Raw genomic sequence first — 57,671 nt, forward strand, 5'->3', positions numbered from 1 at the left:
CAGCGCCTATGAGGAGCGTCTCGACAAGGGCATGACGACTTTTCGCTTCATGCAGATCAGGGCGATCCGCCTTTATCCTCTCTACATCGCCGCGCTTTGCATCGGTGCGCTCGCTTTCGTCCTGAGCAGCAGGATGACGGACACGTTCAATTCCAATGCCTTCCTCATAACCATCCTGGCGGGACTGTTCTTCATTCCCCTGCCGTTCCGCATTACCGAAGCGGACCCGCAGATGTTTCCGTTCAACTTTCCGTCCTGGACACTGCTCTTCGAGCTCTTTGCCAATGTGTGTCATGCGATGGTGCTCAAATCCATGCGGATCAGGCATCTGTTGGTGGTGATCGGCGTTTCTTTTCTGCTGCTGGTCGCGGCGGCCCTGTATTTCGGCTCGCTCGACCTTGGCTACAAGCGGACGACCTTCGTAACGGGGTTCCCGCGGGTGCTGTTTTCCTACACCGTCGGTATCGTGATCTACAGGACCGGTCTGTGGCGGCGCATGCCGCTCAACCTGCCCGTGATCCTGGCGCCCTTGCTGCTGGTGCTCGTTCTCGCCATCCCCGCCGATGGGGCGGCGAGGATGGCGGTGGATCTCATCTGCGTGCTGGTCGTCTTCCCGTGCCTGGTCGTCTTCAGCACCAATCTGACGGGCGGGAATAACTGGAATGCGGCTCTGCTGCGCTTCGGATCGGCATCCTACGCGATCTATGTGCTGCACCTTCCGCTCTTCAAGCTCTACTCGGCCTTTCCATCCCTGGCCGGAGCGGAGACGATCCGGGCGATGGTTCCCTATATCGGCCTGGCCTTCCTGGCGGCTCTCATCGCGATCGCGATTGCGCTGGACGTTTATTTCGACGCCCCCGTTCGAAAAGCCTTGTCGCGCCTGTTGAGGCGCAAGCCGTTCTCGCCGGCACCGGTCTCACCTTAAGCAAAATGCTTTCAGGTAGGAGCGGTCTCCAGTTTAACGCCTTGGAATCAAAAGAATTTTGCGGTTCTTGGCGATTCAATCTGAAGGTAAGGCACCCTAGCCTCGAAGGCACGGGCCTTCTTGTCGCCCGGACCTAGAGCAAAGCGCGTCCACACGAGACCGCGCATTGCTCTAACTCCTTGTTTTGACGCGTCTTTGCGATTCTTGCAGTTTCAGTCAAATCGCAAAACGCTATGGAAAAACTGATGCGAACACTACGAAATCCCGCGAAGCAGCAACCGTCCTCACCGGTGACGGCAGACCGTTCGCTTTTCTACAGGTTCTTTTCGGCGCTGCTTTTCCTCACACTCTACATGATCGTGGTGAAGATCAACTACGAAGCGGGCGCGCCCAATGACGACGCGCTCTTCGATGCCAAGCGGCTGCTGGTCAGCGATCAGGGCGACAATATCACGCAGATCATCCATCTCACGATCTTCGTCAGCGTGTTTTTAGGGGTCCTGCTCTCGGATTGGCGGGCCATGTTCCTGTCGATCTCCATTCCCTACCTGCTGGCCTGCGCCTGGTGCATTCTCAGCTTCCTATGGGCGATCGACCCCGGCGCCTCGGTGAGGCGCTCGATCTTCACCTGCATCCTGTTGTTCTCGACAGCCAATATCGTGCGGTTGATCGGCACCAGGCGAACCATCGAGGTCCTCTACGTCTTTCTCGGGCTGGCGATGGTCGTCTCGCTGATCGCGGTCTGCCTCAGCTTCATTCCGCTGTTTTCCTTCGCGGTGCATCCGGGCAACGAGGCTGATCCCTCCGTCGTCGGCGCCTGGCGCGGCGTGTTCTGGCACAAGAACACGGCCGGGCCGATCGCCACCGTCGCCCTGATGGTCTTCATGCATGTGGGCCTGGACAAGGGCAGGCGGCTCGATTGGTTCCTCTTCTTCTGCTCGGCCATCTTCCTGATCGGGACCAAGTCGAAATCGGCGATCGCCCTGGCGGTGTTGGTGCTGCTCATCGGCTATGGCTATCGCAGCCTCGCTTCGAAGAGCGGGGGCGGCAAGGCCTTCGGCTGGCTTACCCTCTATGTCCTGGCCAATCTCGTCATCCTGGCTCTCTGCGAACACGACACCATCCATGCCTTCCTGACCGATCCGGCCAACGTCTCCGGCCGGGTAGCGATCTGGCTGTCGATGTGGACCTATATCAAATCGCATCTCTGGCTGGGGTCCGGCTTCGGCTCCTTCTACGGTATCGGCTACAACTCGCCGATCTTCACGGTGGCGACCGAGAAATTCGTGCTCGGGGTCATCCAGTCGCACAATGGCTATATCGAGGTGCTGGCCTCGACCGGCCTGATCGGTTTCGCCCTTGCCATTTTCGCACTGGTGATCTGGCCGGCCTGCCGCTTCTTCATGGTCCGCCCACGCGATGCCAGGCTCTATGCCCTCTGCTTCAGCATCTGGTTTTACGGGCTGCTCGCCAACTTCACCGAGTCGCAGTTCTTCTCGCTCGACAAACAGATCTGGCTGCTCGTCGTCATCGCGATCAGCATGGTCCACAACAAGGCGACCATGCGCGCCGAGCCCGGCGCTGCGCCCATCCCCGCACCGCCGCCAGCTGAATTGACCCTCGTACCAGCCCTCGCGCCCCCCAGCCGAGGCCGGTTCCCGCGGCGAACCCGGCAACTCGCCGGCCTGCGGGGCTCGATCCCAAGCCAGGGACCGCTCTCATAGGCGCGAGCGAAGCGGTACGAGACGCAAAGGAACACTACGCATGAATTTTCCCGGCAAGACGATTTCCCCGTCCGTCGTCGCGTCGCCGGCCAGGGATCGCGTCGCGCAGCTCGATGGCCTGCGCGGGCTGCTGGCCCTGCAGGTCGTCTATCTCCACTTCGCCATGGGGATCGATACCGTCCGGGCTTTCTCGGAGCAGCACGTCCCCATCGCGCTCAACAGCTGGCTCGCCGTCGATATCTTCTTCGCCATGAGCGGCTATGTGATGTGCTACGTCTATGCCGGCCAGTTCCGGAACGGTGTCGGCTGGCGCGACTACCGGCACTTCATCCTCGCCCGCTTCGCCAGGATCTATCCCGTCAATCTCCTGTCGCTGCTGCTGCTCCTGGTCCTGCTGCTGCCGGCGATCTGGCATACCGACCGCTTTCTGAGCTATGACGGACGCTATTCCTGGCAGGCCGCGATCGCTTCGTTCTTCCTGCTGCAGGGGCCGGCCATCGATCATCGCACCTGGAATTTCCCGTCCTGGTCGGTCAGCGTCGAATGGGTGCTTTATTTCCTCTTTCCCTTCTGCCTGCCGCTCTTCCGGCGCCAATATCTCGCTCTCGCGGCGCTGCCGGTCTTGGGGCTGCTGGCCTTTCTTCTCTATTCGACAGTGGGGCCCGTCACCAACGGACCGCTGTCTCTCGTTCACGGTCTCCTGCTCTTTCTGTCCGGTATCGCGGTCTACGAGCTCTCGAAGCTTGAATGGTTCTCCTCGGCCATCCTGCTGGTGGCGACGCTGGCAGGCATGATCGTCCTCGCCATCCATCCCACGCTGGAGATGGCGGCGGTGTTTCTCGTGCCGCTGCTGGTGCTGACGATCATCCAGAACCGCTATGCGCGGGCCGTTCTCTCGACCGCCATCTTCCGCTGGCTCGGCTCGCTGTCCTACAGCCTCTATATGCTGCACGCGCTGGTCGCGATCGTGCTGCTCAGCCGCGTCCAGGCCGTCTTCGTGCACCTGCTCGGGGAGGGCGTGCCGGCCGGCTTTGCCACCATGGCCGTCAGCGTCGCCCTGTCTTTGCTCCTGGCCGCCGTCTCGCTCCGCTTCGTGGAGAAGCCGCTGCGCAGCTGGATCCGCACTGTCTCCGATCGGGCGCCGCGGCGGCCATTGGCAGAGCAGGCGCTCCAGGGCCAATCGCGTCTTCCCTGATTTCGCCCTCTCTTCACCTCGACCCGCGCCGACAATCGCGGAAAGGAATAGACTCTTGAGCGCATCTGTCTCACGACGCGAATTCATGGCCGGTACCCTCGCGGCGGCGGCCCTGGCGACCTTCGAGCCGGCTCGTGCCGACGAGCCCTCGCTGCGCCAGCTCGCGGCCCAGAAGGGCCTTCTCTATGGTTGCGCCGCCTCCAGCAATTTCCTGGCGGCGGATGCGCCCTTTGCGGCGCTGGTGGCCGAGCAGGCCGGGATCCTGGTGCCCGAGCGCGAGCTCAAGCAATATGTCGTGCAGAAGAAGGAGGGCGCCTGGGACTTCAGTGGCGCGGAGGCGCTGGCAGCCTTCGCGGCGAAGAACGGCCAGAAGTTCCGCGGCCATACGCTGGTCTGGGCCAGCGCTCTGCCGCCCTGGCTCGAGCAGAAACTGGGCAACAATCCGAGCGAAAACCTGCTCACCGACATGATCGCGCGCGAGTGCGGCCGGTTCCGTGGGCGAGTGCATTCCTGGGATGTCGTCAACGAGGCAGTCGTACCCGGCTTCCTCCATCCCGATGGGCTGCAGACCAGTTCGCCCTGGTATCAAGCCTTTGGCGAAGGCTATATCGCCACAGCCTTTCACGCCGCCCGCGAGGCCGATCCGCACGCACTCCTGTTCTACAACGACTATTCGGTCGAGATGCGCGAATCCTGGCAGGGCGGGCGGCGCACGGCCATCCTCAATTTGCTCGAAAAGCTCAAGAAGCAGGGCGTTCCGATCGATGGCTTCGGCGTTCAGGGCCATCTCAAGCCCTTCCTGGAGCATTTCGACGAGGAAATCTTCGCGGCCTTCCTGCGCGACATCGCGGGGCTCGGCCTCAAGATCATGATCACCGAGCTTGATGCCACCGATCACCCCGGGCCGGCCGATCCGGCTCAGCGCGATGCCGCCATCGCCAGCCTGACGCGGCGCTTCCTCGATGTGTCGCTCGACAACCCCGCCACCATCGGCGTGCTGACCTGGGGGCTCTCCGATCGCTATTCCTGGCTGTCGATGGATCCCAGCCGCAAATGGCCTGATGGACAATTGTCGCGCGGCCTGCCCTATGACGGCGACCTCAAGCCCAAACCGATGCGCGAAGCGATCGCCGCGGCCTTCAAGGCCCGCAAGGCAGTGGGCCAGTGAGCCCACGCCGCGATCCCCTGGATTGCACCCAACCCCGTGACCATGCCCGACACGGCAAAGGCTGATGAAATGACTTCGATGAGCCCAAACCCGATACCGACCTTCTCGGTAGTGATCCCAGCCTATAATCGCGCCCACATCATCGGCCCGGCGCTGCGGTCGGTGCTGTCGCAGACCTTTGCGGACTTCGAGGTCATCGTCGTCGACGACGGCTCGAAGGACGATCTCGAAAGCGTCGTATCGGCCTTCGCCGACGATCGCATCCGCTATGTCCGGCAGGAAAACGGTGGAGGCGGCAGCGCGCGCAACTGCGGCATCGACGAGGCACGCGGGGACTACATCGCCTTCCTGGATTCGGACGACGTGTTCCTGCCCGACCATCTGGCGGCCATGCACCGCCTCCTCGCCGGCCGCGTCAATGTCGTCGCCTATGCGCAGGTGATCGTCGACCGTCAGAATGGCAAGACCTTCCTGAAGCCGCCGCGGGCCATCGGCGAGAACGAGGACATGGCGGAATATCTGTGCTGCTCGCGCGGCTTCCTGCAGACCAGCACGCTGGTGGTTCCCGCCGAGATCGCCAAGCGCGTGCGCTACCGTGACCGCATGCCCTTCGGCCAGGATACCGACTTCGCCATCCGCCTCGCACGCGATGGCTGCCGCTTTGTGATGGCCGCGCAGCCCGGTGCGATCTGGAACGATGCCTTCGATCCGCGCCGCGTCTCGGCCGCCCGCAAGGGTGCACAATTGCTGCCCTGGATCGAGGAAATGAAGCCGATCATCTCGATCAAGGCCTATCACGGCTATCGGGGCTGGCACATCGCAAAGGGGGTGGCCAAGACCAGCAAGATCAGGGCGCTGAAGCTCTATCTCACCGCACTTACGCATTTTTGTTACACGCCGCCGCTTGCCGGCGTCGTTTTCGTCCAGATTTTCGTGCCGGACGGCCTCTATCGGCGGTTCTCCGATGTCGTCGTCCAACTCATAGGTAGCCGCAAGAAGCAGCAAGCTTGATCCGGAGGGGGACACAGGTTTGAACGCTCATATAATGAGACTAAATCGTTGGGCTGGGGACACGAGCTGTCGTCCCCAGCCGTATCCTCCCAAGCCTTGCTTGGGAGCGGACTGGCGATCGGAGCGCCAGAGGGCGAGGCGAAGGGAATCCAGGAGTCGGTTCGTAAGCCCTTCAGTTTTGAGGTTGGCGCTCGTGAACGCGGCGCCTGCCCTCACGCGGCATTTGCATCTCGCCGGATCGGGCGGTGCCCCATGAGGCCGTTCTTTTCGGTTGTCATACCGGTCTACAACCGGGCCCGCGTCATTCGTGACGCAGTGGATTCGGTGCTGAAGCAATCCTTTCAGGATTTCGAGATCATCGTGGTCGACGATGGCTCCACCGATAATTCCTGCGCCCGCATCGCAACCGTGGCGGATTCCCGGATGCGCCTGGTGGTGCAGAAGAACGCTGGAGCGAGTGCAGCCCGCAATCGCGGTATCGATCTGGCGCGTGGCCATTTCGTCGCCTTCCTCGATTCGGACGATACCTTCCTGCCGCACCATCTCGAGGCGATGGCCGAACTCGTGCGGGGAACGCAGGGCCTGATCGCCTATGCGCCCGTCAGGGCTTATCGCGGGCCGCAAGGCTACCTGATCAAGCCGCACCGGGCCATCCGCGAGGGCGAGACCATGGCGAGCTATTTGATGTGCGAACGCGGTTTCGTGCAGACGAGCGGCCTGGTGGTGCCGACGGAGGCTGCCCGAAAGGTGCGCTATCGCGAGGACGTGCGCTATGGCGACGACACCGACTTCGCCATCCGGCTCGAACTCGCCGGCTATAGTTTCGAGATGGCGGATCGGCCGGGGGTCGTCTGGTATGACGGCCCCGATCCCGGCAGGCTGTCGAACACCAGGATGGAGGGCGGTGACCTGAAATGGCTGTACGACCTCAGGCCGTTGATCTCGCGCCAGGCCTATCTCGGCTATCGCGGCTGGCACGTCGCCAAGAGCCTGTTCAAGGCACGGCCCTTCACCGCCCTCGGCCTCTATCTCGCCGCGGTCACCAGCGGCGCCTACGGACCACGCCTCGCCATGGTGGTGCTGGCGCAGATCGTCGTGCCCGGCCGGATCTACCGGGACGGGGCCGATGTGGTGGTCGCCATCCGAAGCTGGCGGCGCTCGACCGTCGGAACGGAGAAATCGGCATGACCGACATCAGCAGGCGCACCCTTCTTGCCGCCGGCCTCGGCCTGACATCCGCCAACTGGCTGGGGCCGGCTGTTGCTGCAACCGGCTCCCTCGCCAGCGATGCCGCGGCCAAGGGGTTCCTCTATGGCTGCGCCGTCGGCAGCGACCGCATCGCCGCCGATCCCTCCTTCGCCAGCCTCGTCGCGGCCGAGGCCGGCATCATCGTGCCGGAATGGGAGCTGAAGCGCGAATTCGTCCAGCGGGTCGAGGGGCAGTTCGATTTCGGCGGAGGCGATGCCCTCTATGCCTTCGCGATGAAGCACGGCCTGAAGATGAGGGGGCATACGCTCGTCTGGTATTACGGCACGCCACCCTGGCTCGAGGCGAGGCTGCAGGAGACGCGTTCGGAGAGCCTGCTCACGCAGATGATCACCCGCTCCTGCCAGCATTTTCGCGGGCGGCTGCATTCCTGGGACGTTCTCAACGAGGTGGTCGAACCACCGGAAGGCCATCCGGATGGGCTGCGCGTCAAGTCGCCCTGGTACCAGGCCTTCGGCGAGGACTATATGGCGATCTCCCTCCATGCCGCGCGGGAGGCCGATCCGAACGCCTTGTTGTTCTACGGCGATTACGATGTGGAGATGGACGCCTCCTGGCAGGAGCAGCGGCGGACCGCGGTTCTCAAGGTCATCGAGCGCCTGAAGAAGCAGAACGCCCCCATCGATGCCTTCGGTGTGCAGGGCCATCTCAAGCCCTACAAGGCCCGCTTCAACGAAGACATCTATGCCCGTTTCCTGCGCGATGTCGCCGACTTCGGCCTGAAGATCATGGTCACGGAATTCGATGTCGCCGACCGGGGCGGCCCCGCCGATATCGCCGAGCGCGATGCCGATGTGGCCGCCATCACCCGCAGCTTCATGGATGTCTCCCTCGCGAGCCCCGCCATGCTGGGCGTGCTGACCTGGGGCCTGTCGGACCGCTATTCCTGGCTCTCCAACTACCCCGACTACAAATGGCCTGATGGCCAGCTCTCGCGCGGCCTGCCCTTCGACGGCGACCTGAAGCCCAAGCCCATGCGGCAGGCCATGGCCCAGGCTTTCGCGGCCAAGGGGTGAAGGGAGTGGCGGTCTCCGACCGCCATCTTGAACCGTTACGTGCGTCGGATAGGGCGATGGCGGTCGGAGACCGCCACTCCAATCCCGCTTATCACCGCCCCAGGAGGCCGAGCATTTAGAATGACGGATCTGGCAGAACATCGCGGCTACCTTCCCGCCGGTGCAACCGGCACCAAGGCCGTAGCGCCGGCTGCCACCGCGGCGGGACACCGTCTCGACATCGACGGCATGCGCGCCTTGGCGATCGTGCCGGTGCTGTTCTTCCATCTCGGCAGCGAGGTGCTGAAGGGCGGCTATATCGGCGTCGACGTGTTCTTCGTCATCTCCGGATTTCTGATCACCGGCATCCTGCAATCCGAGATTGAGGCCGGAACCTTCTCCCTGCTGAACTTCTACGACCGACGCATCCGGCGCATCTTTCCCGCACTGCTCGCCGTGCTCCTGGCCTCTAGCATCCTGGCGGTGGCGCTGCTTCTGCCGCCCGACATCCTCGACTTCTCAAGGAGCGGGCTGGCGGCGGCGCTGTTCTCGTCGAATTTCTACTTCATGTCCGCCACGGACTATTTCAACGTCGCGGCTGACAGCAATCCGCTGCTCCACACCTGGTCGCTCGCCGTGGAGGAGCAATATTACATTGTCTTCCCGCTGCTGCTCTGGGTGCTCGGTGGAGCCGGCCGGCGCTGGACAATGCCTGTTGTCGCCCTTCTGGCGCTTGGCTCCTTCGTCCTCTCGGTGATCTTCGTGCGCTCCCACCAGGTCGCGGCCTTCTACATGGCGCCGACCCGGGCCTGGGAGCTTCTCGTCGGGGCCCTTCTCGCGCTCGGCGCCGTGCCGAAGATCGAATGGGCCTGGCTGCGCGAAGCGCTGGCGGCCCTCGGCCTCGCCCTGATCGTCGCAGGCTGCCTGCTCTTCTACAAGAACATGCCGTTCCCCGGCGAACGCGCGCTCGTGCCTTGCATCGGCGCCGCGCTGCTGATCCACGCCGGAACCTCGGGACCGACGCTGGTCGGGCGCCTCCTGTCGCTGCGCCCGCTCGTCTTCATTGGGCTGATCTCCTATTCGCTCTATCTCTGGCACTGGCCCATCATCATCTTCTTCCGCATCTGGTCGGCACGGCCGGTCGGGCTGGGCGAAGGAGCGTTGCTTCTGGTGCTCAGCTTTGCGGCGGCTGCTCTGTCCTGGCGCTATATCGAGCAGCCCTTCCAGCGCAGGGCAGTGGCGGCATCGCCCGTCGTGCTGCGCTTCTCGGCGGTGGGCGGCGTTGCCGGTCTGGTTGCCGTCTGGCTGGGGCTCCTCGCATCCGGCGGGCTTGCGGGCGCCTTTCCGGCCGGTGTCGTCAAGCTCGCGAGCTACGTTCACTACGAGGATGAGGCCGTCTATCGCCGCGGCACCTGCTTCCTCGATTCACATGCCAACGCGCTCGCCGATTTCGATGCCGGCACCTGCCTTGCCCGCCAACCCGGCAAGCCCGCCATGCTGCTGATCGGCGACAGCCATGCCGCGCATCTGTGGCGCGGGCTGGCCGACGAACTGCCTGGGACCTCCATCCTCCAGATGACGGCCTCGGGCTGCAAGCCGGTGCTGGGCGGGCGGGGCCATCCGACATGCCTGGCGTTGATGCAGCGCGGGCTCGAGGAGGAGGCGGCGAAAGGCGGGCTCGACGCGGTCGTCCTCTCCGCCCGTTGGGAGGCCGAGGATGTCCCGCTACTGGTCGCGACGGTCGATCGCCTCGCGACCCGCGTCCCGCGCATCTATGTCTCCGGCCCGATCGTGGAATATCGCGATGCCCTGCCACGCGTACTCGCCCACGCCGCTCTCGCCAACACGCCCGGTTTGCTGGTGAGCCAGCGCAGCGACGAACCCCGCGCGGTGGATGCGATGGTGAAAGCGGCTCTCGCGGGGCATCGCAATGTGGTCTATCTCTCGCCTTACCAGACCCTGTGCCCGCAGCTTTCGCAGGCCTGCCGCACTGCGGTCGGCGATGAAGTTCCCGTGCAATGGGACTATGGCCATCTCACCGCCGAGGGAGCCGATTTCCTGGTGAAGAGCTGGCGGGACGAAGGGCTCCTAACGGCAAGGTAAAGAAAAAGGGCGGGACAGCCGAAACCGTCCCGCCCTCGAATGTCCGATCCCGACCTCACGCCGCCGATTGGCGCTGCGGCTTCTCGGAGTGGATTTCTTCGTCGGGCCGCCCAACGCAGGAATAGGCGAAGCCGTGGCGGGCGACTTCCTCGCGGCGGTAGATGTTCCTGAGGTCCACCAGCACCGGTGCCGCCATGATGCCGCGCAGGCGCTCGAAGTCGAGGGCCCGGAACATGTTCCACTCGGTGACGATGACGAGAGCCTCGGCCGCCTCGGCGCACTCATAGGGGCTCTGGGTGAAGGCGACATCGTCGAGAACCGAGGCGGCGTGCTTCATGCCTTCGGGATCGTAGATCCTCACGCGGGCGCCATTGTCCTGGAGCGCCTGGACGATGGAAAGGGCAGGGGCCTCGCGGATGTCGTCGGTGTTCGGCTTGAAGGCGATGCCGAGCACCGCGATGGTCTTGCCGCGGATATCGCCGCCGCAGGCCGCGACGACCTTGCGGGCCATCGCGCGCTTACGCTGGTCGTTGATCGCCACGGTGGTCTCGATCAGGCGGACCGGGGTGCCGGCATCCTGGGCCGTCTTGGCGAGGGCCAGCGTATCCTTCGGGAAGCAGGAGCCGCCATAGCCCGGGCCGGCATTGAGGAATTTCGGTCCGATGCGCTTGTCAAAGCCGATGCCGCGGGCGACGTCCTGGACATTGGCGCCGACCTGCTCGCAGAGATCGGCGATCTCGTTGATGAAGGCGACCTTCATGGCGAGGAAGCCGTTGGCGGCATATTTGATCAGCTCCGAAGCCCGGCGCGAGGTGAAGACGAGCGGCGCCTGGTTGAGGCTGAGAGGACGATAGACCTGAGACATCACCTCGCGGGCCCGTTCGTCCTCCGTGCCGATGACGATGCGGTCCGGGCGGCGGAAGTCATCGATGGCGGCGCCTTCGCGCAGGAATTCGGGGTTGGAGACCACGGCAAAGTCGGCCTCCGGATTGGTCTCGCGGATGATCCTCTCGACCTCATCGCCAGTCCCGACCGGAACGGTGGACTTGGTGACGACAACCGTGAAGCCCTCGATGGCCCCCGCGATCTCGCGGGAGGCGGCGTAGACGTAAGAGAGGTCCGCATGACCATCGCCGCGGCGCGAGGGCGTGCCGACCGCGACGAACACCACTTCGGATCTGGCGACGGCGGTCGCGATATCCGAAGAGAAGGTCAGCCGACCCGAGGCGACATTCTCCTCGACCAGCGTGTCGAGGCCGGGTTCATAGATCGGGATCTCGCCGGCCCGCAGCCGGGCGATCTTCAACTCGTCCTTGTCGACACAGACGACGTCATGCCCGAAATCCGCGAACGACGCGCCGGAAACGAGACCGACATAACCAGACCCAACCATGCAAATCCGCATTGCTTACTCCTGTGCCTAAAGATCGACCTTCGAGAGGGCCTTTGCACCGATGCTGCCAGGCATAGAAACAGCCACAGCGCTTGCAGCCAAGCTGCCCTTCAGTGCAGGACAGTAAGCCGACTGCGTCCCAAGGTCTACAAAGATTTTGCAATGCAACATAAAAATATCAAATTTAAATTTTCACAAAATTTGAATTGACGCGTACATATAAGTCGTAATTACTTAAGTAATTAGTAAAGTAAATGAGATATTTTTAATTTAAGGCGGAGCTATGTCTTGAATTATTGATAAGATTGTATTTTATTTTCTTCGTTTAGTTTTCATTTTATCTTGCAATGCAGCATTTTGTCTGAGATGATTGTGTCGTTGCGCAAGGGATTGTGACCGAGCGCTGGGGGGGACCGTCGGGGGGCTCGAAGGCCACCTGGAATGCCACATACCAGCCAAGGGAACATTGCCGCTCGTGAGGATATCACCCGCACCTTTCGCCGCCCTGAAACCCCTTCGACGGCGGCTCGCCTGCGGCAAGGCAGGCCAGTTGGTCCTCGCCCTCGTGATCTCGGCTTCCGTCCTGACGTCGGCGCGTCCGGCCTGGGCTATCTGCGAGCCGCAAGAGGGCCAGCGCCTCACGCTCGATGCGGCCCATCGCTTCATGCAGAATCCGACGTTCCTGCTTCGCCAGCAGATGAGCAGCTACAGCCTGAGCGTCTTCATCATGCAGTACGCGGCCACGCACTCGCGCGATCTCGATGTGCTCAAGCTGATCCTGCCGCGGGCTGACAAGAAACAGCAAGCGGCCATCGGGCTCGGGCTCGCGCGGGCGGTGACGGTCTGCCGCACCGCGGATGGTTCGATTGCCGAGCGGGTTGACAAATGGGCCTCGAGGCTCCCCATGCATGATCTCCTGGATGCCTACCGGCAGACACTGATGCTGGACGATCCCCCCGATGCCACCGGGCCGACCGATCTCGCCTCGCCCGCTGTCGAGAACCGCGTCGGCGACGGCCTGACCCTGTTCCATCCGCCCAGCGCCGATGGGGTGGGAAGCTTCGACATTCCCGATCCCACGCGATTGCCGGGCGACGACTGACCAGCCCGGCGGCCGCAATGGCCCAAATTTGCAGACAGAACACCTCTTTCAAAGAGCAACCGGAAAAGAAAGCAACATGCTCACGCGAAATGGTTCCCTTCCGCTCCCGGCGGAAAACGCTTTCGGCATGGACGAGCCTGCGTCGATCGGCTTCGGCAATCTCGTGAACGCCCTTCGCCGGCGCTGGTTCTTCATCATGTCCTGCGCTGTGGTAGGCGTGGCTCTCGCCGCTGTCTATGTCGCGCTGGCGACGCCGATGTTCACGGCGACATCGAGTATCCTGCTCGACACCCGCATGAACCAGTTCCTGCAGAAGCAGGACATCATGTCCGACGTCGCCGTCGATAGCTCCTTCGTCGACAGCCAGGCCGAAGTGCTCACCTCCGACAGCATCGCTCTCACGGTGGTGCAGAAACTCGGCCTGGCGCATGACCAGGAATTCGTCGGCCCGCCCAAGGGCGCGGTTGGCGTGCTGATGTGGAAGGCCAGCAAGGCAATCGCCGGCCTGAAGAGTGCTCTCGGCCTCAGCTCCGATGACAGTGCCGCCAGCGCCGACGATACGCCCGAGCGTATTGCCGTCGAGACCTTCGCCAAGCGCCTGACCATCAAGCGCGTGGGCATGACCTATGTCATCGACATAGCCTTCGCCTCGGAGGATCCCGACAAGTCGGCGCGGATCGCTAACGCCGTCGCCGATGCTTATATTGCGCAGGGCCTCGATTCCAAGGTCGACTCGACCCGGCGCGCCGCTACCTGGCTGCAGGATCGCCTCAAGGAACTGAAGACGCAGGCCGCCCAAGCGGATGCTGCCGTCCAGCAGTTCAAGAGCACCAGCAACATCGTCGACACCGGCCGCGGGCTGATGAGCCAGCAGCAGCTCGCCGACCTCAACAGCCAGCTCGTGGTCGCCAAGACAGCCACCGCCGAAGCCAAGGCGCGGCTCGACCGCATCCAGCATGTCGAGGGCAATTCGCTGCTCGACGGCACGGTCACGGATGCCTTGAACAACAGCGTCATCACCCGGCTCCGGGCTCAGTATCTGGACCTGTCGGCACAGGAGGCCAGCCTCTCCCAGCGCCTCGGGCCGAATCACCAGGCTGCCGTGAAGCTCCGGGACCAGATGGGCGAACTGCGCAATTCCATCGCCAATGAGGTGCAGCGCATCGCGGCCGCCTATGCCAGCGACTATGCCATCGCCGTCGCGCGCGAGAAGTCGCTCAACGACAGCATGGCGGGCCTGGTCGATGAGAACGACACCAGCAATATCGCCCAGGTGAAGCTGCGCGATCTCGAGAGCTCGGCCGACACCTATCGCACGCTCTATGACAGCTACCTGCAGAAGTTCCAGGAATCGATCCAGCAGCAGAGCGCCCCGGTGACGGACACCCGCATCATCACCCTGGCGACGCCGCCTCTGTTCAAGAGTTCGCCGAAGACGCTGCTGTTCATTGCCGCCGGCCTGATGCTCGGCCTGTTCGCCGGTGCGGGCACCACCTTGGCCCGTGAATTGACGGCCGATGTCTTCCGCAGCTCCGACGAAGTGGAACGCGGCACGGGCTTCGAGTGCCTGGGCACGGCGCCTGCCGTGAAGATCACCCGCAAGAGCCGCCTTCGCCGGCTGCGTGACGGGCAGCGCTGGGGCGATCGTCGATCGCTCGCCGCCGCCACCGTGTGCGAGAATGTGCTGGATGAGCCCTTCTCGCGCTTCAGCGAGGCGCTGCGCAACGTCAAGGTGTCGATCGACGGCATCCGTCTCACCCGCGATGTCCGGGTCATCGGCATCGTCTCGGCCATACCGGGCGAGGGCAAGACCACCATCGCTGGCAATCTTGCCAGCCTGGTGGCGAGCACGGGGCACCGCACGCTTCTGATCGACGCCGACCTTCACCGCAAGGCCGCGACCTCGGCGTTCGCCCGGGACGCCGGCCACGGCCTTCTGGAGGCTCTGGCGGACCCGCTCCGGCTTGCGGATCTCGTGCAGACACGCAGCAATTCGGGCCTCGACGTGCTGCCCTGCGTGACCGAGAAACGGCCTGTCAACGCCGCCGAGATCCTCGGCTCGGCCCAGATGAACCGCCTCCTGACCGAGGCACGCAACGTGTATGACTATGTCTTCGTCGACTTTGCGGCTCTCATGCCTGTCGTCGACGCCAAGGCTGCAGCCCATCTCGTCGATGGCTTCGTCTATGTCGCCGAATGGGGCAGCAGCAGCCGCAAGCTCGTTCTGGAGGCGCTCTCCAGCTCCGACGTGATCCGCGAGCGGCTGATCGGCATCCTGTTGAACCGTGCCGAGCCATCGGCCCTGCGACAGAGTGAGGCTTATCGCGGCAAGGCATTTCAGGCTTATTATGCAAGCTAGAAAGTAAGCGCAGGCGGCCCCGCATCGAAAGACGGGGCCGCCTTCGGCTAAAACGACCCCGCTGAAGCATTCTTGAGAAGAGGGGAAGGACTTTTCGAGCGGGAACACGTAGCAAGAGCGGGAGTTGAAGCAGATGCGATTCGATGACATTTGCAATCTGCACAGAGCAGCCTGCAATGTTCGATTTGGTACAGAATCGAACACTCATTTGGTAAGATCATAGGGCGAGAACAATGCAGGCGGCGGCGGGCCGTCGGCATGATGGGTTGAAGAGGCGAGGGTGGCGCGTGAATGTCCTGGTAACCGGAGGCGCCGGTTATATCGGCAGCCTGACATGTGTGTCGTTGATCGAGAGTGGCTATACGCCGGTCATTCTCGACAATCTGTCGAACAGCAAACTTGCGGCGGTTGAAGCCATTGGCAGCCTCACCGGCAAGACGCCGGAATGCCATGTTGGCGACATCGGCGATATCGCGTTGATGGTCGAACTGCTGCGCAGCCGCAAGATCGAGTCGGTGATCCATTTCGCCGGCAAGAAGGCGGTGTCCGAGTCGGTCTCCAAGCCCTTGGATTATTACCGCAACAATGTCACGGGAACGCTGAACCTGCTGGCCGCCATGCAGGAAGCCGGGGTGCGCGACTTCATCTTCAGTTCCTCGGCCACGGTCTATGGCGAGCCCAAGCAGATGCCGGTGACGGAGAACAGCCCGCGTTCGGCGGTCAGCCCCTATGGCCGCACCAAGCTGATGATCGAGCACATCCTGGAAGATCTGGCGCGAGCCGAGCCCGACTGGTCGCTGACGATCCTGCGCTATTTCAATCCGGTCGGTGCCCATCCGAGCGGCAGGATCGGTGAGGATTCGCAGGGCGTGCCCAACAATCTCATGCCCTATCTGGCGCAGGTCGCAGTGGGGCGCCGCGACTACCTGCCGATTTTCGGCGGCGACTATCCCACGCCCGACGGCACGGCCGTGCGCGACTATGTCCACGTCCTCGATGTGGCGGAAGGCCATGTGGCGGCGCTGCGCACCCATAAGGGGCAGGTCGGCGTGCATACCTACAATCTCGGCACCGGCCAGGGCCGCAGCGTGCTGGAGCTCTTCACCGCCTTCAGCCACGCCTGCGGCCGGAACCTGCCGTCCCGACTGGTCGAACGGCGGCCCGGTGATATCGCCGCCATCTGGGCCGAGATCAGCAAGGCCGAACGCCAGCTCAACTGGCGGGCTCGCCGCTCCCTCGACGAGATGTGCCAGGACACCTGGCGCTGGCAATCGGCCAATCCGGACGGCTATCGCGCATAGAGAGCGTTTGAGCGCGGTCGTTTTCGGGGGCGGGTCTTCAGACCCGGCTTTTGGCGACGCCGGTTCCGGAACGAGCCGGGGCTGAAGACCCGCTCCCCGATGTCCCGCTTCCATCACAAGACAGCAGGTTCACAGCACGGGTCCGATCGAAAGATCGGGCCCGTTCCCTTTTTTTGGCGTCCGCTCGATGGGTGTCGGCCCTCGGCGCCTTGGGCGGGGCGACTTCGCCCTTGACGTTCATCATGCAAGTTGCTGCCGCGGCGATAGGGACAGGACCCCATGAGTGGTACACTATTGCCGTGTGTGCTTCGCCACGCAAGCTCATGGAGACACTCATGAAAATGTCGGCTTCGATCGCGGTGGCCTGCTGCGTCCTGGTCGCCTGGGGAGGTGGGGCAGCTCACGCGGCGCCGGCGAAGATGGCAGTGTCCTTCACCTGGTGCGGCACCGCCACGCCGGCCACGAAGGTCACCGGCATCCCGGCCGGCACGGCGATCCTGCGTTTCCGGCTTCGGGACCACCAGGCGCCGAGCTATCCGCATGGCGGGGGCGACTATCCGGTTGCTGGCCGCAGTGTTTCCATTCCCTGCGGCGGCCTCAAGGCCAGCAATTTCGACGGGCCGCATCCACCCCCGCCGCAGATCCACGATTATGAGTGGACTGTCTCGGCGTTGAACGCAAAGGGCATGCCGATCGCCACGGCGTCGGCGGTCAGGAAGTTTCCGCAATAGGCGAGGGCCTGTCGACAAGGGCGCTTCCTCCATTATGGTGCGCAGCACAGGTGCCGAGGAGCCGAACGGGATGCCGAAGACTTCAGGATGGACGGGGCTGGCCTTCTCTCTCTTTCTGCCTCTGGCGGTGTCTTTACGTCCTGCCATAGGTGCGGAGCTGCCGCCGGCAACGCTTGGCAACCTTGCCATCACCGCGCTGCCAGCCGCGGATCTGGCGTCGCGCGGCATCGAGCCGCTCGCCCTGGGCGATCTGGAGGCGCCGACCGGGCATATCGTCGTTGCCGATCCCCTGGTGCAGCCCGACCGGCAGGCTCTGGCGCGCGCCGTGCCGCCGGGCCGCTATCCGGTAATGCTCTACAAAGCACAGGGCCGCATCGCCATGGCCTTGCTGCGGCTGGCACCCGGCACCGTCACCCATTGGGAGATCGCGGTGCTGCCGGGCCAGGATCCCGCGACATTGAAGCCGGACGAGATCTTCGGCTATCCCGTCGATACCGGGCTCGGCTGCTTCATGGATGTGGAGGCCGCCAAGGCGATGGCCACGCGCGAGGCCCTGCAGAAGGCCAGGCAGCAGAACTCGTCCCGGCCTTACGACAATTACTACGACGACGTCCTGGCCAATGAGCTCAGCGGCGACAACGAGAACCATGTCATGCATCGCCCGCTCGCGCCCGACCCGGCAAACGTCGCCGTGTTCCAGAGCGGCTGGGGCGATGGTTTCTACGCCTCCTATTGGGGGCTCGACGACAGCGGCAAGGCTTTGGCCCTGGTCACCGATTTCGAGGTGATCGAGAATGGCGACGGCCGCAGCGACTATGGCAGATACAAGATTGCCGCGCTCGGTGCGCTCACGCCCCAGCAGCAGGACGACAGCCGCGCCGCCTATAAGGCGATGCAGGAGGACGACCTCAAGACCCTGCAAGCTTTGCTCGCCAGCGGCCGGGTGACACCCGAAACCTGGGTGATGGATGCGGGCTCAAGCTTCAGCTTCGAGACGATCCGGCTCGACAAGCCGGCCGCACTCGAATTGCTGGTTCGCTACGGCGCCGTGATGGCCATGCCGAAAGGCCTGCTCGACGGCACCTATGCCGATTGGGCGCGCTCCTTCGCCAAGCATAAGGACAACCCCAAGGTGAAGCCGCGCTCGCCCGAACTGATGGAAGTGATCCGGCGCTGGGAAGCCGGCGAGATCGCGCTGGCCGACGATGCCCCCGTCCGGACGGCTAAGTGAGTTTTTCTCACAAGAGGGGTTACCCTGGCAGGCGCAGGACAGGGATCGCGAACAAGATCCCGGTTGCAATCGCCGGCGTTCTCGGGCAACCAGCCTGTCGCTGGAAGGGGCCGGATCCGTTGTACGAGAGGGCAGTCATGCCTGCCGACAAGAACAAGCCGCCCGAGTCGAACGATCGCGCCACCGTCGCCGCCCTGATCTTCGTGGTCCTGCTCGTTGGCGCCTGCATCTGGGTGTTCACCGAGCTCAAGGAGAAGAATGACGAGCTCACCTGCGTAGCGTCGGGACGCACCAACTGTGCTCCGATAAGCCAATGAAAAACGCCGCCCCATGGGACGGCGCTTTCGATCTCGTGGTGCCGGGCTTAGCGGCGCAACATTCGTCCAAGGGCGATCAGGATGCAGGCGCCGACGAAGCCTACGATCAGATAGTTGATCCATCCGCCGCCGATGCCGATATGCAGCAGATTGAGAAGGAAGTTTGCCAGGGCAGCGCCGGCGACGCCCAGGATGATGTTCATGATGAGGCCCATATTGCTCTTCATGAACATTTCGGCGAGCCATCCTGCGATGCCGCCCAGAATGATCGCGGCGATCCAGCCAACTTGTGGATTGTCCATATGTTGCTCCCATGCGGGGTAACGGATTTGGAGGCGTCGGTCGGTGCTTTGACGCCCGGCGCGGGCATCCTAAAGCAAGATGCGTTCAGGCAGGAGCGGATTTCCAAGTGGGCGCATTGGCATCAAAAGCATTTGCGATTCTTGGTGATTCGATCTGAAGGTAAGACGCACGAGCCGCATCCGCTTCACAGTCCAGCTCCGCGGCTGGGGCGGATGTTGCGCCATACAAGCAAGCGGCCTTCGTTCTCGAACCCGGGAAAACCTCAGCCGTTTTCGCCCTTGATTACACCGATCACCGCATCCGTCACTGCCTTTGTATCCGCCGTGCCGCCGAGATCGGGGCTCAGCACCTCGCCTCGATCAGTTACCACTTCGATGGCCGACATCAGCCTGCGGGCCGCGCTCTTCTCGCCGAGATGATCCAGCATCAGGCTCGCCGTCCAAAACGAGCCGAGCGGGTTGGCGATGCCCTTGCCCATGATGTCGAAGGCCGAGCCGTGGATCGGCTCGAACATCGAGGGGCGGTGGCGGGAGGGATCGATATTGGCCGTCGCCCCGATGCCGAGCGAGCCGCCGAGCGCCGCCGCAAGATCGGAGAGGATGTCGGCATGCAGATTGGTGGCGAGCACGGTGTCGATGGTGCCGGGCTTGTTGACCATGCGCTGCGTCATGGCATCGACGAGCATCCAGTCGACGGTAAGGTCGGGGTAGTCCCGGATCACCTCGCGGACCACGGTGTCCCAGAGCACCATGCCATGGCGCTGGGCATTGGATTTGGTGACCACGGTGAGGAGCTGGCGCGGCCGTGACATCGCCACACCGCAGGCAAAGCGGGCAATGCGCTCGATGCCGGCGCGCGTGAACACGGCGACGTCCATGCCCACCTCGATCGGCAGGCCGCGATGGGCCCGCCCGCCGACGCCGGCATATTCGCCCTCGGAATTCTCGCGCACGATCACCCAGTCGATCGCGGCGCCGAGTTCCGGCCGCAAGGGACCCTTGAGGCCGGGCAGCAGCCGCGTCGGCCGCACATTGGCATATTGGTCAAAGCCCTGGCAGATGGCGAGGCGCAGGCCCCAGAGCGTGATGTCGTCGGGCAGTTCGGGATCGCCGACCGCGCCGAAATAGATGGCGTTGAACGCCTCGAGCCGCGCAAGGCCGTCCTCAGGCATCATGCAGCCATTGCGGCGGTAGTAGTCCGAGCCCCAGTCGAAGCGGGTGAAGTCGAAGGAAAGACCCGGCTCGGCACCAGCCAGAGCGTCGAGCACACGCAGGCCCGCCTCGACCACTTCTGGGCCGATGCCGTCGCCCCCAATGACGGCGATCCTGTGCGCAGGCATGGCGGTTCCTCTTTCCTGGAAGTATCCGTATTCGGTCAAGCGGGTTTCGGTGTCCAACTACGATTATCTCGCAAGAGAGCGTTAGCGAGGATAATGAGCTTTCGCATGATAGCGATGATGGCGAGTTTTTTGGGCTTTCCAGCGGCGACCATGGCTTGGTATTTGGCGCCGAGATCTGGGTTCCATCGGATGGCGGAGACCATGGGCATATAGAGGGCTCGTCGCAGAAGGGCTCTTCCGCCGCGAATGAAGCGCTTGCCATTTTTGCTGCCGCTGTCGCGTGGGACAGGGGCGAGCCCGGCCAGGCTGGCGGCTTGAGCGGGGGACAGGGTGCCCAGTTCGGGCATGTGGATGAGCATGGCGTGCGCGGTGATGGGTGCCACGGCGGGGATGGAGTCGAGGATTTCGGCTCTGCGCTTGAAGGCGGGGTCCTTGTCGGCCCGCTTGGCGATCTCCTCGTCGATGGCCTTGATCTGCGCTTCGGTCAGGGCCAGTGTCTTGGCGAGTTGGCGCTTGATCAGGGGCAGTTCGGCCGTTTGCTGGCGGGTCTGGGTCGCCACTTTGATCTTCATCAGGGCATCGCGGGCTGCGGCCAATTGCTTCATCTCATCAAGGGCCTGGCTGACGATGAGGGTCGGTTCCGGCTGGAAGGCATGGCCATAGCGAGCCAAGGTCATGGCGTCGATGCGATCGGTCTTGGCCAGCTTGCCAATGCCTTCGGCAAAGCGCCTGGCCTGGCGCGGGTTGAGCTTGACGGCTGCAAGGCCGGCTGCATTGAGGGCCCGTTCGAAGTGGCGATGGTAAGCCCCGGTGGCTTCGAATACGACACGCTCGACAATCCAGGAAGAAAGCCAGGCAATCAGGGCGCGATGGCCCGCCGGGGTGTTGTCGAAGCGCTTGATCACCTGGGCTGGGAAGAGAGCGACATCCAGATAATCTTTGCCGATATCGGTGCCGACGTTCTGTGCTAGGCTGCTAGACATCTTTTCCAAGTCCTCTGCTTGTCTCCGGTGCTAAGCCGGTATCCGTTCAGGCCTCATGGAAAAGAGAGGGGTGGTCAGACTCCTAAGTCAGTCCTTCGATGATCGCAGGCACGACCCGTCCCCTCCCGCCTCCAGCTCGGCGGCCACCGAGCTGGAGGCACCCCAAAGCTAAGCTTTCAGGATAGGATTCGAATAGACAATCGCAGGCATCCTTGCCTGCTCTTCTTATCATCAAGCGCCGAGGTTCCAAGAGCAGGCAGAGAGGTCTGCGATCCCAGGCCACAGCCTCATCGACTTACCGGTGACGGCATGCTCAGGGCCTCGCGTGCGATTCCGGTAATGCAAGCCCGCAGGCCGCGCCGGTCGATCCCCTGTTGAGTTCCAGCTTCTGTCGCCCATACTCTTGCACCAGAAAAATAAGTAGGTTCAGTATTTTAGGCCGATAGGGAGCGTGCTGATCCCAGGTTGATGACGCGGCTGGGGAACCGCGCGGGTTGCAAAAAGGTTGAAGGCGTACCACCCTTCGGGGATAATCCGGCTGATGACGATGTGTTTCAAGGACGGCGACAAGACCTGTTCGAAATCAAGGGGGGTGTCCTGTGAATATGGACTTGGCACGGCAAGAACAGCAGACGTCTGCTGAACCCTCCACCGCACGGACCTATTATCGCTGGGCTCGCTTTTACGATCTCATCTTCGACTGGCCCTTCTATCCCGGCCGCCTGGCCGCCGCGAGAGCTGTGGCCAAGGCGCTTCCTGCCAAGGGTCGGGTGCTGGTCGCCGGCGTCGGGACGGGGCTGGAGCTTGGCCTGCTGCCGCGCGGCGGCACGATCATCGGCATCGATCTTGCACGGCCCATGCTCGATCTTGCCCGCGCGCGGGTCGTGCATAAGGGGCTCGACCACGTCAAGGCGCTGCGCCTGATGGATGCCGGCGCGCTCGAATTCGAGGATGCGAGCTTCGATGTCGTGCTGGCGCCCTATCTTCTCAGCGTCGCCACCGAGCCCGACCGCGTGCTGGACGACATGTGGCGGGTAACGCGGCCGGGCGGCGAGATGGTGATCCTCGGTCATTTCTCGGCCGAGACGGGGCTGCGCTCCGACTTGGAAAAACGCCTGACGGGCGCCGGGGCCTGGCTCGGCTGGAGGCCCTATTTCCCCTATGCCGTGGTGGGCGACTGGCTCAGGGAGCAGCCCGATGCCGCGATCGTCGAAGAGCGGCAGATCGCGCCCTTCCGTCTCTTCACGCTGCTGCGCATCCGCAAGGATGGCCCCAGGGAGGCATAGTCACGGTCGGGCCACGCCTCTTCCCACCCCCGCTCAAACGAAACGGTTGGAGAGATCCGGATTGACGCGACGGATCTCGCGCAGCGTCTTGTAGAAGGCACTCGACTTCATCACGATATAGCGGGGGGAGGTCATGCCGCCGAAGCCGGAATAGAGCAGGATCGAGCCGGCATTGGCCACGCCGTCGAAGTCGAAGACGAGGCCCATCGAGGCCGCGCTCTTCATTGCATTCCAGATCAGCAGCGGGATGGCGCCGTTGCCGCTGTCGGGCGCCCGCGTCGAGAGCATGTAGTAATAGAGCTTTGCGTCCCAGACGCAGAAGACAGCGGCCTTGGGCGTGCCCTTTTCGTCCATCGCGGCCCAGAAATGGCCGCGCCCACGGTCCAGCGCCTTGCGGGCGACGTCCTCGCAGGTGGCAAAGTCGATGTTCGCGTTCTCGCCCTTCGCCTTGAGATTGGTGGCGTAAAAGCGGAAGAAGGCCTCGGGGGCCATCGCGCTGGAGACTCGATGGCTTTCCTCTGCGCGCCGGATGACATTGCGCGTCTTGTCCCGCATGCCCTTCCAGAGCACGTCGTGCGCTGCAGGCTGAACCTCGAAGGTGAACTGGACGGTGACCTGGAAATCCTCGGCCTGGAAGGCGAGCACATCCTTCACGCCGCGGTGCATCTTCTGGCGGAAAGAGGAAAGCTGTGGCAGTTTCTGGATGAGATCGCGCGTGATCGACTGGCGCTTTACGAAGCGGTTGGGCTCGCTTCCCGCGCCGTCATTGATCCCCGGGCCCAGGAAATGCGTGAGGGTGGGCATGTTGCTGCTGTGCAGCCCAAGTCGGGACTCCATCACGTAAGGCAGGCGACCCACGGTGCGCCCGCCCTCGGTAACCTCGACAACCTCCGCCCGCCCCTTTGTGGCGGCACTCAACCACCAGGGCTCGTGGAATATCGTCGGCACCAGGGGATCGAAAGAAGCCATGGGCTCGATCCCCGTGTCATTTGGCAATCCAAGACTGGTATGCGCCGGGCTCAGCACAAATCAAAACCTTGAGTTATTGAGTAAGTCAAATGGGTGTGTCTTTATATTGAGCACTATCAAGGAATTACGTGGTCACGTAGGGAACAGTCAAGGTTTGAATTTATCTGATCGAAAATCAACTGGATCGATGAAAGAGGATGAAATTGCACCTTTCGAGGGCCAGTTAGAAAATGAATTACCTCAAAAGTATTAGCTTGTGTATGGCGTGAGAACGCGAGGCATCCGCGATGGGAAAATTAATTCCCGCATAAGTTGTATTGTCAGATTGTCCGAGCATGTCGCTGGCAATGGATAAAGCGCTCCCCACGGTCGGATCGGCTGTATTAATCTTTGTTAATCACGAGGTGGCGATGGGCGCCACCCAGCATCTCGGCCAAACTATGAAGCAAGGTTAAGTCACAGTGGTGACAGGAAAGAGCATCTGTATATGGACTAGGACGACGGCATCGAATTGACCCTTGCCGGCCTCACCGCCGCGATCGATCTGCGCCGGCCAGCGGTCCGTTGGGCGTCAACCCCATGTAGCTACCCAATCAAACGAAAGCCCCCGTTGCGGTGGCGCAAGACGAGGGTTTGGAGTGCCGGAGCTGCGGCTCAATGCGCCGGCGGTCCATCGTGCTGTGCGGGCGGATCATGCGGCGCCGGCGGCTTGCCGCCGAAGCGCCGCTTCACACTTTCGCGTCCCGACTGGAACAACACATAGAGCATCGGGATCAGGAAGATGCCGATGAGGCTGGCGGCGATCATGCCGCCGAACACCGGCGTCCCGACGTCGCGGCGGCTGATCATCGCCGCGCCGGAGGCAACGACCAGCGGCAGGAGGCCAAGCACGAAGGCGATCGAGGTCATCATCACCGCGCGGAATCGCATGCGGGCGCCGAGAATGGCGGCGTCGCGGATCGGCAGGCCCTCCTCGCGCCGCTCCTTGGCGAACTCGACGATCAGGATGCCGTTCTTCGCCGCCAGCGCGATCAGCACCACCAGGCCGATCTGGGCGTAGATGTCGAGCGACAGCGGCGCCGGTATGGCACCGAACATGATCAGCAGCAGCGGGATGTAGTGAATGGCGATGAAGGCACCCAGCACGCCGATCGACACCGAGAGCAGCACGGGAATCGGAATGGTCCAGCTCTCATAGAGTGCCACCAGGAAGAGGAAGGCAAACAGCACGGCGAGGCCGAGCACCACGCCGGTCTGCCCCTGCGCTTCATGTTCCTGATAGGCGGTGCCGGTCCATTCGAAGCCATAGCCGGGTGGCAGTGTCTTGGCGGAGACTTCGGTCATCACCTGCTGCGCCGTGCCCGAGGCCACGCCGGGCGCCGCCGAGCCATTCACGGTGATCGACCGATAATTGTTGTAGCGGCTGATGGTCTGCGGCCCCAACTGGGTCGAGATCGAGGCGATCGAACGCAGCGGTACCATCTCACCGGCCCGGTTGCGGATATAGATTTTCCAGATCGAGTCGATGTCGCTGCGGTCGGTGGCCTCAGCCTGCAGGTTCACCTGCCAGGTTCGGCCATAGAGGTTGAAGTCGTTGATATAGGCGCCGCCGAGCGTCGCCTGCAGGGCGTTGAAGACATCGGCCATGTTGAGGCCAAGCGCTTGCGCCTTGTCACGATCGATATTGAGATAGATCGAGGGGTTGGTGGCGGTGAAGGTGGAGAAGACGCGCGACAGGCGCGGATCCTGATTGGCGGCGGCGATCAGGCCGTTCATCACGCTGCCCATGGCCGCCGGGCTGGCGCCCTCGAGGTTCTCGAGCTGATATTCGAAGCCGCCCGAGGTGGAGAGGCCGATGATCGGCGGCACGTTGAAGGCGAACACCGAGGAGGTGTTGATCGCCTGGGCCTGGCCGATCACCTTGCCGATCAGGGCTTGCGCGGAATCGGCCGCGGTTCTTCGATCGGCGAAAGGCTTCAGGCGCGCCACCATGAAGGCGGCATTGGGCTGCGCGCCGCCGTCGAGGATCGAGAAGCCGACAATGGCGAGCGTATCCTGGATCTGCGGCATCTGTTTGAGGATAGCCTCGACCTTCTCGACCTCTCCCTTCGTGCGGTTGACCGAAGCGCCATCGGGGAGCTGGACCACCACGAAGAAGGCGCCCTGATCCTCTTCCGGCACGAAGCCGGTCGGTGTCACATTCGGCTGCGCCGCGTAATAGATGGCGCCTCCGAAGACCGCGACGGCGATCAGGCTGAAGATGGGGATGCGCACCAGCCGGCGCACGACGGCGGCATAGCCGTTGCGCACCCTGTCGATGCCGCCCAGCACGCGGCTCATGATCGGGCCCTTGCGCGAGTGGCGCAGGAACACCGCGCAGAGCGCCGGCGAGAGCGTCAGCGCGTTGAAGGCCGAGATCACCATGGCCGAAGTCATCACCACGGCGAACTGGCGGAAGAGCTGGCCGGTGAGGCCGGGGATGAAAGCGACCGGCACGAACACCGAGAGCAGCACTAGCGAGATGGCGATCACCGGCGCGGTGATCTGCGTCATCGCCTTCTTGGTGGCGTCGGCCGGGCTGAGATCGGGCTCTTCCTCCATCACGCGCTCGACGTTCTCCACCACCACGATGGCGTCGTCGACCACCACGCCGATGGCGAGCACCATGGCGAGCAGCGACACGGTGTTGGCCGAATAGCCGAGCGCCAGCATGATGCCGAAGGCGCCGATCAGCGATACCGGCACGGCGACGGCGGGGATGATGGTGGCGCGCAAACTTCCCAGGAAGAGGTAGACGACCACCACGACAAGCAGGAAGGCTTCGCCGAGTGTCCAGATCACTTCGCTGATCGTATCGGAGACGAATTCCGACGTATCGTAGACGACGCGTGCCTTCAGACCTTCAGGAAAGCGCGTCTGCATGTCGGCGAGCGTGGCGGTGACGCGGGCAGCCGTCTGCACGGCATTGGCGCCCGGCGACAGATAGATCGCGATGGCGACCGCCGGCTTGCCGTTGAGGCGCGACGTGGTGTCGAGGCTCTGGGCGCCCATTTCGATGCGCGCCACGTCCTTCACGCGGAGCACGGAGCCGTCCGGGTTGGCGCGGACGATAATGTTGCCGAACTGCTCGGGCGTCTCCAGGCGGCCGAGTGTCTGCAGGTTCAACTGGAGCTGCTGGTCGGCGGCCGCCGGCTGCGCGCCGATGCGCCCGACCGGGGCCTGCACGTTCTGCGCCTCGATGGCATTGGCGATGTCGGACGCCTGCAGGCCGAGATTGGTAAGGCGCTGCGTATCGAACCAGATGCGCATCGAATAGTTCTGGCGGCTGAAGAGGCTCGCCTGCCCGACACCGGGAATGCGCGACAGGCGGTCGAGCACGTTGATGGTGGCGTAGTTGGTGATGAACAGCGGGTCTTGCTTGCCGCTCTCCGAATAGAGGAACAGGAACTGCAGGATGGCCGAGGAGCGCTTCTGAACCGTCACGCCCTGTTGCTGCACGGATTGCGGCAGCTTGGAGAGCGCGGCCTGCACGCGGTTGTTGACGTTGACGGTGTCGATGTCCGCATCGGTGCCGAGATTGAAGGAGACCGTGAGGCTGTAGCTGCCATCATTGCCGCTGGTCGACTTCATGTAGATCATCTTGTCGACGCCGACGACCTGCGCTTCGAGCGGTTGCGCCACGGAGGATTCCACCACGGCAGCCGAAGCGCCCGGATAGGTCGTCGAGACCTGGACCTGCGGGGGCACCAGGTTGGGAAACTGCTCCACGGCAATGCGCGTCATCGCCAGTGCACCCGCAAGGGTGATCACGATGGCAATGACGATGGCCAGGCGAGGCCGGTCGATGAAGATAGCTGAAAACATGGCTTACTGCCCGGCCGCGTTGGTCGCCGCCGGCGCATCGGGGGCAGGGGATGGCGTAACCTTGGCCCCCGGCCTGACGCGCTGGATGCCGTCGACCACCACCTTGTCCCCCTCGTTCAGGCCGGCCGAAACGGTGGCGATGGCGGGAGTGGTCTGTCCAAGCGTGATGCGCCTCTGGGAGACGGTGTTGTCATCGCCGACGACATAGACATAGCTGCCCTGCTGATCGCTCAGCACGGCGGCGCGTGGGATGGCGAGTGCCAGAATCGGCTCGGCGCCCTCGAGCAGCACGGTGACGAATTCGCCGTCCACGAGCGGGCGACGGTTGAGATCGCCCGGCTTGGTGTCGGGATTGATGGGGTTGGGGATCTGGCCGCGAAGATTGACGGTATCGGTGCCTGACGCCACAGAGGGATCGACGAAATCGAGCTTGCCTTCGGGGCCGTAGAGTTTGCCGTCCGGCAGGCGCACTCTGATGCGCACCGAGTTGAATCCCCCCTTGCCGGCGTAATAGGAGCCGAGGTCCAGGAACTGGGGCGAGGGCACGGGGAAGGTGACATACATCGGGTCCTGGCTGACGATGGTCGTCAGCGTGCCCGAGGTCGGTGTGACCACATTGCCCACGGTCACGGCCGTGCGGCCGATCTTGCCGTCGATCGGGGAGGTGATGGTGGTGTAGTCGAGGTTGATCTGGGAGGTCTTGAGCTGCGCCTGGGCGCCGAGGATCTGGGCTTCATAGGCCTGCTGCTGGGCCAGCGCGCTGTCGACCGAGGATTGCTGACCGGCGGGCGTCGCCAACAATTGCTGGGCACGCTGCGTGGTCAGCTTGGCATTGCGCAGCAGCGCCTCATACTGCGTGATCGTGGCTTGGTTGGCTTCGACCAGCGCCTCGAAGGGCGGGCGTTCCAGCCGGTAGAGCACATCACCCTTCTTGACCTCGGCGCCCTCGGTGAAGGGTGTTTCCTCGAGCTGAGCCGTGACGCGGGCCACGATGTTGACGCGGTTCACCGCCTCGATGCGGCCGATGAATTGCTGGGTCTGGGTGATCGGCGTCTTCTTGGCGACGATGAAGCCGATGGCCGGCGGCGGCCCACCGGGCATCTGAGCCGAGGCTGGTGCAACCGACAGAGGCAGGGTCGTCGAGGCAAGCAGGGCAGCGAACATCAGGGCCCGCAGGGGCAGACAGCGAGCGATGGATGCGTTGGAGACAAGAAAACGCCGTGCAATCAGGAGATCCATCGCCAATCCTGCCAGGTGATGCCAGCCGCTGCGGATCTTCCGTTGGCATCAGCAACGACTCCGCACCACGATACGAACTGGAACCTAAAGTCGAAAACACAAATCAAATAAGTAGCCGAGTTTCCAATCTAGGAAGCTCGCCCGCATCGGGTCAATGGCCGGGCGGACGAAAGGTCTGATGTTTCGGCTAAGTCACGGACAATGAGACATTTTCGCAACAAACGCGCCAGGGTTGTGCGGCGTGTTCTGGGCTACGAAATCGGTAGTTGCGATGGCCCCAGTCACCCTTCTCGCGGCTTGAGGAGACATTCACCCGCAACATACGCACTTGGACCCTATTGATGCTCCTGAGGCCTGGATGCCTGCTTGCCGGGGCACTGTTTCAGGCGCTCGATCAGCCAGCGGCCAGCCGGACCGGGCGGATCAGCCGTCCGATAGACGGCGAACATCGGCAAGATCAATCCGCCGGGCGGTACATCTTCGATTTCCAGCACCACGAGGCGGCCGCTGGCAATATCCGCCTGCACGGCATGGAGCGGCATGCCCCCCCATCCCAGACCATTGAGCAGGAAGGCGTGCTTGGCGAAGAGATCTGCGAGACGCCAGGTCGATGGCGACATCACGCCGACCTCCTGACCCGCGGACAGTTCGGACCTGTCCGTCAGCACGAGCTGAACGTGCTTGGCGAGCTCGGCCTTGGGAATGATCCCCTCGAAGGAAGCCAGGGAATGGTCTTGGGCCGCGACCATGAGGAAGGTCACTTCCGATACTCTTTCGCTGGTCATGGAGGCCGGTGGCGTCGGTACGGGACCGACAATGCCGAGGCTGGCGCGGCCGTCGAGGACAGGCTGGTACACCCCGCCCAACGCTTCAACATAGAGCCGCAAGGGTGTCCCGGGAAAACGCACCCTGAAATCCTTGGCGGCCTCCGTAATGGCCTGGATGGGATAGAACACATCGATGACGGCGGAGAGCTCGGCCTCCAGGCCCGCTGCCATTCCCTTGGCGCGGGATTTCATGAAATCCACGCCTGAAACGATCCCGCGAGCATCCGCAAGCAGGGCTGCGCCGGCTGGCGTCAATTTTGGATAACGGGCCGAGCGGTCAAAGAGGGCAACACCGATCTGCCCTTCCAGATTGCTGACGAGGTCGCTGACCACCGATTGGGCTCTGCGAAGCTTTCGGGCTGCGGCCGAGAAGCTTCCCTCGTCAGCGGCGGCAATGAAGGTTCGCAACTGATCGAGAGACACGCCGTCCAACATTGCCGTTCCAATCTATCGAAATTCCCGATGGATAGGATCGAAATATACCGACTATCCAGAATGGCGGCAAGCATGCGAGATCCTCACCATGCTCCGCTACCTCAAAAACCTGCTTTCACCCCAACCATCCACACCACGCAAAAACGCGATGGAGACCCGTTCGATGAAGCTTCTGCATCTGGATTCGAGCATTCTCAGCACATATTCGGTCAGCCGTGCCCTCTCGTCGGAGATCGTGGCGCGCAAGGCCTCGCTTCATCCCGGCATCGAGGTCGTCTATCGCGACCTTGCGACGGATGCGGCCTTGCATCTGTCGGGCGCGCATCTTGCGGCTTGGCAGGGAACGCCGGTGGAGGATGCCGCCCTCGGCAAGGATCTCGCCAGCGGCGGCACCTATCTCGAGGAGCTCTCGGCCGCCGACATCATCGTCATCGGCGCGCCCATGTATAATTTCTCGGTCCCGTCCCAACTCAAGGCCTGGATCGATCGCGTCGTCGTCGCGGGCAAGACGTTCCGCTATGCCGAGAACGGCGCCCCCGAAGGCCTGCTGCCAAAAGGCAAGAAGGCATTCATCGCCTCCTCTCGCGGTGGCGTCTACACCGGTGGAAGTCCGGCGGCGGCGCTTGAGCACCATGAAAGCTACCTGACTGGCATTTTGGCTTTCATCGGCGTTTCCGATGTTACCGTTGTTCGCGCTGAAGGCCTCGCCATTGGTCCGGATGCAAAGGACGCCGCTCTTGCCAAGGCGCGAGCGGAGATTGCGGCTCTGGCGGCCTGATTTCCCGACCGCTCTCCCACTTTTGTCGTGTTCGCCTCGTCGGAGCCGTGCGTGCGGTTCCGGCTGGAATCGCGCGCGCCGAATGCCCGCTTCCCGCAGCAACGCGAAAGCGGGATCCCTCAACGATCCGAATGGAAACACTTGCAATGAAATCCTACATCGTCGCCGGCGCGGTCGCGGCTCTTCTCGGCATCGCGGCACCCCTTCATGCTCAGGCGCAGATCGCCTCGCAGGATCCGAAAGCCGTCAAGGCGGGCACCTATAAGGTCGAGCCCTTTCATACCCAGATAGCCTTCTCGATTTCCCACTTCGGCTTCACCGATTTCTCAGGCTTCTTTTCGGGTGCTTCCGGAACCTTGCAGATTGATCCTGCCAAGCCGGACTCCGCGAAACTGGATGTCACGATCCCTGAGACATCGATCCTCACGACGGTCTCCGTGCTCGATGACCAGCTCAAGGGCGACCAGTGGTTTGATACCGCAAAGTTCGCAAACGCCACCTTCACGTCGACCAAGGTGACGTCGACCGGAAAGGGCACCGCGACCATCGTCGGCGATTTCACGCTTCACGGTGTCACCAAACCTATTACGCTGAAGGCGCGTCTCGTCGGTTCCGGCGTCGATCCCCTGGACAAGACCTTCACCGTCGGCTTCGAGGCGACAGGGACGATCAAGCGCAGCGACTTCGGCGTGAAGCAGTATCTGCCGCTGCTCGGCGACGAGGTTCACCTCGCCATCGCCGGCAACTTCAAGCTGCAGCAGTGATGTGATGTCGCCGGCACGCCCCAGCCAGCGATACACCTGGGTCGCCATCATCCTTCATTGGGTGATGGCGCTCGGGATCCTCGCACTCGCCGTCATGGGCCTGGCGATGACGCATCTGACGCTGTCACCGATGCGATTGTTCCAGCTCTACCAGCTTCACAAGTCGGTCGGCATAACCATTTTGCTGGCTGCGTTTTTACGTCTGGCGTGGCGCCTGATGAACCATCCGCCGAAACTGCCGACGGCAATGCCGGCCATCGAACGAATGGCTGCCGCCGGAGGGCATCTACTCCTATATGTCTTTCTTTTTGCCTTGCCGCTCACCGGTTGGGCCCTCGTGTCGGCTTCCGTATTCAATATTCCAACCGTCCTGTATGGCGTCGTGCCGTGGCCGCACCTTCCGTTTCTGTCAACGCTGACGGACAAGGCTCCGGTCGAGGCTGTGTTCAAGACTGTGCATGCCTATGGAGCCTGGGCGCTCATCGCGTTGGTGAGCCTGCATGCCGCGGCCGCGCTGCGCCATCATTTCATCCTCGGCGACGACGTGCTGCTGCGGATGCTGCCTGGCCGCCGCAAGCCGCCGGTCAATCCGACACAGCTCGACGAGGTTTCTCAATGACGATATCCACCAAACTGCCAGTGAAGATTTCTGCGGGCGTGGCTTTGGCAGCCTTGTTGGCCACGGCGGCCATGCCTGCCAGTGCCGCGGACTGGAAACTCGACCCCGGCAAGAGCACGCTCGGTTTCTCCGGCGTACAGGCCGGTGCTGCGTTCCAGGGCAAGTTCTCGAACTACAACGCCGTCATCGCCTTCGATCCCGATCACCTCGAAACATCCCATATCAGTGTGACTGTCGACCTCGCCAGCGCGGCCACCGGGGATGCCCAGCGCGATACGGCCTTGCCGGGCCAGGATTGGTTTGACACGGGCGAGTTTCCGCAAGCGAAATTCGATGCGGATGCCATCCGGCAAACAGGCACGGGGTCCTATGAAGCCTCCGGCAAGCTGACGCTGCGCGGTGTCGCTCGTCCGTTCGTCCTTCCCTTCACCCTGGACCTCGACGGAGGCGCGGCCCATGCCAAGGGCCATGGTACCCTGCTTCGCAATGATTTCGGCGTCGGCCAGGGGCCGTGGAGCAGCGGGCAATGGGTCGCGCTCGAGGTCGGCGTTGACGTCGACATCGTCGCCACGCGTTCCAACTGATCGTATCTGAAGGGAAAACGCCATGCTCGAGCTCAGATCTCGCGACGAAATCGCAGGCGCCGATATTGGATGGCTTAAGGCCCGGCACCATTTTGCCATCGGTTCGCATGGCAACCCTGCGCACGGCCCCGTCGGCAGCCTCTATGTGTGGAACGACGACGAGATAGCGCCCCATTCGGGCTTTCCGCTGCATCATCATGCGAATGTCGAGATCATCACCTATGTGCGTGAAGGTGTCATCACGCATGAGGACAGCCTCGGCAATCGCGGTCGCACCGTGGCAGGCGACGTGCAGGTGATGAGCGCCGGGACGGGCATTCGCCATTCCGAACGGAACGAGGAACTCGTCCCGACCCGCATTTTTCAGATCTGGATTCACCCCAGGGAGCGAGATGGCGCACCACGATGGGGTTCCAAACCCTTTCCCAGGAGCGATCGTTCGGGACGGTTCATAGCGCTTGCGAGCGGCAACGCGATCGATGGAGCGCTGCCCATCCGCGCCAATGCGGACGTCTATGGTGCGGTGCTCCTTGCGGGTACGACAACCGAGTTTGCTCTTCATGCCGGTGGAAGTGCTTATCTCGTGCCTGCAACAGGCTCGATTCTGGTCAATGATGAGCGCGTGGAAGCAGGCGAGGGGATTGCCGTGCTTGAGGAGGGGGTCATCCGCATCGAGGCTGTTGGGGATGCAGAGGTGGTTCTTGTCGAAACAGGCGCTTTGCGAGATCGATGAGGAACCTGAGTCCCAGGTACCCTCGCACGCCGAACCTGGAGCAGATTTTCTTGGTATTCGAACGGCCAGATCATGGAAATTGGCATCGACAGTTTCGCGGCAGTTTTGCCCGATCCATTCACTGGCAAAATGCCATTGCCGGCGGACAGGCTCGCCAATCTCATCGAGGAGGTTGAAGTCGCGGACCAGGTCGGGCTCGATGTCTTCGGAATCGGTGAGCATCATCGCGCTGAATTCCTGGATTCTGCACCCGCGATCATCCTTGCCGCCGTCGCGGCCCGGACCAAGGCAATCCGCCTGACCAGCGCGGTGACCGTACTCAGCGCCGCCGATCCCGTGCGGGTGTTTCAGGAATTCGCGACCCTCGACCTGATCTCGCAAGGTCGCGCCGAGCTCGTTGTCGGACGGGGATCGTTCGGTGAAGCCTATCCGCTCTTCGGCTTTGCGCTTGCAGACTATGATGCGCTCTTCGCGGAGAAGCTCGATCTGTTGCTGGCGATCCGCGAGAATCCGCATGTGCGCTGGTCCGGTCGTTTTCGTCCGTCTCTGACCGGGCAGGGCATCTATCCCCGGCCGCATCAGGAGCGCTTGCCGATCTGGCTGGGCGTCGGCGGCACGCCGCAATCCTTCGCGCGGGCGGGCACGCTCGGCTTGCCTTTGATGGTGGCGATCATCGGGGGCGATTATGAGCGTTTCCGCCCTCTCGTCGATCTCTACCGCGAGGCAGGCCGGCGGGCCGGACATCCGCCCCAGGCTCTGCGGGTCGGCGTCCATGCCATCGGTTTCGTTGCCGAGACGACCGCTCAGGCCAAGGACGCCTTCTTTCCGGGCTGGGCGCACATGTTCACGACGATCGGGCGCGAACGCGGCTGGTCGCCCGTGACGCGTGGACAATTCGAGGCGATGTGCGGCCCCGCTGGCGCCTTTCTGATTGGCGATCCCCAAACCGTCGCCGACAAGATGTTGCGGGCCAGCCAAACGCTCGGCGGGGTTTCCCGCCTAACATTCCAGATGAGTTCGGCCTCGCTGGAGCATGAGGCGATGAAACGCTCCATCGCGCTGCTCGGCAGCGAGGTCGCGCCGATCGTCCGGCGGGCAGTTCCTGGCGAAGGACAAGCCCATGGGTGAGTTGATAAACGGGCAATGGCATCGGACGGGACCGGAACGGGTTCTTGTCGAGGGAGCCCTTCAGCGTGAACCGTCCATTTTCCGCAATTGGATAACCGCCGACGGTTCCTCTCCTGCCGGGGAAGGCTTCGAGGCCGAACGAGGCCGCTATCATCTCTACGTCTCGTTGGCATGCCCCTGGGCGCATCGCACCTTGATCATGCGAAGCTTGAAAGGCCTTGCCGGCATGATCGACATATCGGTCGTCCATTGGCTGATGGGTTCGGACGGCTGGACTTTCGAGCTCGGACCGGGCGTCGTGCCGGATACCGTCAATGGCTGCGAGAAGCTTCATCAAGTCTACTCGCTCGCCGATCCCACGTGCACCAGCCGGGTCACGGTGCCGGTCCTTTGGGACAAGAAGCGCAAGACGATCGTCTCGAACGAGTCCGCCGATATCATTCGGATGTTCAACTCGGCATTCGACCATCTTGGCGCGAGGAGCGGGGACTACTATCCCTCGGCCGCGCGGGAAGAAATCGATGCGGTCAATGATCGCGTCTATTCGGGTTTGAACAACGGTGTCTACAAGGCGGGGTTCGCCGAGCGGCAATCAGCCTATGAAGCCGGCGTCGCAGGCGTATTCGAAACGCTCGAGTGGCTCGAGGAGCGGTTGTCGCGCCAGCGCTATCTCGTCGGCACGTCCTTGACCGAGGCCGATATCCGGCTGTTCACGACATTGGTCCGGTTTGATGCCGTCTATTACGGGCATTTCAAATGCAATCGCCGTGCACTCGTCGACTACCCAGCGCTGTGGTCCTATACGCGCGAGCTGTTTCAGCACCCCGATATCCGGCCGACAGTCAATTTCCAGCATATCAAGGGCCATTATTACGGCAGCCATCCCTGGCTCAATCCCAACGGCATTGTACCGGTCGGCCCGGATCGCGATTTCGATGCGCCGGTGAGCCGCTGAAGATTCGGGTCAAGCTTCCTCATCCAATCAGGACTCATCATGCAGACAGTGACGGCAAATGGTGCCCGGATTCCAGTTCTGGGTTTTGGCACATATGGGATGGACAGAGGCGACATGCTGCGCATGCTGCCCGCCGCCTTGAAGGCCGGCTTCCGGCACATCGATACAGCCCAGATCTATGGCAATGAAGCTGAAGTCGGAGAATGTGTCGCCCAATCCGGTCTTGCCCGCAGCGAGATCTTCATCACGACGAAAGTCTGGGTCAGCAATTATCCGACCGGCCGGTTTGCGGCCTCGGTCGATGAAAGCTTACGAAAGCTTCGATCCGATCATATAGACCTGCTGCTCCTGCACTGGCCTGGTTCACCCGTGCCTCTGGCCGACCAGATCGGCTCGCTCAACGACGTGGCCCGGGCCGGCAAGGTGCGCCATATCGGCGTCAGCAATTTCAATCGCACGCTGATGGCCGAGGCTGTTCGTCTGTCCAATGTCCCGCTCGTCACCAATCAAGTGGAATATCACCCTTTTCTCAGCCAGTCGGCCGTCATTGCAGGCGCTCGCGGCGCGGGCATGGCAGTGACAGCCTATTGCCCCATGGCGATCGGTCGTGTGCTCGATGAGCCGGTGCTGGCGGAGATCGCGGCCCGCCATCGCAAAAGCATCGCCCAGATCGTGTTGCGTTGGGTGATTCAGCAGGGCGACCTGGTTGCCCTGTCGAGGACGACCAATCCCGCCCGCCTGGGGGAGAATGTCGCCATCTTCGATTTCGAACTGGCCCCCGCGGAGATGGCGGAGATCCACGCTCTGGCACGACTGGGCAGCCGGATCGTCAATCCTCCAGGTCTTTCCCCACATTGGGATGCAACAGCGTAGGGAGCCTGGGCCTTGTATGCTGCATGCCATGTTCCTTGAAGGAGTTGCGCGGTGAAGATGAGATCGCTCGGCCATAATGGCCCCCAGGTCTCCGCAATCGGCCTTGGCTGCATGCGGATGTCGAACATCACAGGCGGGCCGCAACCGGGGCCGGACAGGAACCGCGAAAGCGTTGCGGTCATTGAAGCGGCATTGGAGGCCGGAATAACCCTGCTCAACACGGGTGATTTCTACGGCATGGGTCACAACGAAACTCTTGTCGCAAAAGCCATTCGAGGAAGGCGGGATCAGGCTTTTCTGAGCGTGAAATGCGGCATCCGGCGGACCCACACCGGCGCCATCCTCAGCATGGATGGCCGACCGGATTCGATCAAGAATTACGCCGCCTATTCATTGCAGCGTCTGGGTGTCGACTACATCGACCTCTACCAGCCGGCACGCGCCGATCCATCCGTGCCATTCGAGGAGACGATCGGTGCGGTTGCCGATCTGATCAGGGAGGGCAAGGTTCGTTATCTTGGCGTATCAGAGATCAATGCGGACCAGCTCCGCCGCGCGCATGCCACCCATCCGGTCTCGGCCCTGGAGATCGAATACTCGCTCGCAAGCCGCTTCATCGAACGCGAGATGTTGCCTCTGGCACGCGAACTGGGCGTCGGCGTGGTCGCCTATGGTGTCGTGACCCAGGGCCTCCTCGCCGGCGCGATGCAGGGAGGTGTCGTCGATGAAGCCCTCGCCACGTCCTTTGCGCGGTTCCGGGGCGAGACCTTGCGGAGAAATCTCGAAAAGGCCAGCTTTTTGGAAAGGCTGGCCAGGTCGAAGCATCGGACGCCTGCCCAGCTGGCAATTGCCTGGGTGCTATCCCGGGGCGATGATATTGTCCCGCTTGTCGGCATGAGCCGCCGGTCGCGATTGCCTGAAAACCTCGGCGCCTTGGACGTCGCCTTCAATGAGGACGAACTGGCTGCATTGGATCAGGCGTTCGCGCCCGGCGCGATTGTCGGTACTCGCTCTTGAACGATCGTAACCGAGCGAGCGGGCGGCCAATTCACAAGCGCTCGATCACGTCCAGGTAGGAATTTGCTCATAGGGGAACATGCGGTGACGGATCACGAGCGAGCTCTCAGGGAAATTGACGCCATCCGCAAACTGCTGTCCTCCAAGCTGCGCCCGGTCGGATGGCTGAAACGTCGTGAACCCCATGCAAACTAAAGCTTCTGCACACTAGGCATACCCGTGGATTTGAACAGGACTCGCGCCTTGCCGCTCAAAAAGGTCGCTTCACAGATGAGACTGAGCACGTGCCTCTTGGAAGCGCTCAACTCAGCCGTGCATTGCCCTACGGCTGGAAATGACTTGTCACCATCCATAACGGTATCGACCATAAGCAAATAGCGGTGGGCTGCCAGAGTCATATCCTGCCCACCTTCAAACCGGATCGAACGTTCCAGACTTGCGAAGGTAAAGCCACTGCGTTGCGAATGATCGGTGTGCGTGGAAGCCAGGGCCGAACACCGCAAATGCTTACCGGCGAAACTGAACTCGGTGCAGATGCCGGGTGTGGTAACAACGGTGACATCGGTCGTTCCGAGCGCCGTTGTCGGCAGGCCGATCAGACCCGCCGCCAGAGCAATGTTTGCGTACTTCATGGCCTGCCTCTTCTGGTCGAACCATGGCCCAGCGTTGTGGCTCGGATTGCCGGGACGGGTCTGCCGGTCGCAAAGGACGCGTTCGGTGCACGCGCCCTTCGGGTTCCTTCATCTGAAATGGTTAGGTTTTCCTGTTGCCCCTGAGCCGTCAATTGCAGTTCCACCTCGAACTTATGAGACTCCTCAGGAGCCACCTCGCTCATGAAAGCGTGATGATCGCCCGCTGCGGGCAATAAGGGCAAGGTTTCGATGCGCCCCCCCGGGACGGAAGATCCGCACAACCGGCTCCAGACCCTCGGCATGGCTGATGACCTCCAGGAGCATCCGCTCGCCCTCCGGCGTATTGATGATCTCAAGCCGACCCATGACAAGTGGAGAAGACACCTCGCATGGCTCGGGTGCGTGATGGCCAGTATGACTGTGATCATGCCTATGGTCGAGGATCTTCGCCGCGCTAATGTTGATGTCCCTCGGGTTCGACCATTTTGAAGGGGATGATCTCGGACTGCCCCTTCGTGGACAGGTGCAGAACTGCCTCAAACTCATGTGGCTCAGCCGGAGCTACTTCGCTCAGATAAGCGTGGTGATTGTGTGGGGACGGACGCAGTGGCAAGGTCTCGACCATACCCCCTGGCCGACTTATCCGGACCAAAGCTTCCAAGCCCTCCCGATGGTCGAAAACATCCAACAGCATGCGCTCTCCGTCCGGCGTATCGATTATTTTCAATTCCCCAGTGGCTAGTGGGGAGGACACCTTGAACGGTTCCGGTGCATGATGATGACCGTGCGCGTGATCATGTCCATGAGCATGCGGCAAGACTTCGAACACATTGGCATCATCCGGGGAGGCGAAGGTGATGGTCGCCGTGCGCAGCGCCGTCATGTGACCCATCAATTCGCCGCGCAGCTGGTTGGCCAGGCGCGTTGCCTCACTCACGGGCAGAGTTTTGTCGACCGTAATCGCGATGTCAGTATGAAGCCGATGTCCCAGCCAGCGCGCCCGGGCGTCGACGATCTCCACGCCGGGGACATGTTCGCCGACATGGCGGATCTCGTCGGCTATGCCCGGCTCGACGCCATCGAGGGCACGTGTGATGACGGCACGGGCCGACTGCCAGACGATGCCGAAGATGGCGATGGTGATCAGCAGGCCGACAATCGGATCGGCAAGCGGGAAGCCGGCCCAGACACCGATCGCGCCGAGAACCACAGCCAGGCTGGTGAGGCCATCCGTGCGGGCATGATAGCCGTCCGCAACCAGGGCAGCGCTGTCGATCTGCCGACCGACGCGAATGCGGAAGATCGCCACGATCTCGTTGCCAAGAAAGCCGATGATACCAGCCACCGCCACCCAGCCGAGCTGGGCGATGGCCTGGGGATGAATCAGGCGATCGATCGCCTCATAGCCGGCGACGATGGCGCTGAACAGGATGATAAGCACGATCAGCATGCCCGCCAGATCCTCGACCCGGCCAAGTCCGTAATTGAAGATCGAGGTGGGCGGGCGCCGAACCAACACGAAGGCGATCCAGAGCGGAATGGCCGTGGTCGCGTCGCCGACATTGTGGATCGTGTCGGCGAGCAGGGCGACCGAGCCTGAGGTGAAGACAACGATCAATTGCAGGATGGCGGTGATCGCCAGGATGACAAAGGACCATTTGATCGCCCAGATACCCTTGTCGGTGGTAGCGATGGAGGGATCGACGACGCCATGGGTATGGCCGTGCCCGCCGGCGCCGGCGCCGTGGTCGTGGCCATGGGCGCCATGCGAATGGCCATGATCCTGTCCGCCGAAGCCGAGCCAGTCGAGAAGCTTCGCTGCCATGGTCTCGCTCACAGATATTTGGAAAGGGTTTTGAATTCGCGCAAAGCCTGCTCGGCCGGCATACCGCCCTGTTCGACGGCGTCCGCGATGCAATGTTCCATATGGTCCTGGATCAGCGTTCGCTTGACCGTGTGGATGACGCTCTCGACGGATTGAAGCTGTTGCGCGAGGTCGACGCAGGGCCTGCCCTCCGCGAACATCGTCAGGATGGAGCCGATATGGCCGTGCGCCTGCTTGAGGCGGGCGATGATTTCAGGGTGCGATGCGTGTTTCATGACTCTATCCCTATCCCCTAGGGGGGAGGGGTTCAAGAGGATTCCGGAGGGGCTACATTCTCGTCGCTAACGAGTGCGGCCGTCTCTACGGCCGCCATGGACAAGAAGCCGTGACCTGATTCAAGACAGGTCTCCGGTCCCCCCAGCCAGTTCACTGAACAAAGACCCACGTGGGCTGCAGTATCTGGAACGCGATCAGGCCGATCACGGCTGTCACGCCGATCAGAAGCGGGTTGCTGACCTTGTAACGGAACAGAACACCGAGGCTGACGATGCCGATCAGTGCCGTCAGCCAATCACCGATCGCGAGCTTGCCGAGCAGAAAAGAGGCGCCGAGGATGGTGCCGATCGCGGCGGCATAGGCGCCTTTGACGAAGCCCTGCACGTTCGGATTGTCGCGATGACGCCGCAGGATCGGAGCGGCGATCAGGATAAGCAGGAACGAGGGCAGGAAGATGCCGACTGTTGCCACCGCCGATCCCCAGAAGCCGGCAACCAGAAAGCCGACGAAGGTGGCCGTGATGACGACCGGCCCGGGGCTGAGCATGCCGATCGCCACCGCGATCAGGAATTCGCGCGGGCTCAGCCAGGCGGTATCCTGCACCAACCCCTTTTCCAGGAAAGGCACGATCACCAGGCCGCTGCCGAAGGTGAGGCTGCCTGCCTTGATGAAGAACAGGAACAATTGGCCTAAAAGCGAAGGAGTGGCGACTTGGGGCGCTCCCGCTATAGCCAACGGAACGGCAACACCCAACAGGGTAGGGGGCGCCTTGCCGCCCCTGAAGAGCGAACCGTAATAGAGGATTCCGACGAGGCCGGCACCGATGAAGAGAAGGGCGACTTCCGTGCCTGATACCAAGGTGATAACGAGCGCCGCCGCCGCGATCACCCATTGGGCCTTGTCGTCAATTCCCAACTTGGCGAGCCGCCAGCACGAATGCAGGATCAGGGCGATGACGGCCGGGCTCACGCCATAGAAAACCGCCGTCATCCAGGCCAGCCCGCCGAAATGGACATAGAGCGCACCCAGGGTCGCAACAATGATGAAGTTCGGCAGGATGAAGGCCCAGCCGCCAGCCCAGGCACCCCAGAACCCGCCCCGCATGTAGGAAATGAAGATACCAACCTGGATTGCGAGTGGTCCGGGCAGGGACTGGCTGATGGCAATCGCCTCGCGCATCTCGGTCTTGGTCAGCCAACCCTTGTCCTGCACCAGGTCCTTTTCCATCTGGCCACACAGCGCCACGGGGCCACCAAAACCGAGGGTTCCAAGGCGCAGGAAATAGGCGACAATTTCGAGAGTGTGTCCGCTGCCGGGGCGGACAGGTGCGTCCGCCGTGCTCATGCGCGTGTTCCCGATGCGGATGGCCAGTTGTGGGTTTCCTCGGACGCGTCGCGGCACCAGCGGTAAAAGGCGTCATAAAGCAGCATTCCGGCCTCGAGCTGTTCGAGGTCATCCCGGAACATGCGGGAGAGGCCGAGCGAGGCGGCAAGGAAGCCGGATGCCTGCGGCACCAGATCGAGAGTAGTGGTATCTGCGGCCCGAACGATCGCCGCCAATCTGGCCAAGGATTCCGAGTTCAGCCCGAATTCCTCGATCATGGTGTCGAAGGTGCAACGCTCGCCGCGATGGCTCCAGAAGACGCCGTCGATGTCGAAGGGCGTCGCGGCGAAGCGCTCCGCCACCGCCGATACCTCCGCGCTGGCAACGAACAGAAACACGGCTTTGGGATCGATGAAGCGGCGAATGAGCCAGGGACAGGCGATGCGATCGACCTTTGGGCGCGCGCGCGTGACCCAGACGGTTCGTCCCGCCTGATCGCGTCGCGGAAGCTTTCCGGTTTTGACCAGCAGGCCCTTGGCCGCACGCCAAGCCTCGAAGCCGCCTTCCAGCGTTTCGGCTCTGACACCGTGGTGGCGCAGCCACGCCGCGACGCCTTCGCTGAGTTTCAGCCCTTTTTGGCACACGACAACGACGTCTCGGCCGGCAAATTCTGTTGCCATCGCATCGACGTCCTTGAAGTCGCGGCGGAGGGCTGCCGGCAGCAAACGAGGGTCGGCGTCGAAATCCTCGGGCGTGCGGATATCGAGAAGGGCCGGTGCCGATGGCAGGCCGACAAGGCGAGAAAGTTGCGACGCGGTGATTTCGGTGTTTGACGGCATAGGCGTCCATCCCAACCAGGGTGCATGGACGCGATCTTTAGGCTGCCGCCTCACGGGGTAATCGCGAATAACCCCTTGGATTTAGGTTACCTGAAAAGTGGCCGCGCTTGCAAGCCGCAACTTTTCCGGCGTTTGCCCGTTCGCGTTCGAGGTGCCGAATATGTCTCAAACAAAATGAGGTAAAGCGTTTTGCGATTTGACGGAATCGGCAAGAATCGCAAAGACGCGTCGAAACAAAGAGTTAGAGCAAAGCGGCGTTTGCGCCTAAACGGGCCTTGCTCCAGCGTCAATGATTGCGGGCGTGTCGCAAATAATCTGGGCAGAGTCTCATATAATGTGAGTACAAGGACTGCATCTGCCTCAGTTAATTTGAGCGGAAATCCGCTATGAAATCGAGCACGAGCGCGGATGAAGTCAAGCCGCTCCAGTTAGGCTCCGGGATTTCAATGATTCGGAAGCGGGCGACCCACAAGCGCTCGAACCCGTCCAGGTAGGAATTTGCTCATGGAGGAACATGCGGTGACCGATCACGAGCGAGCTCTCAAGGAAATTGACGCCATCCGTAAACTGCTGTCCTCCAAGCCGCGGCCGGTCGGATGGCTGGAACGCCGTGAACGGCTTGATGAGGTGGGAGCAGTCTGGCCGGTTGCCGATGACATAGAATGCGAAAGTGTCGATTGCGACGGCGTCCGCGGCGAATTGTCGATCGCGCCGGGCAGCGAAACGGACAGGGTGCTGCTGTACTTCCATGGCGGCGGCTACTGCTCGGGCTCGATCAAGAGCCATCGTCGCCTGGTAACGGAGGCCGGCCGCGCGGCGCGTATGCGCACGCTCGCCATCGATTATCGGCGCGCTCCCGAGCATCCCTTTCCCGCCCAGCACGAGGACGCGATCACGGCCTGGCATTTCCTGCGTCGGCAGGGCATCGCTGCTGAGCGCATCGCGCTCGGTGGCGATAGTGCCGGTGGTAATCTCGCGCTCTCGCTCATCAATCGCCTTCGCGCCGTCGGCGAGCCCTTGCCCAGCTGTGCCTGGCTGATCTCGCCCTGGACCGATCTCACCATGTCCGGCTCGACGCTCTCCAGCAAGGATGCCATCGATCCCATCATCCACAAGACCTATCTCGATGAGCTCGCGGATGCCTATGTGCCGGCAGGGATTAAGCGGCTTGAGCCCCAGATCTCGCCGCTGTTCGCCGAACTGAGGGGCTTTCCGCCACTCTTGATCCAGGTTGGCTCTGCCGAGACGTTGTTATCGGATGCCACGCGCCTTGCCGAGGCAGCAGGCGTTGCCGATGTCGATGTGCGGCTCGAGATCTGGCCGCATATGATCCATGCTTGGCCCGTCTGGAACGCCGCTTTGGACGACGGTCGCCGCGCACTTTCGGCCGCCGGTGCATTCATGCGCGATGTTCTGCGCTAGACCTCAGGTCCAGTTGGACCCGGCTCCGGCCGGCTGTCCCCGATAGTCTTGCGCTGGCCGGATTCACCGCCACGTCGAAGGCACACTGCGCAATGGCCCCGCCGGGCGAGGCACTGCGTGCGGTAGCCAGGACTGCGCGGGAAATCGTCTTGATATTTTCTTTTGGAAAGATATTATATCGCGGCTCTTTGGAAAACAGGAGGGCTGCATGAGCCTTTCACCGGAACGCAGCGACCGCTTGCAAAGAGATTACAGCTTGAACGGCACCAGTACGCGCTCGGCCGTGGAGACTGGCCTGGCGTCGGCCGAGTGGTACCATACCGAGATACCGCGAAAAGTCATGAAGGAGCTGATGCAGCGCTCCGATTCACCTGCGCTCCGGGACACCATCTTGTGGCTGGGTGCAATGGCGATCAGCGGCGCGGTCGGGGTCGCATTATGGGGCTCGTGGTGGGCCGTCCCCTTCTTTCTCATATACGGGGTGTTGTACGGGTCCGGATCGGACGCCCGGTGGCATGAGTGTGGTCATGGCACGGCGTTCAAGACACAGTGGATGAATGACGCTGTCTACCAGATCGCCAGTTTCATGGAGATGCGCAACCCGGTCATCTGGCGGTGGAGCCATACCCGTCATCACACCGATACCTATATCGTCGGACGCGATGCAGAGATCGCGGTCATGCGTCCTCCGGACCTTGCACGCGTCCTCTTGAATTTCGCGGGTTTGGTTGATCTTTGGGATCTCGGTCGAGCGATTATCCGCAACGCCTTCGGCGTACTTTCACAAGACGAGAAAGCCTTTACGCCTGAAGCGGAGCGGCCAAAAGCCGTGCTTGTGGCGCGCGTACACCTTGCTATCTATATCGTTGCTGTCGCTGCCGCCATCCTATACCGTACATGGCTTCCACTTGTTTTGATCGGTGGACCTCGTATCTACGGAATTTGGCATATTACGTTGGTCGGGCTTCTGCAGCATGGCGGCCTTGCCGACAACGTCACGGATCACCGACTGAATACCCGCACCGTTCATATGAATCCGATCAGTCGTTTCATATATTGGAATATGAACTATCACGTCGAGCATCATATGTTTCCAATGGTTCCCTATCATGCGCTGCCGAAGCTGCATGATTTGATCAAGCACGACCTCCCTCCTGCCAACCCGTCCATCATAGCCGGTTATCGTGAGATGGTTCCTGCCCTTCTGCGACAGCTGCGGAATGAAAACTATTTCATCAAGCGCGAACTGCCGGCAACGGCCAAGCCCTATAGGGAGGATCTTCACACGGAAGCTTCCCTCCCACGAGCTGCCGAATAGCGGCTCGAGAAATTTCAGCTGGCTGGTCCGAGGCATTTAACCGACTACAGTGAAGCGAGTATGGCCAATCAAACGCTAGCGAAATACGTCAACGAATTGAGCATTCTTACGATGCTTCGAAATCGGGGCGTCGCGAGTCGCGCCGATATTGCGCGACGATTGTCTCTTACGCCGGCCACGATCACACGCCTCATAAGTCGTCTCGTCGAGCGGGGATTGGTCAAGGAAGCGGAGGCGGTGCAAGCGAGGGGGCCCAAGGAACTTGGGAGACCAAGTGTCGGCCTCGCCATTAACGCGGAAGGCGCCTATTTCCTGGGTGTTGAAATCGCCGTCGACGCTGTTCGCTTCGCGCTGATTGATCTGGCAGCCATGACCGTGACTTCGACCGAGATGGCGATCGCCCCCGCGCATACGCCTCAGTCGGCCGTGAAGGTAATTGCCGCCTATTTCAAGGATCTTTTGCGAGATGATCGCTACAAGAAGAAACTTATGAGCGTCGGTGTCACTCTTCCGGCTCTCGTCGTGCGGGATGGAATGGTCATAAACTTTCCCGCCGCTGGCTGGAATGATGTACAGTTTGCACAACTTCTTTATAAGGCGATCAAGACGCCGTGTTATATTGAGAATGACGCGCATGCGGCTGCTTTTGGAGAAGTTTATACGCAGCCAGCAATTTCGAGTATCTGCACGCTTTATTTGTGGCTTGGCACAGGTGTGGGCGGCGCTGCCATCATCAACAATCGTCTTTTCAGGGGCGCTCACGGCACGGCGGGGTTGCTGGGGCATGTGAAGGTGAAGACAAATGGCGATCGCTGCTCATGCGGCAACAATGGCTGCCTGGAAAGCTGTACCAACCTCAGGGCACTGGCGCGCAGCTATTATGGTCCCGACAAAATTCCGGATGGCGATCTAGGCAGTCTGCCGGGGCACGTTGCAGCTCGGGCCGCTGCGGGGGAACCAGCAGCGCAGGAGGCTGTCGCGGAGATGGAGCGCTGCCTTACGATCGGCCTTACTTCGATCGTCAGCGCATTCAATCCATCCGTAATCATTCTCGGTGGTCCAATGCTGCCGATTTTTCGGCATCGCGCTGAAGCTCTGAAAGCGGCGATAGCCTCAGGCGTACTTTTCGGCGTCACCGCGCCCGAGATCCGCATGTCACAACTTGGAAGGTTTGACTGCGCGATCGGGGCGGCGACAATCGCGCATCACAATTCTTTCGATTTATCCCGAGTAACACTGCTTGAGCCGGAGCTTCATCCCTAGGGCAAGGCGCGTTTAAGCGTAAACGCTGTAATGCTCTAACTCTTTGTTTCGACGCGTCTTTGCGATTCTTGTCGATGCCGTCAAATCGCAAAATGCTCTAGTCGTGAAGCTCCCGTAACGGCCTTGGCGCGGTACCTGCCATTGGCCCACCCTATATTGACCCAAGCTACTTTCTATATTAAAGTAATTAAAGAGAAGAAGATTTAAGATGAATGCCTCATATTACCTGGGGCATCCTAAATGAGGAGAGGGATGAAATGTTAACATATAAATATAATAGTGCATCTCTAAAGAAATGCGCTCGTATTTATGGTGAATTCTTTGTAATAATTATGCGTTATTCTGCATTATAGTGGAATACTTTTCTATTCGCAGTTGCGTTTGGTCGTACAGAGGCAATGCTGGATCGAGATAGGGAGGGTTCTTCAACTAATGTCGGCGGTATCGCTGCGGGAGATTTACAAGGTTTATGGGAACCATGTCGGTGTCCGCGGCATAAGCCTCGACATTCCGGATCAATCATTTGTGGTCTTGGTCGGCCCAAGCGGCTGCGGAAAAACCACGACGCTTCGGATGATAGCTGGCCTCGAGACGATTTCGCATGGCGAATTGATGATCGGTGGCCGGCTGGCCAACGACCTGCCCTCGCGCGAGAGGCGAACGGCTATGGTGTTCCAGTCCTACGCTCTCTACCCTCATATGACCGTTCGCAAAAACCTCGGCTTTTCGCTGAGGCTCGCCGGCCTGAAGCAGAAGGAAATCGCACAAAAGGTCGACGACGTCGCCCGTATTCTCGGCCTGGAAATGCTGCTCGACCGCAAACCGGCAAACCTGTCGGGTGGCCAACGCCAGCGCGTGGCGATGGGACGTGCGATGGTACGCGAGCCTGAAGTGTTCCTTTTTGACGAGCCGCTCAGCAATCTCGACGCCAAGCTTCGCAGCCAAATGCGCCTGGAGATCAAGCGCTTACAGCGGCGCCTCAAGGTCACGACGATCTATGTGACGCATGACCAGGTCGAGGCGATGACGCTGGCGGATATCATTGTCGTCATGAGGGATGGACGGATTGCGCAGATCGGCAGCCCGCTGGAGGTTTTCGAACGTCCCGCCAACCGTTTCGTGGCCGGCTTCATCGGCTCCCCGCCGATGAACTTCATCGACGGTGTCATCGAGAAGAAATCCGGCACATCCTATTTTCAGTCAGGGACGCTCGAGGTGCCACTTTCGCCGGAGCGCTTCACGGATCTGGAGGCCGGGCAGCCAGTCAGCCTGGGGATACGCCCCGAGGATATCGTACCGGATGGGCATGGCTTGCCGCCCACGAACGCGCTGGAAGTGCGAGCCCCCGTGAGCCTCACTGAAATGCTGGGCAACGAAACGCTCCTGTTCATCACCATCGCGGGCAAGGAGGCCGTCGCTCGCATGCAACAACCGCGGGAGGTGTCGCCCGACGAGACATTGACTTTCCGCATCAATATCGGCCGCGTCCACCTTTTCGATGCGGCGAGCGGCAATGCGCTATCGACGTCAGCGGTACAGGTAACCTAAACGCAAACAAGAACTTAACGGGAGGAAGCAGACATGAAGCGTAGCTTATACAAGGCCCTGTTGGTTGCAGCAGCTGTTACAGTAACGGGTGTTGGCGATGCATATGCGGGAGATGTGATCCTCAATCACGATAAAAACTTCTGGTCACCCCAGCTTCAGGCCGTGGGCGACCTTTGCGGCACCAAGACAGGCGTCAAGATTGTCCAGCAAGCCTATTCGCCGCCCGACCAGTACAAGGCCTTCATTCAATCGTCCATCGCGTCCGGAAGCACGCCGGATATGTTTACCTGGTGGAGCGGCGCCACATTTCGGGACGATCTCGTCGCCACCGGCCAGATCGCCCAGTTAGATGATGTCTGGGCCGACATGCTCAAGAGCGGCGATTTCAAGGAAGAGTCCGGCGCGCCCTTCAAGATCGATGGCCACTATTATGCGGTGCCGCTGCACTTCAATCGCTGGGTGATGTTCTACAACCCGGAACTCTTCCAGAAGGCCGGGATCACAGCCGCGCCCAAGAGCTGGGACGAGCTGATGGGTGACGCCGACAAGCTGAAGAAAGCAGGCATCACGCCCTTCGTGACCACCACTCAAGATGGCTGGCGCGGCTTCATATGGTTCGAAGAGCTGATGATCCGCACCAATCCGAAGGCCTATCTCGGTCTGTTCGACGGCACGACCCATTATGATGGCCCGGAGGTTCGGAAGGTCTTCCAGATCTGGGGTGACATGTTCGCCAAGGGCTATTTCACCGATCCTCGGTCGAACCAGGAAATTCAGGACTTTGCCGCGGGCAAGGGCGCGATGGACCTGATGGGCGAGTGGGCCATGGGCCTCATGAAGGATTCCGGCATGAAAATCGGCAAGGATCTCGACGGCTTCGTTACGCCGGACGTGGATCCGGCGGCCGGACCTGGCCTGATTTTTGAGGCCTCGCCTCTGGTGGTCTCCGTGGCCGGCAAAGGGAAGCCGGATGTCATGACCGCCCTCAAGTGCTGGATATCCACGGACGCCGCGGCGAAGTGGGGCGAGGTTTCAGGAAACTTCATGGGCAACGTCAAAGCGACGCCTCCCAATGCCGTGGTATCGAAAGTGAGCGACGCGATCGCCTCGGACAAGGCGACGCAACTCTATCCCCGCTGGTGGGAGGCCGTACCGGCCGAGCTCCAGGGCGAGTCGGTGGCCGCGCTCAATTCCTTCATGCTCAGCCCAACCCCGGCGACGGCTGACAAGGTCATGAGCGATATCGAGGCTCTCCATAAGCAATATTGGGCCTCGCATAAGAAATAGCATCCGATTGATGTGAGGCGGGCTGTCTTCTGGCTCGCCTCCCAACAGCTTGCACGGGCAAAATATGGCATCCGCGGACGACGATCGAGCCATCATCGAGAAGCTGGGCTATGCAAACCTGCAGCGCTCCGAACGTGCGGTGCGCAGGCGCAACTTCCGGATCGCTTTGTTCTTCATGGCACCGGCGGTATTGCTCACCAGCATCGTCCTGCTCTTGCCCATAGCCTTCAATATTTACTTGAGCTTCACGCGCTGGGAGCGATTCAAGGGCCTCGATCAGTTCGGCGGGCTCGACAATTACCAGCTTCTGCTCAACCATCCGCAATTCGAAACGGCTTTTACCTCGACAGTCGTGTGGGTTACCGCCTCGCTCATCATTCCCGTCGGCCTCGGGCTCGTGCTCGCGCTCATGCTGCGTGGCATTCCGATGGAAGGCACGTTCAAGAACATCATCTTTTTGCCGAGAGTGCTGGCACCCACCTCGATCGGTGTCATTTGGTTCTACGTTTATGCGCCGCACGGCGTGCTCAATTCCGTGCTCAGCCTGATCAGCGGCCATCCGGTCGACACCGGCTGGTTGTATACGGACCAGACGACGATGCCCTCAATCATCGCCACCTATGTTTGGCAGAATGTCGGGCTCGTGATGGTGTTGCTCTTGCTCGGCCTGGCGGCAATTCCGACAGATCCCATTGAAGCAGCCAGAATGGACGGAGCCAGCAACCGGCAGGTGCTGCAGTACATCGTGCTTCCGCTCCTGACGCCGACGCTGCTCGTGGTTTCGATGCTCTCCATCCTGGCCGGATTTGGCGCCTTCGACCTGTTGTGGGTCATGGGCATCAGCTATCCCGGCCAGAGGACGTTGTCGCTGTCGGTCTATATGTATTTTGTCGGCTTCAATAAGGGCTCGTGGGCCTATGCCGCCGCGATCGCCGTGTTTCTTGGAGCGATATCGATCGCCGTTACATGGGTGCAGGCACTGCTTCAGGCGCGTGCAGAGAGATTGCGTGGTTGATCATGGCTGATGCGATCGAGAACACGCCGTTCGAAGAGGCACTCATCCGTAAGCCTCCTGTCCGCCGCACCGGAATGGGCCGTCGCGCGGTTTTCGTATTCGCCTTTATATGCGCGCTCGCCTGGTTGGCGCCGTTCTACTACCTTGCAATATCGATCTTCAAGACCACCGAGGAGTATGCTCACAACGATGCTCTGAGCTTGCCTGAAGGCGTGAGCCCAATCTGGAGCAATCTCGAGCAGGCCTGGACCCAGGCGAACATGGCAAGCGCATTTTTCAACAGTGCGCTTTACGGTGTCGTGGGCGCCGGATTGGCTGTCTTCTTTGCCGCAATGGCAGCCTTTGCGCTTGCCAGGCTCAATTTTGGCGGCAAGAACTTCTGGTTCATGCTGATTTTTCTGGGAACCATATTTCCCTTTCAGATGTATCTCATTCCCTTGTTTTTCGGATATCAGCATGCCGGCATACTCAATACGCGTTGGGGTATGTTGCTGCTCTACACCGCGATATGCGTGCCATTCCCGGCGCTGGTCCTGAGAAGCCATATGTCTCAGATCTCACGAGAGGTCGATGAGGCCGCGCGCATGGACGGCGCGCAGGAATTCCGGATCTTCTGGTCCATCATCCTGCCGAACTGTTCGGGCTCGCTCGTTGCATTGTTCCTTCTCCAATTCACGTGGATCTGGAATGACCTGCTGTTTTCGATGGTTTTGGGAAACCGGCCGGAAATTCGTTCGATCATGAATGCCCTGCAGGTCTTCCAGGGCAATTATGCTGCCTACGGTCCCAACGTGGCCCTGGCGGCGAGTCTTCTCGCCAGCATCCCCCCTCTTGCTGCTTTTGCATTCCTGAGGCGACACTTCATGGAAGGCCTCAAGGTTTAACCTTCCCCGCCGTTGTCACCCGCCCGCCCTGTGTACTGCAGGGCGATGCCAAGTGCGGGTCAGCTTGGCGCAACAACGGCGCCATTTTCAACTGTCAGCAGCTCTTGCAGAAGTGCCTCGGCCCGGTCCACATATTCGAGCCAGTGGGCTGTAGAGGGGCCGGCAAGGCGTCGTAATCTGCACTCGTGCACGCGCCCCTGCGCAGTGCGAACGGAGATCCGGGTCTGATGATCAACGAGCCTTTTGAAGCCGCCAGTGTCGTTCACATCATTCAGATCGCGCTGACTCCGGTCTTCCTCCTCTCGGGCATCGCGGCCCTGCTGGGCGTGTTCTCCAATCGTCTGGCAAGGGTGGCCGACCGGCTTCATATCGTTACGGGCGCGCTCGAGACGGGCGGGAACTCCGCTAAGCTGACGGCGCAACTCACCTATTTGCGCCGGCGCCTGCGCATCCTCGAAGTCGCCGTCGGCATGGGGGCGATGGCCGGGGCCATGACCTGCGCGGCAACCCTGACCCTCTTCATCGGCACCCTGCGGGAGGCGGGATCGGGGGCCGTGCTCTACACGCTGTTCGGTCTCGCCGTCATTTGTATCTTTGTCGCCCTCATGGCCTTCATGGCCGAGGTCCTGGTAACGACCATCGGCCTCCGCGCGAGGGCGGAAAAGGCAGAGAGGCAGGCGGACGAGAGGGCGGAAGAGAGGATGGAAGAGACGATGGAAGAGAGCTGAGAAACAGACACCGCCGGCCGGCCGGTGTGCAACGATCGAGGGCCTACTCGCGTCGTCCCGAATACAGGGCGAAACAGATCACCAGCGCCGCCCTTCTCGTCCCGGATGGTAGAGATGCCCTTGACGCCAGCGGCCCCTGCGTGTGGAGCGCGGCTGCTAAGGCGTTTTCCGATTTGACGGAATCGGCAAGAATCGCAAAGACGCGTCGAAACAAAGAGTTAGAGCAAGGCAGTGTTTACGCTTAGACGCGCTTTGCCCTGGGAACCCTCGAGTGGAGGAACAATGAGCGATTTCGCCGGCAAAGCCGTTGTTGTTACCGGCGGCAGCCTCGGCATGGGGTTGGCTTGCGCCACCCGCTTTGCCAAGGGGGGCGCCAGGGTGCTGATCGTTGCCAATGACAAGGCCTCCACCGAGGCGGCCGTCAAGGACCTCGGCGTCAATGTTGAAGGCTTCGTCGGCGATGTACGCAAGGCTGCCGACATGCAGGCGGCGATGGCCAAGGCGGCGGAAGCCTTCGGCGGCGTCGATATCCTGGTCTGCTGTGCCGGTATCCAGCGCTATGGCACCGTCGTGGAAACGCCGGAAGAAGTCTGGGACGACGTGCTCGACATCAATCTCAAGGGCGTCTTCCTCGCCTCCAAATATGCCGTGCCGGAGATCAGGAAGCGCGGCGGCGGCGCGATCATCGCCATGTCCTCGGTGCAGTCCTACGCCTCGCAATCCTCGGTGGCCGCCTATACGGCGAGCAAGGGCGGCATCAACGCGCTGGTGCGCGCCATGTCGCTCGACCATGCCGCCGACAACATCACCGTGAACGCGGTCTGCCCCGCTTCGGTCGACACCCCGATGCTGCGCTTGGCGGCAGACATCCACAAGGGCAATTCCACGGCTGAAGCGACGCTCGCTGCCTGGGGCAAGGGCCATCCGCTCGGCCGTGTCGGCCAGCCCTGGGAGATCGCCGAGATGGTGGCCTTCCTCGCCAGCGACAAGGCCCGCTTCATCACGGGCGCCGACTTCAAGGTCGATGGCGGCGTGATGGCCAAGCTCGGCATCGTCCTGCCGGAATAGGGGGAGCGCTGCCATGACCGCGGGACCGTGAGAAATAAGGCTCATCCTGCCGCCGGTCCCGAATCTGCGCCGCATCGCGTTGCGATCCGGCTTGTCCGGGATGACAGCTCCCTACTTCACGATCGTCTCGCCGCCGGCCATCTTCGGATTGGGCGCCGCGGCATTGGCGCTCGGCAAGGCGGGCGAAGAAGCGACCAGCGGCGTGGCATCGGGCGACACGAATTTCGAGCTGACGAACTCCAGCGCGTCCTCGATGGTACGGCGCCAGAGCGACCAGGTGTGGTCGCCGTCGGTAACGCGGAACTCGATCTTCACCTTGTCGGCCATCAGCGTCTCATAGAGCGCCATCGAGCCTCGCCAGAGATTGTGGCTATCATTGTCGCCGACGGTGAGGAAGATGGCGGGAAGCTGCGTGCCGGCCTGGATCTGCCTGGCGAGCAGGGTGAAGACATTCGCATCGTTGAAGCGACGGGCATCGAAGGGCGTGCCGAAGGCGCTGCCGAAATGGGCGCCTTCAGGCGGCAGGTCGATGCCGCCGATCACGGTCGCCTGGTCGACGCGGTTGAAATAGGTGCCGGTCGAGCCGGCCCAGGGATCATGCGCCTGCGAGGTGGGAATGTTCTGCCAGATGGCGCCGGACAGGCTGGCGACGGCGACATAGCGGTCGGGCCGCTTGAACGCGAATCGCAAAGCGCCGAAGCCACCCATCGAAATGCCGGCAATCGCCCGCGAGCTGCGCTGGCAATGCGGGGCGAAGCGCTTCTCGAAGGCGTTGGGCAGGTCGCTCAGCAGCGCCGTCTCGTAATTGCCCGGGCCCTTCACATCTGCGGAATCGACATACCAGCTATTCCCGGCCGAGGGCATCACCACCAGCATGGGGTGGATGCGGCCCGACTTGATCATGCCGTCGAGCGTCGACTTGATGTTGGCGAGGGCCGACCAGTCGCGGTTGTTGCCGTCGAGGCCGTGCAGGAGATAGAGCACCGGCCAGCCATCGGGCGGGGCCGGAAGATCGGGACGATAGACCGATACCGTCAGAGAGCGGCCCAAGGTCTTGCTCGGAAAGGACATTTCCTCAAGCGTGCTCGCCTTCGCAACCAGGCAAAGCGCGGTCAATCCCAGCATCGCGCCGAGCAGCAGGCGCGGAAGAGCGCGGAAAAGCCGGGATGAATTTGCAAGAGCAGGCCAGGGCATACCGTATCCAGAGCTCGAGTTGTTCGGTGCGCGATCAGATAAAATCATGCAGAATTCGGGCCACGAAACCCGAAGGGGCCCCGGCGCGGCGACATCGCATCTCACTTCAAATTGATCGCCCCTTAGTGGCGCGAACTTGTGTCACAAATTAGAAGGGTAAGGGCAGAATTTCGGTTAACAAAGCTTTTATTCTTACTTTTTTTGCCGGCGTTGCGAGGGAGCAACAGTAGCGTCGTCGCGCCGTGCAACTTTTCACCTCTAATTTCGTTCATCCCCCGTACAGGATGGGGGCATCACCATATGTGCAAGCTCCAGGACTCGGCGAAGTGTTTCCCAGTCGGGTCACATGTGTTCCGGTAAGAAGGACACAAACGGGGCACCGGTTTCAGGCTTCCTCCATCGGAAGCCTCTATAGCCCGGCTTCAATGCTGTGGCGTTAAGTCAGGAAGTGGAAGGCATATTTCATGAATATTCAACTTGGTCCTTCCCAGTTCGCCAGATCCCTTCGTCCCTTCCTGCTGACGATCCTGCTCGTTACGCCATTCTGCCTGCTGAGAGGGCCGCTGCACTGGCACGGCTATTCCTATTTCCTGTTCCTGCCGGCGGTGGCGCTGGCTGAAATCTTCTTCGGCTTCGGCGTGGGCCTGTTCGCTATCCTGCTGACGGTGTTCATCGCCACCTATTTCTTCATCGAGCCGATCTACACCCTGTGGTTCTCGCCGGCACAACTGCCGGCACTGGCGCTCTATGCCCTGAGCTCGGTGGTGATTTTCGGCGCCTGTGAGGGCGTGCGCCTCCTCGTCCAGCATGTCTCGGATGTCAGACACAGGGCCTCGCAACAGGCCCTGGGCGCATCGGAGGCGGCTAGGCCCAAGCAGCGGGCCGTCTCGGTGGATATGTGGCGTGGCTTCGTGCTGTGCACGATCTTCATCAACCACATGCCGGGGAACGTTTTCGAGGCAATCACCTTCCGCAATATCGGCCTGTCCGATTCGGCCGAGGCCTTCGTATTCATGTCCGGCGTTGCCATGGCGCTTGCCTATGGGCGCAAGTTCAATGGCGGCAAGGAGTGGGACGTCTCGCTCACCTTGATCAAGCGGGCGGTGAAGCTCTACGGCGTGCATCTTCTGCTGTCACTTGCCGGCATCGCCATCTTTGCGGCCGGCGCCATTGCCTGGCATGCGCCCGGGCTGATGGCCATGCATGGGCGCGACCTGTTCGTGAAGGACGCCAACACCTTCCTGTTCGGCATCATCTCGCTCGGCCATCAGCTCGGCTATTTCAACATCCTGCCGCTCTATATCGCCCTGATCGTGGTAGTGCCGGGCCTGTTCTACCTGGCCCGCATCCATATCGGCCTGATGCTCGCGGCCTCGGCCCTGCTCTATGCGCTGACCCGGTTCTATGGCTGGAACCTGCCCAACTGGCCGATTCCCGGCGGCTGGTTCTTCAATCCCTTCGCCTGGCAGTTCATCATGGCGATCGGCATTGCCGCCGGCCTTGCCATGCAGCGGAACCGGCTGGTGCGCTCCAAGCCGTTGTTCATCCTGGCAAGCGTGATCGTGTTCGCCGGTGCCTTCGTCGTCACTAACGGCTTCGGGCTCTCCTTCGGCGTGCGCGATGCGGTCTATAACTGGCTGGACCTCGACAAGACCAATCTCGGCCTTGGCCGCCTGACCCACTTCCTGGGCCTGGCCTACTTCATCTACTGCCTCGGCATCTCGCCGAAGCTGGCCTCGCTGCGCATCCTGCAGCCGCTGATCGTGCTGGGCCGCCACAGCCTGCTGGTGTTCTTCCTGTTGTCGCTGGTGGCGGCCTTCGGGCAGGTGTTGCTGCTGACGGGGCATAATGCGCTGTGGGTCCAGGTGGCCCTGCTGGTCGGCGGCGTCAGCTTCTTCTATGCCGCCGCCAGGTTCAGCGAAGCCGAGAAGGCTGCGGGCGGCCCGGTGATGGTGCGGGGTTGAGCGGACCTGTCGCCTCGTGAGCCAGAAGAACCGGAGCCAGAAGAATCGGAGCCACGAGATCCGTCTCGCCACGCCTGCTGACAGTGCCGCCGTCCGGGTCCTGGTCCGGGCTGCCTATTCGCACTACGTGGCCCGCATCGGCCGCGAACCCGGATCGATGGGCGATGACTACGACGCGCTCATCCGCGCCGGCCGGGTGCATGTGATCGGGGAGGGAGGGCAGATCCTCGGCCTACTCGTTCTTCTTCCCGAACCGGACGCCATGCTCCTCGACAATGTGGCCGTCGATCCCGCGCATCGAGGCTCCGGTGTCGGCCGGGCGCTCTTGCAATGGGCTGAACAGACCGCACTCGATGCCGGCTATTCCGCTATCCGGCTCTACACGAATGAGGCGATGACCGAGAATATCAGCCTTTATTCCCGGATCGGCTATGTCGAGACACACCGGGGCGAGGAGAAAGGGTTGAAGCGGGTCTACATGACGAAGCGCCTGCGCTGAAAGCCCGGAACGTCGTCAGTTCGGCGCCAGGACCTTGATCTTCGGGTCATAGGTGTAACTGATCTTCATGTCCTCGCCGCCGGCCTGCATCGCCGCCATTCCGCTGGCCTTGAGGGGGCGTTTGGTCGCGGGATCGACATAGAACGTCACCGTCATGACTTTCGGTGAACCGGGGATTTCGAAGCTGTAGACGCTCACCGGCTTGTGCCCCAGTTTCTTGCCGCCCAGGCATTGGATGTTCTTGGGCTCCTCGCCCATGAAGCCATCGGCAAGAAAGAGCGTGTGCAGTTCTCCGATGGCCTCGTCAGGCAGGGCCGTCCAGCCGCCGTCGACCTTGGCGAAGCCCTTGCCGCCGACTAGGATGGCATCGCGCTGATTGCGGTTGCCGCTGTCTTCGCTGTGCAGGTCCAGTGCGTCCGGCAGAACGATCTTCGCGATGCTGGTGCGAGTGCTGGATTCGCCGGGCCTGCTGGTGGTGAATGTGAGCTCGGTCTCCACCTTGCGAGGACCGGCGTCGTGATAGGCCTGCATCACCGCGGCGAAATCCGCGGTGCAATCGGCATAGGCGAGGGATGACGCGGCCAGCAAAGCGGCGAGCGCAAGGGTGGCGGGCAGATAGCGCATGGTGGTTCCCGTGACTGGATGGCCCCGGCCGAATTGTGGCGCCGGTTTTTTTATGGCCTCCCATTCATGTCACGAAAATGTGTACTGTAAACACCACTTTTCGATTTTCGGAGTATAACGCGAAATGGGGATGTGTCGAAAGAGACACAGAATTGGCTCCGTCCAAGCTTCGCTCCGGACAGCCAGGCACGCCACCCCGTCTGGGCTGGCGCAATCGCTATTGCCGGGGGCCGAGCCTAGAGCTTCAGCTTCACCCTGGTGTTCAGCATCTGGCTGCGCCGTGCGCTGGAGCCAACCTTGATCTCGAAATCGCCGGCTTCCAGCATGGGCTTGAGATCCTTGCCGTGGAAGGTGAGATCCTGGGCGGGCAGGGGGATGGTGACCGTGCCGCTCGAGCCGGGATCGAGCGTAATCCTGCTGAAACCCTTCAACTCGAGCAAAGGGC

Annotated in this window: 51 protein-coding genes (2 of these 51 cut by a window edge); 35 read left to right on the forward strand and 16 right to left on the reverse strand. The window is 61.8% G+C overall.

The annotated features are described in order from the left end of the window. The 8 genes from QQL24_RS14825 to QQL24_RS14860 form a co-directional block, all read left to right on the forward strand. Nucleotides 1–925: the 3' portion of an acyltransferase family protein gene (locus QQL24_RS14825; RefSeq protein WP_284313000.1), read on the forward strand. 170 nt of this gene lie to the left of the window's left edge; the window shows 925 of its 1,095 coding nt (coding positions 171–1,095); the start codon falls outside the window, past its left edge; it ends in the stop codon at nt 923–925. A gap of 245 nt (nt 926–1,170) precedes the next feature. Next, on the forward strand, nt 1,171–2,649 hold the full coding sequence (locus QQL24_RS14830; RefSeq protein ID WP_284313001.1) for an O-antigen ligase family protein: 1,479 nt from the start codon (nt 1,171–1,173) through the stop codon (nt 2,647–2,649). Nucleotides 2,650–2,689: 40 nt separating this feature from the next. Beyond that, complete coding sequence (locus tag QQL24_RS14835) at nt 2,690–3,844, forward strand: acyltransferase family protein (protein WP_284313002.1); 1,155 nt, start codon at nt 2,690–2,692, stop codon at nt 3,842–3,844. A 55-nt stretch (nt 3,845–3,899) separates the two neighbouring features. Then, the gene (locus QQL24_RS14840; RefSeq protein WP_284313003.1) at nt 3,900–5,012 is read left to right on the forward strand and encodes an endo-1,4-beta-xylanase; all 1,113 of its coding nucleotides are present in this window, start codon (nt 3,900–3,902) and stop codon (nt 5,010–5,012) included. 78 nt (nt 5,013–5,090) lie between these two features. Next, complete coding sequence (locus tag QQL24_RS14845; RefSeq protein ID WP_284313005.1) at nt 5,091–6,023, forward strand: glycosyltransferase family 2 protein; 933 nt, start codon at nt 5,091–5,093, stop codon at nt 6,021–6,023. Between the two features lie 252 nt (nt 6,024–6,275). Then, nucleotides 6,276–7,211: a glycosyltransferase family 2 protein gene (locus QQL24_RS14850; protein ID WP_284313006.1), complete on the forward strand. Its 936-nt coding sequence runs from the start codon at nt 6,276–6,278 to the stop codon at nt 7,209–7,211. Then, the gene (locus tag QQL24_RS14855) at nt 7,208–8,305 is read left to right on the forward strand and encodes an endo-1,4-beta-xylanase (RefSeq protein WP_284313007.1); all 1,098 of its coding nucleotides are present in this window, start codon (nt 7,208–7,210) and stop codon (nt 8,303–8,305) included. Before QQL24_RS14850 ends, QQL24_RS14855 begins: the two co-directional genes overlap by 4 nt. A gap of 120 nt (nt 8,306–8,425) precedes the next feature. Continuing rightward, entirely contained in the window at nt 8,426–10,387 is a 1,962-nt protein-coding gene (locus QQL24_RS14860; protein WP_284313008.1) for an acyltransferase family protein, read from the forward strand. Between the two features lie 55 nt (nt 10,388–10,442). Here the strand turns inward: QQL24_RS14860 and QQL24_RS14865 are convergent, their stop codons facing one another. Beyond that, on the reverse strand, nt 10,443–11,792 hold the full coding sequence (locus QQL24_RS14865) for a UDP-glucose dehydrogenase family protein (protein WP_284313009.1): 1,350 nt from the start codon (nt 11,790–11,792) through the stop codon (nt 10,443–10,445). 463 nt (nt 11,793–12,255) lie between these two features. Between QQL24_RS14865 and QQL24_RS14870 the strand changes: the two genes are divergently transcribed. The 6 genes from QQL24_RS14870 (at nt 12,256) to QQL24_RS14895 (ending at nt 18,821) form a co-directional block, all read left to right on the forward strand. Beyond that, on the forward strand, nt 12,256–12,882 hold the full coding sequence (locus QQL24_RS14870) for a hypothetical protein (protein ID WP_284313010.1): 627 nt from the start codon (nt 12,256–12,258) through the stop codon (nt 12,880–12,882). Nucleotides 12,883–13,009: 127 nt separating this feature from the next. Continuing rightward, nucleotides 13,010–15,241, forward strand: coding sequence for a Wzz/FepE/Etk N-terminal domain-containing protein (locus tag QQL24_RS14875; protein WP_284313011.1), 2,232 nt, complete (start codon nt 13,010–13,012; stop codon nt 15,239–15,241). 287 nt (nt 15,242–15,528) lie between these two features. Beyond that, nucleotides 15,529–16,542, forward strand: a complete 1,014-nt coding sequence (galE, locus tag QQL24_RS14880) for a UDP-glucose 4-epimerase GalE (RefSeq protein ID WP_284313012.1) — start codon at nt 15,529–15,531, stop codon at nt 16,540–16,542. A gap of 335 nt (nt 16,543–16,877) precedes the next feature. After that, nucleotides 16,878–17,273, forward strand: coding sequence for a phospholipid-binding protein (locus QQL24_RS14885; RefSeq protein ID WP_284313014.1), 396 nt, complete (start codon nt 16,878–16,880; stop codon nt 17,271–17,273). A 70-nt stretch (nt 17,274–17,343) separates the two neighbouring features. Beyond that, complete coding sequence (locus QQL24_RS14890) at nt 17,344–18,504, forward strand: DUF4241 domain-containing protein (protein WP_284313015.1); 1,161 nt, start codon at nt 17,344–17,346, stop codon at nt 18,502–18,504. A 137-nt stretch (nt 18,505–18,641) separates the two neighbouring features. Further along, nucleotides 18,642–18,821 carry a hypothetical protein gene (locus QQL24_RS14895; RefSeq protein ID WP_284313016.1) on the forward strand — a complete coding sequence of 60 codons (180 nt, stop codon included), beginning with the start codon at nt 18,642–18,644 and terminating at the stop codon, nt 18,819–18,821. Nucleotides 18,822–18,868: 47 nt separating this feature from the next. Here the strand turns inward: QQL24_RS14895 and QQL24_RS14900 are convergent, their stop codons facing one another. The 3 genes from QQL24_RS14900 to QQL24_RS14910 all read right to left on the reverse strand — a co-directional run bounded on the left by QQL24_RS14900 (nt 18,869) and on the right by QQL24_RS14910 (nt 21,446). Continuing rightward, nucleotides 18,869–19,123, reverse strand: a complete 255-nt coding sequence (locus QQL24_RS14900; RefSeq protein ID WP_284313018.1) for a GlsB/YeaQ/YmgE family stress response membrane protein — start codon at nt 19,121–19,123, stop codon at nt 18,869–18,871. A gap of 263 nt (nt 19,124–19,386) precedes the next feature. Continuing rightward, nucleotides 19,387–20,463 carry a tartrate dehydrogenase gene (locus tag QQL24_RS14905; RefSeq protein WP_284313020.1) on the reverse strand — a complete coding sequence of 359 codons (1,077 nt, stop codon included), beginning with the start codon at nt 20,461–20,463 and terminating at the stop codon, nt 19,387–19,389. Between the two features lie 35 nt (nt 20,464–20,498). After that, a complete protein-coding gene (locus tag QQL24_RS14910) occupies nt 20,499–21,446 on the reverse strand; it encodes a transposase (RefSeq protein ID WP_284313021.1) in 948 nt (315 codons plus the stop codon). Nucleotides 21,447–22,057: 611 nt separating this feature from the next. On the opposite strand from QQL24_RS14910, the gene QQL24_RS14915 reads away from it, so the two are divergent. After that, a complete protein-coding gene (locus QQL24_RS14915; RefSeq protein ID WP_284313022.1) occupies nt 22,058–22,732 on the forward strand; it encodes a class I SAM-dependent methyltransferase in 675 nt (224 codons plus the stop codon). Between the two features lie 33 nt (nt 22,733–22,765). On the opposite strand, the gene QQL24_RS14920 is transcribed toward QQL24_RS14915, so the two are convergent. The 4 genes from QQL24_RS14920 to QQL24_RS14935 form a co-directional block, all read right to left on the reverse strand. Next, on the reverse strand, nt 22,766–23,701 hold the full coding sequence (locus QQL24_RS14920; RefSeq protein WP_284313023.1) for a GNAT family N-acetyltransferase: 936 nt from the start codon (nt 23,699–23,701) through the stop codon (nt 22,766–22,768). A gap of 654 nt (nt 23,702–24,355) precedes the next feature. Beyond that, a complete protein-coding gene (locus QQL24_RS14925) occupies nt 24,356–27,565 on the reverse strand; it encodes an efflux RND transporter permease subunit (RefSeq protein WP_284313025.1) in 3,210 nt (1,069 codons plus the stop codon). Nucleotides 27,566–27,568: 3 nt separating this feature from the next. Continuing rightward, entirely contained in the window at nt 27,569–28,804 is a 1,236-nt protein-coding gene (locus tag QQL24_RS14930; protein WP_284313027.1) for an efflux RND transporter periplasmic adaptor subunit, read from the reverse strand. A 335-nt stretch (nt 28,805–29,139) separates the two neighbouring features. Further along, the gene (locus tag QQL24_RS14935) at nt 29,140–30,066 is read right to left on the reverse strand and encodes a LysR family transcriptional regulator (RefSeq protein WP_284313028.1); all 927 of its coding nucleotides are present in this window, start codon (nt 30,064–30,066) and stop codon (nt 29,140–29,142) included. Between the two features lie 163 nt (nt 30,067–30,229). Here QQL24_RS14935 and QQL24_RS14940 point away from each other — a divergent pair, with 163 nt between their 5' ends. From QQL24_RS14940 to QQL24_RS14980, 9 genes are all read left to right on the forward strand, one after another. After that, complete coding sequence (locus QQL24_RS14940; protein ID WP_284313030.1) at nt 30,230–30,844, forward strand: FMN-dependent NADH-azoreductase; 615 nt, start codon at nt 30,230–30,232, stop codon at nt 30,842–30,844. Between the two features lie 146 nt (nt 30,845–30,990). Next, nucleotides 30,991–31,608, forward strand: coding sequence for a YceI family protein (locus QQL24_RS14945; RefSeq protein WP_284313031.1), 618 nt, complete (start codon nt 30,991–30,993; stop codon nt 31,606–31,608). 4 nt (nt 31,609–31,612) lie between these two features. Then, a complete protein-coding gene (locus tag QQL24_RS14950; RefSeq protein ID WP_284313033.1) occupies nt 31,613–32,227 on the forward strand; it encodes a cytochrome b in 615 nt (204 codons plus the stop codon). Then, entirely contained in the window at nt 32,224–32,811 is a 588-nt protein-coding gene (locus QQL24_RS14955; RefSeq protein ID WP_284313035.1) for a YceI family protein, read from the forward strand. Before QQL24_RS14950 ends, QQL24_RS14955 begins: the two co-directional genes overlap by 4 nt. A 22-nt stretch (nt 32,812–32,833) precedes the next feature. Next, nucleotides 32,834–33,544: a pirin family protein gene (locus tag QQL24_RS14960; protein WP_284313036.1), complete on the forward strand. Its 711-nt coding sequence runs from the start codon at nt 32,834–32,836 to the stop codon at nt 33,542–33,544. A gap of 72 nt (nt 33,545–33,616) precedes the next feature. Further along, nucleotides 33,617–34,672 (forward strand): LLM class flavin-dependent oxidoreductase, encoded by a 1,056-nt coding sequence (locus tag QQL24_RS14965; RefSeq protein WP_284313037.1) that lies wholly within the window; start codon nt 33,617–33,619, stop codon nt 34,670–34,672. Beyond that, a complete protein-coding gene (locus QQL24_RS14970) occupies nt 34,665–35,627 on the forward strand; it encodes a glutathione S-transferase family protein (protein WP_284313038.1) in 963 nt (320 codons plus the stop codon). Before QQL24_RS14965 ends, QQL24_RS14970 begins: the two co-directional genes overlap by 8 nt. A 39-nt stretch (nt 35,628–35,666) precedes the next feature. Next, nucleotides 35,667–36,500 (forward strand): aldo/keto reductase, encoded by an 834-nt coding sequence (locus QQL24_RS14975; RefSeq protein ID WP_284313039.1) that lies wholly within the window; start codon nt 35,667–35,669, stop codon nt 36,498–36,500. Between the two features lie 57 nt (nt 36,501–36,557). Then, nucleotides 36,558–37,517, forward strand: coding sequence for an aldo/keto reductase (locus tag QQL24_RS14980; RefSeq protein WP_284313041.1), 960 nt, complete (start codon nt 36,558–36,560; stop codon nt 37,515–37,517). Between the two features lie 191 nt (nt 37,518–37,708). On the opposite strand, the gene QQL24_RS14985 is transcribed toward QQL24_RS14980, so the two are convergent. From QQL24_RS14985 to QQL24_RS15005, 5 genes are all read right to left on the reverse strand, one after another. Further along, the gene (locus QQL24_RS14985; RefSeq protein ID WP_284313043.1) at nt 37,709–38,149 is read right to left on the reverse strand and encodes a hypothetical protein; all 441 of its coding nucleotides are present in this window, start codon (nt 38,147–38,149) and stop codon (nt 37,709–37,711) included. A 454-nt stretch (nt 38,150–38,603) separates the two neighbouring features. Continuing rightward, on the reverse strand, nt 38,604–39,974 hold the full coding sequence (locus QQL24_RS14990) for a cation diffusion facilitator family transporter (protein WP_284313045.1): 1,371 nt from the start codon (nt 39,972–39,974) through the stop codon (nt 38,604–38,606). An 8-nt stretch (nt 39,975–39,982) separates the two neighbouring features. Then, nucleotides 39,983–40,249, reverse strand: coding sequence for a metal-sensing transcriptional repressor (locus tag QQL24_RS14995; RefSeq protein ID WP_284313046.1), 267 nt, complete (start codon nt 40,247–40,249; stop codon nt 39,983–39,985). A gap of 151 nt (nt 40,250–40,400) precedes the next feature. Next, nucleotides 40,401–41,594 carry a chromate efflux transporter gene (gene chrA, locus QQL24_RS15000; protein WP_284313047.1) on the reverse strand — a complete coding sequence of 398 codons (1,194 nt, stop codon included), beginning with the start codon at nt 41,592–41,594 and terminating at the stop codon, nt 40,401–40,403. Then, nucleotides 41,591–42,412, reverse strand: coding sequence for a chromate resistance protein ChrB domain-containing protein (locus tag QQL24_RS15005; RefSeq protein ID WP_284313048.1), 822 nt, complete (start codon nt 42,410–42,412; stop codon nt 41,591–41,593). Before QQL24_RS15005 ends, chrA begins: the two co-directional genes overlap by 4 nt. A gap of 504 nt (nt 42,413–42,916) precedes the next feature. Here QQL24_RS15005 and QQL24_RS15010 point away from each other — a divergent pair. From QQL24_RS15010 to QQL24_RS15050, 9 genes are all read left to right on the forward strand, one after another. Continuing rightward, a complete protein-coding gene (locus QQL24_RS15010; protein ID WP_284313049.1) occupies nt 42,917–43,834 on the forward strand; it encodes an alpha/beta hydrolase in 918 nt (305 codons plus the stop codon). 208 nt (nt 43,835–44,042) lie between these two features. Continuing rightward, complete coding sequence (locus QQL24_RS15015; protein WP_284313050.1) at nt 44,043–45,152, forward strand: fatty acid desaturase family protein; 1,110 nt, start codon at nt 44,043–44,045, stop codon at nt 45,150–45,152. A gap of 60 nt (nt 45,153–45,212) precedes the next feature. Further along, nucleotides 45,213–46,415 (forward strand): ROK family transcriptional regulator, encoded by a 1,203-nt coding sequence (locus QQL24_RS15020; protein ID WP_284313051.1) that lies wholly within the window; start codon nt 45,213–45,215, stop codon nt 46,413–46,415. Between the two features lie 432 nt (nt 46,416–46,847). Next, nucleotides 46,848–47,963: an ABC transporter ATP-binding protein gene (locus QQL24_RS15025; protein WP_284313052.1), complete on the forward strand. Its 1,116-nt coding sequence runs from the start codon at nt 46,848–46,850 to the stop codon at nt 47,961–47,963. 33 nt (nt 47,964–47,996) lie between these two features. After that, entirely contained in the window at nt 47,997–49,250 is a 1,254-nt protein-coding gene (locus tag QQL24_RS15030; RefSeq protein ID WP_284313053.1) for an ABC transporter substrate-binding protein, read from the forward strand. Nucleotides 49,251–49,314: 64 nt separating this feature from the next. Next, nucleotides 49,315–50,265: a carbohydrate ABC transporter permease gene (locus tag QQL24_RS15035; RefSeq protein ID WP_284313054.1), complete on the forward strand. Its 951-nt coding sequence runs from the start codon at nt 49,315–49,317 to the stop codon at nt 50,263–50,265. Nucleotides 50,266–50,267: 2 nt separating this feature from the next. Then, a complete protein-coding gene (locus tag QQL24_RS15040) occupies nt 50,268–51,149 on the forward strand; it encodes a carbohydrate ABC transporter permease (protein WP_284313055.1) in 882 nt (293 codons plus the stop codon). A 227-nt stretch (nt 51,150–51,376) separates the two neighbouring features. Then, entirely contained in the window at nt 51,377–51,877 is a 501-nt protein-coding gene (locus tag QQL24_RS15045) for a DUF2721 domain-containing protein (protein ID WP_284313056.1), read from the forward strand. A gap of 282 nt (nt 51,878–52,159) precedes the next feature. Beyond that, a complete protein-coding gene (locus QQL24_RS15050; RefSeq protein ID WP_284313057.1) occupies nt 52,160–52,945 on the forward strand; it encodes an SDR family NAD(P)-dependent oxidoreductase in 786 nt (261 codons plus the stop codon). Between the two features lie 111 nt (nt 52,946–53,056). Here the strand turns inward: QQL24_RS15050 and QQL24_RS15055 are convergent, their stop codons facing one another. After that, nucleotides 53,057–54,139 carry an alpha/beta hydrolase gene (locus QQL24_RS15055; RefSeq protein ID WP_284313058.1) on the reverse strand — a complete coding sequence of 361 codons (1,083 nt, stop codon included), beginning with the start codon at nt 54,137–54,139 and terminating at the stop codon, nt 53,057–53,059. A gap of 464 nt (nt 54,140–54,603) precedes the next feature. On the opposite strand from QQL24_RS15055, the gene opgC reads away from it, so the two are divergent. Together opgC and QQL24_RS15065 are read left to right on the forward strand one after the other, a co-directional pair. Further along, entirely contained in the window at nt 54,604–56,103 is a 1,500-nt protein-coding gene (gene opgC, locus QQL24_RS15060; protein ID WP_284313059.1) for an OpgC domain-containing protein, read from the forward strand. A 16-nt stretch (nt 56,104–56,119) separates the two neighbouring features. Next, complete coding sequence (locus tag QQL24_RS15065) at nt 56,120–56,602, forward strand: GNAT family N-acetyltransferase (RefSeq protein WP_284313060.1); 483 nt, start codon at nt 56,120–56,122, stop codon at nt 56,600–56,602. A gap of 15 nt (nt 56,603–56,617) precedes the next feature. Here QQL24_RS15065 and QQL24_RS15070 read toward each other — a convergent pair whose 3' ends face one another. Both QQL24_RS15070 and QQL24_RS15075 read right to left on the reverse strand, forming a co-directional pair. Then, nucleotides 56,618–57,226, reverse strand: a complete 609-nt coding sequence (locus QQL24_RS15070) for a hypothetical protein (RefSeq protein WP_284313062.1) — start codon at nt 57,224–57,226, stop codon at nt 56,618–56,620. Nucleotides 57,227–57,462: 236 nt separating this feature from the next. Continuing rightward, a protein-coding gene (locus tag QQL24_RS15075) for a glycoside hydrolase family 3 N-terminal domain-containing protein (protein ID WP_284313063.1) crosses the window boundary here: on the reverse strand, nt 57,463–57,671 show its final stretch. It continues 1,921 nt past the right edge of the window; 209 of the gene's 2,130 nt are visible here — the last part of the coding sequence; its start codon lies off the right edge, out of view; the stop codon is at nt 57,463–57,465.

This window comes from Labrys miyagiensis (assembly GCF_030160835.1).
In the GTDB taxonomy this organism is placed as follows: Bacteria; Pseudomonadota; Alphaproteobacteria; order Rhizobiales; family Labraceae; genus Labrys; species Labrys miyagiensis.

Excerpts from the sequence above, each read along its gene's own strand:
- QQL24_RS14930 (WP_284313027.1), bottom strand. The coding sequence starts at position 28,804 with ATGGATCTCCTGATTGCACGGCGTTTTCTTGTCTCCAACGCATCCATC.
- QQL24_RS14990 (WP_284313045.1), bottom strand. The coding sequence starts at position 39,974 with ATGGCAGCGAAGCTTCTCGACTGGCTCGGCTTCGGCGGACAGGATCAT.
- QQL24_RS14830 (WP_284313001.1), top strand. The coding sequence starts at position 1,171 with ATGCGAACACTACGAAATCCCGCGAAGCAGCAACCGTCCTCACCGGTG.
- QQL24_RS14860 (WP_284313008.1), top strand. The coding sequence starts at position 8,426 with ATGACGGATCTGGCAGAACATCGCGGCTACCTTCCCGCCGGTGCAACC.
- QQL24_RS14955 (WP_284313035.1), top strand. The coding sequence starts at position 32,224 with ATGACGATATCCACCAAACTGCCAGTGAAGATTTCTGCGGGCGTGGCT.
- QQL24_RS14980 (WP_284313041.1), top strand. The coding sequence starts at position 36,558 with ATGAGATCGCTCGGCCATAATGGCCCCCAGGTCTCCGCAATCGGCCTT.
- QQL24_RS15025 (WP_284313052.1), top strand. The coding sequence starts at position 46,848 with ATGTCGGCGGTATCGCTGCGGGAGATTTACAAGGTTTATGGGAACCAT.
- QQL24_RS15050 (WP_284313057.1), top strand. The coding sequence starts at position 52,160 with ATGAGCGATTTCGCCGGCAAAGCCGTTGTTGTTACCGGCGGCAGCCTC.
- QQL24_RS14865 (WP_284313009.1), bottom strand. The coding sequence starts at position 11,792 with ATGCGGATTTGCATGGTTGGGTCTGGTTATGTCGGTCTCGTTTCCGGC.
- QQL24_RS15010 (WP_284313049.1), top strand. The coding sequence starts at position 42,917 with ATGGAGGAACATGCGGTGACCGATCACGAGCGAGCTCTCAAGGAAATT.
- chrA (WP_284313047.1), bottom strand. The coding sequence starts at position 41,594 with ATGAGCACGGCGGACGCACCTGTCCGCCCCGGCAGCGGACACACTCTC.
- opgC (WP_284313059.1), top strand. The coding sequence starts at position 54,604 with ATGAATATTCAACTTGGTCCTTCCCAGTTCGCCAGATCCCTTCGTCCC.
- QQL24_RS14975 (WP_284313039.1), top strand. The coding sequence starts at position 35,667 with ATGCAGACAGTGACGGCAAATGGTGCCCGGATTCCAGTTCTGGGTTTT.
- QQL24_RS14995 (WP_284313046.1), bottom strand. The coding sequence starts at position 40,249 with ATGAAACACGCATCGCACCCTGAAATCATCGCCCGCCTCAAGCAGGCG.
- QQL24_RS14945 (WP_284313031.1), top strand. The coding sequence starts at position 30,991 with ATGAAATCCTACATCGTCGCCGGCGCGGTCGCGGCTCTTCTCGGCATC.
- QQL24_RS14905 (WP_284313020.1), bottom strand. The coding sequence starts at position 20,463 with ATGCCTGCGCACAGGATCGCCGTCATTGGGGGCGACGGCATCGGCCCA.
- QQL24_RS15030 (WP_284313053.1), top strand. The coding sequence starts at position 47,997 with ATGAAGCGTAGCTTATACAAGGCCCTGTTGGTTGCAGCAGCTGTTACA.
- QQL24_RS15040 (WP_284313055.1), top strand. The coding sequence starts at position 50,268 with ATGGCTGATGCGATCGAGAACACGCCGTTCGAAGAGGCACTCATCCGT.
- QQL24_RS14890 (WP_284313015.1), top strand. The coding sequence starts at position 17,344 with ATGCCGAAGACTTCAGGATGGACGGGGCTGGCCTTCTCTCTCTTTCTG.
- QQL24_RS14900 (WP_284313018.1), bottom strand. The coding sequence starts at position 19,123 with ATGGACAATCCACAAGTTGGCTGGATCGCCGCGATCATTCTGGGCGGC.
- QQL24_RS14920 (WP_284313023.1), bottom strand. The coding sequence starts at position 23,701 with ATGGCTTCTTTCGATCCCCTGGTGCCGACGATATTCCACGAGCCCTGG.
- QQL24_RS14925 (WP_284313025.1), bottom strand. The coding sequence starts at position 27,565 with ATGTTTTCAGCTATCTTCATCGACCGGCCTCGCCTGGCCATCGTCATT.
- QQL24_RS14910 (WP_284313021.1), bottom strand. The coding sequence starts at position 21,446 with ATGTCTAGCAGCCTAGCACAGAACGTCGGCACCGATATCGGCAAAGAT.
- QQL24_RS15055 (WP_284313058.1), bottom strand. The coding sequence starts at position 54,139 with ATGCCCTGGCCTGCTCTTGCAAATTCATCCCGGCTTTTCCGCGCTCTT.
- QQL24_RS15045 (WP_284313056.1), top strand. The coding sequence starts at position 51,377 with ATGATCAACGAGCCTTTTGAAGCCGCCAGTGTCGTTCACATCATTCAG.
- QQL24_RS14985 (WP_284313043.1), bottom strand. The coding sequence starts at position 38,149 with ATGAAGTACGCAAACATTGCTCTGGCGGCGGGTCTGATCGGCCTGCCG.
- QQL24_RS14850 (WP_284313006.1), top strand. The coding sequence starts at position 6,276 with ATGAGGCCGTTCTTTTCGGTTGTCATACCGGTCTACAACCGGGCCCGC.
- QQL24_RS15015 (WP_284313050.1), top strand. The coding sequence starts at position 44,043 with ATGAGCCTTTCACCGGAACGCAGCGACCGCTTGCAAAGAGATTACAGC.
- QQL24_RS14885 (WP_284313014.1), top strand. The coding sequence starts at position 16,878 with ATGAAAATGTCGGCTTCGATCGCGGTGGCCTGCTGCGTCCTGGTCGCC.
- QQL24_RS14965 (WP_284313037.1), top strand. The coding sequence starts at position 33,617 with ATGGAAATTGGCATCGACAGTTTCGCGGCAGTTTTGCCCGATCCATTC.
- QQL24_RS14835 (WP_284313002.1), top strand. The coding sequence starts at position 2,690 with ATGAATTTTCCCGGCAAGACGATTTCCCCGTCCGTCGTCGCGTCGCCG.
- QQL24_RS14960 (WP_284313036.1), top strand. The coding sequence starts at position 32,834 with ATGCTCGAGCTCAGATCTCGCGACGAAATCGCAGGCGCCGATATTGGA.
- QQL24_RS14950 (WP_284313033.1), top strand. The coding sequence starts at position 31,613 with ATGTCGCCGGCACGCCCCAGCCAGCGATACACCTGGGTCGCCATCATC.
- QQL24_RS14940 (WP_284313030.1), top strand. The coding sequence starts at position 30,230 with ATGAAGCTTCTGCATCTGGATTCGAGCATTCTCAGCACATATTCGGTC.
- QQL24_RS15070 (WP_284313062.1), bottom strand. The coding sequence starts at position 57,226 with ATGCGCTATCTGCCCGCCACCCTTGCGCTCGCCGCTTTGCTGGCCGCG.
- QQL24_RS14895 (WP_284313016.1), top strand. The coding sequence starts at position 18,642 with ATGCCTGCCGACAAGAACAAGCCGCCCGAGTCGAACGATCGCGCCACC.
- QQL24_RS15005 (WP_284313048.1), bottom strand. The coding sequence starts at position 42,412 with ATGCCGTCAAACACCGAAATCACCGCGTCGCAACTTTCTCGCCTTGTC.
- QQL24_RS14875 (WP_284313011.1), top strand. The coding sequence starts at position 13,010 with ATGGACGAGCCTGCGTCGATCGGCTTCGGCAATCTCGTGAACGCCCTT.
- QQL24_RS14845 (WP_284313005.1), top strand. The coding sequence starts at position 5,091 with ATGAGCCCAAACCCGATACCGACCTTCTCGGTAGTGATCCCAGCCTAT.
- QQL24_RS14970 (WP_284313038.1), top strand. The coding sequence starts at position 34,665 with ATGGGTGAGTTGATAAACGGGCAATGGCATCGGACGGGACCGGAACGG.
- QQL24_RS14935 (WP_284313028.1), bottom strand. The coding sequence starts at position 30,066 with ATGTTGGACGGCGTGTCTCTCGATCAGTTGCGAACCTTCATTGCCGCC.
- QQL24_RS15035 (WP_284313054.1), top strand. The coding sequence starts at position 49,315 with ATGGCATCCGCGGACGACGATCGAGCCATCATCGAGAAGCTGGGCTAT.
- QQL24_RS14855 (WP_284313007.1), top strand. The coding sequence starts at position 7,208 with ATGACCGACATCAGCAGGCGCACCCTTCTTGCCGCCGGCCTCGGCCTG.
- QQL24_RS15020 (WP_284313051.1), top strand. The coding sequence starts at position 45,213 with ATGGCCAATCAAACGCTAGCGAAATACGTCAACGAATTGAGCATTCTT.